Source organism: Nocardiopsis yanglingensis (assembly GCF_045809185.1).
GTDB classification, from domain to species: domain Bacteria; phylum Pseudomonadota; class Gammaproteobacteria; order Xanthomonadales; family Xanthomonadaceae; genus Stenotrophomonas; species Stenotrophomonas yanglingensis.
In genome coordinates, this window is sequence record NZ_JBJNRH010000009.1 from 2,148 (window position 1) to 57,430 (window position 55,283).

51 protein-coding genes and 1 tRNA gene (1 of these 52 only partly in view) are annotated in these 55,283 nt (G+C 66.0%); 33 read left to right on the forward strand and 19 right to left on the reverse strand.

From position 1 onward, the window contains the following. Positions 1–116 precede the first annotated feature (116 nt). Complete coding sequence (locus tag ACJ7C5_RS13050; RefSeq protein WP_097049906.1) at positions 117–827, reverse strand: glutathione S-transferase; 711 nt, start codon at positions 825–827, stop codon at positions 117–119. 169 nt (positions 828–996) lie between these two features. On the opposite strand from ACJ7C5_RS13050, the gene ACJ7C5_RS13055 reads away from it, so the two are divergent. Together ACJ7C5_RS13055 and ACJ7C5_RS13060 are read left to right on the forward strand one after the other, a co-directional pair. Next, entirely contained in the window at positions 997–1,821 is an 825-nt protein-coding gene (locus ACJ7C5_RS13055; protein WP_412704143.1) for a DUF3014 domain-containing protein, read from the forward strand. A gap of 67 nt (positions 1,822–1,888) precedes the next feature. After that, on the forward strand, positions 1,889–3,241 hold the full coding sequence (locus tag ACJ7C5_RS13060; RefSeq protein WP_412704144.1) for an aspartyl protease family protein: 1,353 nt from the start codon (positions 1,889–1,891) through the stop codon (positions 3,239–3,241). 6 nt (positions 3,242–3,247) lie between these two features. Here ACJ7C5_RS13060 and ACJ7C5_RS13065 read toward each other — a convergent pair whose 3' ends face one another. From ACJ7C5_RS13065 to ACJ7C5_RS13080, 4 genes are all read right to left on the reverse strand, one after another. After that, entirely contained in the window at positions 3,248–4,195 is a 948-nt protein-coding gene (locus ACJ7C5_RS13065; RefSeq protein WP_412704145.1) for a cytochrome-c peroxidase, read from the reverse strand. A gap of 216 nt (positions 4,196–4,411) precedes the next feature. Beyond that, positions 4,412–7,171 (reverse strand): TonB-dependent receptor, encoded by a 2,760-nt coding sequence (locus tag ACJ7C5_RS13070; RefSeq protein ID WP_412704146.1) that lies wholly within the window; start codon positions 7,169–7,171, stop codon positions 4,412–4,414. Positions 7,172–7,234: 63 nt separating this feature from the next. Beyond that, the gene (locus ACJ7C5_RS13075) at positions 7,235–8,203 is read right to left on the reverse strand and encodes a FecR domain-containing protein (protein ID WP_412704147.1); all 969 of its coding nucleotides are present in this window, start codon (positions 8,201–8,203) and stop codon (positions 7,235–7,237) included. Further along, positions 8,193–8,687, reverse strand: coding sequence for a sigma-70 family RNA polymerase sigma factor (locus tag ACJ7C5_RS13080; RefSeq protein ID WP_088026897.1), 495 nt, complete (start codon positions 8,685–8,687; stop codon positions 8,193–8,195). The genes ACJ7C5_RS13075 and ACJ7C5_RS13080 overlap by 11 nt, the downstream gene beginning before the upstream one ends. 259 nt (positions 8,688–8,946) lie before the next feature. Here ACJ7C5_RS13080 and clpB point away from each other — a divergent pair, with 259 nt between their 5' ends. Further along, positions 8,947–11,526, forward strand: a complete 2,580-nt coding sequence (gene clpB / locus ACJ7C5_RS13085) for an ATP-dependent chaperone ClpB (protein ID WP_485873430.1) — start codon at positions 8,947–8,949, stop codon at positions 11,524–11,526. A 97-nt stretch (positions 11,527–11,623) separates the two neighbouring features. Continuing rightward, the gene (locus ACJ7C5_RS13090) at positions 11,624–12,169 is read left to right on the forward strand and encodes a hypothetical protein (RefSeq protein WP_232460569.1); all 546 of its coding nucleotides are present in this window, start codon (positions 11,624–11,626) and stop codon (positions 12,167–12,169) included. A 41-nt stretch (positions 12,170–12,210) separates the two neighbouring features. Here ACJ7C5_RS13090 and ACJ7C5_RS13095 read toward each other — a convergent pair whose 3' ends face one another. The 3 genes from ACJ7C5_RS13095 to ACJ7C5_RS13105 form a co-directional block, all read right to left on the reverse strand. After that, the gene (locus tag ACJ7C5_RS13095; RefSeq protein WP_412704149.1) at positions 12,211–13,011 is read right to left on the reverse strand and encodes a MipA/OmpV family protein; all 801 of its coding nucleotides are present in this window, start codon (positions 13,009–13,011) and stop codon (positions 12,211–12,213) included. Between the two features lie 140 nt (positions 13,012–13,151). Beyond that, complete coding sequence (locus tag ACJ7C5_RS13100) at positions 13,152–14,447, reverse strand: ATP-binding protein (RefSeq protein ID WP_412704150.1); 1,296 nt, start codon at positions 14,445–14,447, stop codon at positions 13,152–13,154. Beyond that, positions 14,444–15,181, reverse strand: coding sequence for a winged helix-turn-helix domain-containing protein (locus ACJ7C5_RS13105; RefSeq protein ID WP_093999645.1), 738 nt, complete (start codon positions 15,179–15,181; stop codon positions 14,444–14,446). The genes ACJ7C5_RS13100 and ACJ7C5_RS13105 overlap by 4 nt, the downstream gene beginning before the upstream one ends. A 182-nt stretch (positions 15,182–15,363) precedes the next feature. Here ACJ7C5_RS13105 and ACJ7C5_RS13110 point away from each other — a divergent pair, with 182 nt between their 5' ends. Beyond that, positions 15,364–16,650, forward strand: a complete 1,287-nt coding sequence (locus ACJ7C5_RS13110; RefSeq protein ID WP_093999646.1) for an O-acetylhomoserine aminocarboxypropyltransferase/cysteine synthase family protein — start codon at positions 15,364–15,366, stop codon at positions 16,648–16,650. Between the two features lie 422 nt (positions 16,651–17,072). Here ACJ7C5_RS13110 and ybaL read toward each other — a convergent pair whose 3' ends face one another. The 3 genes from ybaL to ACJ7C5_RS13125 all read right to left on the reverse strand — a co-directional run bounded on the left by ybaL (position 17,073) and on the right by ACJ7C5_RS13125 (position 22,092). Next, positions 17,073–18,770: a YbaL family putative K(+) efflux transporter gene (ybaL, locus tag ACJ7C5_RS13115; protein WP_412704151.1), complete on the reverse strand. Its 1,698-nt coding sequence runs from the start codon at positions 18,768–18,770 to the stop codon at positions 17,073–17,075. A gap of 146 nt (positions 18,771–18,916) precedes the next feature. Then, positions 18,917–19,495 carry a hypothetical protein gene (locus ACJ7C5_RS13120; protein ID WP_412704152.1) on the reverse strand — a complete coding sequence of 193 codons (579 nt, stop codon included), beginning with the start codon at positions 19,493–19,495 and terminating at the stop codon, positions 18,917–18,919. Between the two features lie 209 nt (positions 19,496–19,704). Further along, positions 19,705–22,092 carry a TonB-dependent receptor plug domain-containing protein gene (locus ACJ7C5_RS13125; protein ID WP_412704153.1) on the reverse strand — a complete coding sequence of 796 codons (2,388 nt, stop codon included), beginning with the start codon at positions 22,090–22,092 and terminating at the stop codon, positions 19,705–19,707. Positions 22,093–22,428: 336 nt separating this feature from the next. Between ACJ7C5_RS13125 and ACJ7C5_RS13130 the strand changes: the two genes are divergently transcribed. Then, positions 22,429–24,294 carry an ABC-F family ATP-binding cassette domain-containing protein gene (locus tag ACJ7C5_RS13130; RefSeq protein WP_043400521.1) on the forward strand — a complete coding sequence of 622 codons (1,866 nt, stop codon included), beginning with the start codon at positions 22,429–22,431 and terminating at the stop codon, positions 24,292–24,294. Positions 24,295–24,340: 46 nt separating this feature from the next. Here the strand turns inward: ACJ7C5_RS13130 and ampR are convergent, their stop codons facing one another. Continuing rightward, on the reverse strand, positions 24,341–25,261 hold the full coding sequence (gene ampR / locus ACJ7C5_RS13135) for a LysR family transcriptional regulator AmpR (RefSeq protein ID WP_412704154.1): 921 nt from the start codon (positions 25,259–25,261) through the stop codon (positions 24,341–24,343). A gap of 174 nt (positions 25,262–25,435) precedes the next feature. Between ampR and blaL2 the strand changes: the two genes are divergently transcribed. From blaL2 to ACJ7C5_RS13150, 3 genes are all read left to right on the forward strand, one after another. Continuing rightward, positions 25,436–26,347 carry a L2 family extended-spectrum class A beta-lactamase gene (blaL2, locus tag ACJ7C5_RS13140; RefSeq protein ID WP_125432366.1) on the forward strand — a complete coding sequence of 304 codons (912 nt, stop codon included), beginning with the start codon at positions 25,436–25,438 and terminating at the stop codon, positions 26,345–26,347. A gap of 86 nt (positions 26,348–26,433) precedes the next feature. After that, positions 26,434–27,648: a cation:proton antiporter gene (locus tag ACJ7C5_RS13145; protein ID WP_412704155.1), complete on the forward strand. Its 1,215-nt coding sequence runs from the start codon at positions 26,434–26,436 to the stop codon at positions 27,646–27,648. A gap of 53 nt (positions 27,649–27,701) precedes the next feature. After that, the gene (locus tag ACJ7C5_RS13150; RefSeq protein WP_088026887.1) at positions 27,702–28,343 is read left to right on the forward strand and encodes a hypothetical protein; all 642 of its coding nucleotides are present in this window, start codon (positions 27,702–27,704) and stop codon (positions 28,341–28,343) included. A gap of 110 nt (positions 28,344–28,453) precedes the next feature. Here ACJ7C5_RS13150 and ACJ7C5_RS13155 read toward each other — a convergent pair whose 3' ends face one another. Beyond that, the gene (locus tag ACJ7C5_RS13155) at positions 28,454–29,197 is read right to left on the reverse strand and encodes a DUF3011 domain-containing protein (RefSeq protein WP_412704156.1); all 744 of its coding nucleotides are present in this window, start codon (positions 29,195–29,197) and stop codon (positions 28,454–28,456) included. Between the two features lie 157 nt (positions 29,198–29,354). On the opposite strand from ACJ7C5_RS13155, the gene aspS reads away from it, so the two are divergent. The 18 genes from aspS (at position 29,355) to queC (ending at position 45,587) form a co-directional block, all read left to right on the forward strand. After that, entirely contained in the window at positions 29,355–31,106 is a 1,752-nt protein-coding gene (gene aspS / locus ACJ7C5_RS13160) for an aspartate--tRNA ligase (RefSeq protein WP_412704157.1), read from the forward strand. A gap of 16 nt (positions 31,107–31,122) precedes the next feature. After that, positions 31,123–31,443 (forward strand): hypothetical protein, encoded by a 321-nt coding sequence (locus ACJ7C5_RS13165; protein WP_014038230.1) that lies wholly within the window; start codon positions 31,123–31,125, stop codon positions 31,441–31,443. Positions 31,444–31,474: 31 nt separating this feature from the next. Continuing rightward, positions 31,475–31,996 carry a GNAT family N-acetyltransferase gene (locus ACJ7C5_RS13170; protein WP_106468915.1) on the forward strand — a complete coding sequence of 174 codons (522 nt, stop codon included), beginning with the start codon at positions 31,475–31,477 and terminating at the stop codon, positions 31,994–31,996. Between the two features lie 75 nt (positions 31,997–32,071). Continuing rightward, the gene (locus ACJ7C5_RS13175; RefSeq protein ID WP_049444536.1) at positions 32,072–32,704 is read left to right on the forward strand and encodes an esterase/lipase family protein; all 633 of its coding nucleotides are present in this window, start codon (positions 32,072–32,074) and stop codon (positions 32,702–32,704) included. 165 nt (positions 32,705–32,869) lie between these two features. Beyond that, a complete protein-coding gene (locus tag ACJ7C5_RS13180) occupies positions 32,870–33,601 on the forward strand; it encodes a YebC/PmpR family DNA-binding transcriptional regulator (RefSeq protein WP_412704158.1) in 732 nt (243 codons plus the stop codon). Positions 33,602–33,706: 105 nt separating this feature from the next. Continuing rightward, positions 33,707–34,228 carry a crossover junction endodeoxyribonuclease RuvC gene (gene ruvC / locus ACJ7C5_RS13185; protein ID WP_088026882.1) on the forward strand — a complete coding sequence of 174 codons (522 nt, stop codon included), beginning with the start codon at positions 33,707–33,709 and terminating at the stop codon, positions 34,226–34,228. Positions 34,229–34,241: 13 nt separating this feature from the next. Then, a complete protein-coding gene (gene ruvA, locus ACJ7C5_RS13190) occupies positions 34,242–34,835 on the forward strand; it encodes a Holliday junction branch migration protein RuvA (RefSeq protein ID WP_005410756.1) in 594 nt (197 codons plus the stop codon). Positions 34,836–34,953: 118 nt separating this feature from the next. Then, positions 34,954–36,804, forward strand: coding sequence for a potassium transporter Kup (locus tag ACJ7C5_RS13195; RefSeq protein ID WP_412704159.1), 1,851 nt, complete (start codon positions 34,954–34,956; stop codon positions 36,802–36,804). 342 nt (positions 36,805–37,146) lie between these two features. After that, positions 37,147–38,187: a Holliday junction branch migration DNA helicase RuvB gene (gene ruvB, locus ACJ7C5_RS13200; protein ID WP_010481595.1), complete on the forward strand. Its 1,041-nt coding sequence runs from the start codon at positions 37,147–37,149 to the stop codon at positions 38,185–38,187. Continuing rightward, complete coding sequence (ybgC, locus tag ACJ7C5_RS13205; protein WP_071229045.1) at positions 38,177–38,608, forward strand: tol-pal system-associated acyl-CoA thioesterase; 432 nt, start codon at positions 38,177–38,179, stop codon at positions 38,606–38,608. Before ruvB ends, ybgC begins: the two co-directional genes overlap by 11 nt. A 10-nt stretch (positions 38,609–38,618) precedes the next feature. Continuing rightward, the gene (tolQ, locus tag ACJ7C5_RS13210; RefSeq protein WP_006438802.1) at positions 38,619–39,398 is read left to right on the forward strand and encodes a protein TolQ; all 780 of its coding nucleotides are present in this window, start codon (positions 38,619–38,621) and stop codon (positions 39,396–39,398) included. A gap of 24 nt (positions 39,399–39,422) precedes the next feature. After that, positions 39,423–39,851 carry a protein TolR gene (gene tolR, locus ACJ7C5_RS13215; protein WP_088026880.1) on the forward strand — a complete coding sequence of 143 codons (429 nt, stop codon included), beginning with the start codon at positions 39,423–39,425 and terminating at the stop codon, positions 39,849–39,851. Further along, positions 39,841–40,896, forward strand: a complete 1,056-nt coding sequence (tolA, locus tag ACJ7C5_RS13220) for a cell envelope integrity protein TolA (RefSeq protein ID WP_412704160.1) — start codon at positions 39,841–39,843, stop codon at positions 40,894–40,896. The genes tolR and tolA overlap by 11 nt, the downstream gene beginning before the upstream one ends. A 285-nt stretch (positions 40,897–41,181) precedes the next feature. Next, positions 41,182–42,501 (forward strand): Tol-Pal system beta propeller repeat protein TolB, encoded by a 1,320-nt coding sequence (gene tolB, locus ACJ7C5_RS13225; RefSeq protein WP_032128528.1) that lies wholly within the window; start codon positions 41,182–41,184, stop codon positions 42,499–42,501. Positions 42,502–42,565: 64 nt separating this feature from the next. Then, the gene (pal, locus tag ACJ7C5_RS13230; RefSeq protein WP_014038219.1) at positions 42,566–43,084 is read left to right on the forward strand and encodes a peptidoglycan-associated lipoprotein Pal; all 519 of its coding nucleotides are present in this window, start codon (positions 42,566–42,568) and stop codon (positions 43,082–43,084) included. A gap of 3 nt (positions 43,085–43,087) precedes the next feature. Then, a complete protein-coding gene (gene ybgF / locus ACJ7C5_RS13235) occupies positions 43,088–43,906 on the forward strand; it encodes a tol-pal system protein YbgF (protein WP_088026878.1) in 819 nt (272 codons plus the stop codon). Positions 43,907–44,141: 235 nt separating this feature from the next. Continuing rightward, the gene (queE, locus tag ACJ7C5_RS13240) at positions 44,142–44,843 is read left to right on the forward strand and encodes a 7-carboxy-7-deazaguanine synthase QueE (RefSeq protein WP_093999655.1); all 702 of its coding nucleotides are present in this window, start codon (positions 44,142–44,144) and stop codon (positions 44,841–44,843) included. Positions 44,844–44,921: 78 nt separating this feature from the next. Then, a complete protein-coding gene (gene queC, locus ACJ7C5_RS13245) occupies positions 44,922–45,587 on the forward strand; it encodes a 7-cyano-7-deazaguanine synthase QueC (RefSeq protein WP_180868552.1) in 666 nt (221 codons plus the stop codon). An 80-nt stretch (positions 45,588–45,667) separates the two neighbouring features. Here the strand turns inward: queC and ACJ7C5_RS13250 are convergent, their stop codons facing one another. Further along, complete coding sequence (locus tag ACJ7C5_RS13250; RefSeq protein ID WP_412704161.1) at positions 45,668–46,618, reverse strand: DUF2268 domain-containing putative Zn-dependent protease; 951 nt, start codon at positions 46,616–46,618, stop codon at positions 45,668–45,670. Positions 46,619–46,797: 179 nt separating this feature from the next. On the opposite strand from ACJ7C5_RS13250, the gene ACJ7C5_RS13255 reads away from it, so the two are divergent. The 3 genes from ACJ7C5_RS13255 to ACJ7C5_RS13265 all read left to right on the forward strand — a co-directional run bounded on the left by ACJ7C5_RS13255 (position 46,798) and on the right by ACJ7C5_RS13265 (position 48,019). Next, positions 46,798–46,873: transfer RNA gene (locus ACJ7C5_RS13255), tRNA-Lys, on the forward strand. Positions 46,874–46,914: 41 nt separating this feature from the next. Beyond that, entirely contained in the window at positions 46,915–47,391 is a 477-nt protein-coding gene (locus tag ACJ7C5_RS13260) for a Com family DNA-binding transcriptional regulator (RefSeq protein ID WP_412704162.1), read from the forward strand. Continuing rightward, the gene (locus ACJ7C5_RS13265; RefSeq protein WP_412704163.1) at positions 47,309–48,019 is read left to right on the forward strand and encodes a DNA-methyltransferase; all 711 of its coding nucleotides are present in this window, start codon (positions 47,309–47,311) and stop codon (positions 48,017–48,019) included. The genes ACJ7C5_RS13260 and ACJ7C5_RS13265 overlap by 83 nt, the downstream gene beginning before the upstream one ends. 272 nt (positions 48,020–48,291) lie before the next feature. Here ACJ7C5_RS13265 and ACJ7C5_RS13270 read toward each other — a convergent pair whose 3' ends face one another. Beyond that, on the reverse strand, positions 48,292–49,836 hold the full coding sequence (locus ACJ7C5_RS13270) for an N-acetylmuramoyl-L-alanine amidase family protein (RefSeq protein ID WP_412704164.1): 1,545 nt from the start codon (positions 49,834–49,836) through the stop codon (positions 48,292–48,294). Between the two features lie 658 nt (positions 49,837–50,494). After that, entirely contained in the window at positions 50,495–50,833 is a 339-nt protein-coding gene (locus tag ACJ7C5_RS13275; protein ID WP_412704165.1) for a hypothetical protein, read from the reverse strand. A 231-nt stretch (positions 50,834–51,064) separates the two neighbouring features. Between ACJ7C5_RS13275 and ACJ7C5_RS13280 the strand changes: the two genes are divergently transcribed. Further along, positions 51,065–51,907: an alpha/beta hydrolase gene (locus ACJ7C5_RS13280; protein ID WP_097049982.1), complete on the forward strand. Its 843-nt coding sequence runs from the start codon at positions 51,065–51,067 to the stop codon at positions 51,905–51,907. 84 nt (positions 51,908–51,991) lie between these two features. Then, positions 51,992–52,930 carry an alpha/beta hydrolase gene (locus ACJ7C5_RS13285; protein WP_412704166.1) on the forward strand — a complete coding sequence of 313 codons (939 nt, stop codon included), beginning with the start codon at positions 51,992–51,994 and terminating at the stop codon, positions 52,928–52,930. A 107-nt stretch (positions 52,931–53,037) separates the two neighbouring features. Here ACJ7C5_RS13285 and ACJ7C5_RS13290 read toward each other — a convergent pair whose 3' ends face one another. Continuing rightward, on the reverse strand, positions 53,038–53,463 hold the full coding sequence (locus ACJ7C5_RS13290; RefSeq protein ID WP_049400506.1) for a response regulator: 426 nt from the start codon (positions 53,461–53,463) through the stop codon (positions 53,038–53,040). A gap of 94 nt (positions 53,464–53,557) precedes the next feature. Then, complete coding sequence (locus ACJ7C5_RS13295; protein ID WP_412704167.1) at positions 53,558–54,325, reverse strand: CPBP family glutamic-type intramembrane protease; 768 nt, start codon at positions 54,323–54,325, stop codon at positions 53,558–53,560. A 149-nt stretch (positions 54,326–54,474) separates the two neighbouring features. On the opposite strand from ACJ7C5_RS13295, the gene ACJ7C5_RS13300 reads away from it, so the two are divergent. Then, the gene (locus ACJ7C5_RS13300) at positions 54,475–54,783 is read left to right on the forward strand and encodes a TFIIB-type zinc ribbon-containing protein (protein ID WP_088026868.1); all 309 of its coding nucleotides are present in this window, start codon (positions 54,475–54,477) and stop codon (positions 54,781–54,783) included. Positions 54,784–54,837: 54 nt separating this feature from the next. Here ACJ7C5_RS13300 and ACJ7C5_RS13305 read toward each other — a convergent pair whose 3' ends face one another. Continuing rightward, positions 54,838–55,283, reverse strand: partial view of a GNAT family N-acetyltransferase gene (locus ACJ7C5_RS13305; protein WP_412704168.1) — the 3' portion only. 67 nt of this gene lie beyond the right edge of the window; the window shows 446 of its 513 coding nt (coding positions 68–513); its start codon lies beyond the right edge, outside the window — the gene reads right to left on this strand; it ends in the stop codon at positions 54,838–54,840.

Consider the following 55,283-nt stretch of genomic DNA (forward strand, 5'->3'; position numbering starts at 1 on the left):
TCGCGGGGGGTCCCCCGGGGGGGCCTACACCCCCCCCCCCCCGGGTGGGGCCGCCCGCGCCCCCCCACTACCGTGGGCTTCGGCCGGATGGTGCAGCTGCCGGCCAGCGGCCGGCACTACCGCTCCCCATCCAGCTCAGGGTAGTGGCGGAAGATGCCATTGATGTTGAACGCCAGGCGCCGCTCCGAGGCCAGATAGGTGGCGATGTTGGGCCGCTTGGCTACCCGCTCCTGCAGCGCACGCAGCAGGGGCAGGGTCGGTGCCAGTGCCTGCATGCGCCGCGGGAACATGTAGTCCAGCCCGCTCAGCAGCTGGAACAGCGAAAGGTCCACATACGAATGCTCGCGCAGTGCATGGCGGCCACCGTTGGCGGCCAGCACCTGCTCGAAGTAGCCGAGGAACTTCGGCAGCCTCTCGCTGCGCAGTGAAGCGGCGCGTGCCTTGGCTTCGGTCTTCTGCTCTTCGTAGTACTTCGATGCAGCGATCGGATGGTGGGTGTCATGCACCTCGGCCACCAGGTCGGCGATGGTCAGCTGCAACTGCAGTGCCTGCGTCCGCCGCGAGGCCGCTTGTGGCACCAGGTCCAAGGTCGGGCCGAGAAAATCCAGGATGGCCGCAACCTGCGCGATGACCTGGCGGCCCGCCTTCAGGAACGGCGGCGCGAAGGGCTGCGCACCTTCACTGCCGCCATCGAGAAACGGCTGCATCACTGCATCGCCGTGCACCCGCGCCATGTCGATGTAGTCGGCGCCGGCATCTTCCAGCGCCAGCCGCACGAATTCACCACGGCCCTGGATGCCGGTCCAGTAATACAGCGCGTACTGCATGGTAGTGCCTCCACAGGACAAGGCCTACAGCCTCGCGCGCGGCATGCAAAGCAGGCGTGAGCGCGGCCTGGTGCAGGCCCGAACCCGAACGGTAGCGGAACAGGCGGGGAACCCGTTGGAACTGGTGGGGTCACACCTTCTCCATGCGTGTGAAACGAGGTGCTGCATCATGCAGAGTGGAAAGGCGGTATGGCCCTGGGTGTTGGGTGTAGTGGTGATCGGTGGCGCGGGCGGTTGGTTGTTCCGCGATCAGCTGAAGAGCTTGGCAGACGGTGTTTCGGTGCCGGTGCATTCAACCCCTGCCAGTACCAGCGCACCGTCACAACCGCAGGCGGCCGCAGAACCCGCGCCAGCGCCGCCTCCGATCAAGCATCCGCTGGATACCGAGGCCGCGGCAGATCCGGCGCTGCCGAAGCTGGCTGACAGCGATGCCGCTGCCTGGGGGGCATTGAGCCAGCTGTTCCAGGGCGAAGGGCCGCTGACCCTGCTGCTGCGTGACCATCTGATCCAGCGCCTGGTCACCCAGGTCGACAACCTGGACAAGCCCAGCGTGCCGCCGACCGCACTGGCCGCGCGGCCGTTGCCGGGCAATTTGCAGGTCGAGCCCGGTGAGGGCGGCGAACGCATCGCCGCCAGCAACGCGGCGCGCTATGCGCCCTACGTGCAGGCATTTACCGCGCTCGACCCGGCGGCAACGGCCACGGCCTACAAGCACTTCTATCCGCTGATCCAACAGGCCTACGTCGACCTGGGCCGGCCGGAGGGCTATTTCAACGACCGCCTGGTGGCGGTGATCGATCACCTGCTGGAGACTCCGGAACCGGCGCGGCCGGTGGCGGTGGTACGTGATGAACGGGGCCGCTACCGCTTTGTCGATCCCGATCTGCAGTCGCGTTCAGTGGGGCAGAAGGCACTGCTGCGCATGGATGCCACGCAGGAGCGTGCGGTGAAACAGCAACTGCGCGCGATCCGAAGTTCACTCACACGTGGCTGAAGGCTGCAGCGGCAGATGTCATTGCCACCGTGATACGGTCGGCGTCGGGTAGACAGGAGTAACCTCGATGCATCGAATGTGGTTGGGAGTGAGTGCGTTGGTTGCCACGGCAGTGGCTTCGGCTGCCGCCGTGGAGACGCCGGACGGCGAACTGAGCGATCCCTATCGCTACACCCGCAGCGTGCGCCTCGCGGAACTGGGAAGGCTGCAGGCGCTGGGCAAGGCCCAGGGGGCAAAGGGACTGCTTGGCCAGGCGGGCTTCTACCGGGTGCGTGGGGAGCTGGAACGCTCCAGCAAAGCCGCCCAGCAATGCCTGCAGGCCGTGGCCAGTGAACCGGCCGACAGCGTGAAGGGAGTTGAGTACCTGTGCTCGGCCACCCTGGCCGGAAATCTGCTGCTGCAGGGCGATATCGCCGGATGGGCAACGCAGATGCTGCAGGTCCGCACGCTGCTGGAGCGCGATATCCGGCCGTTGCTGAAACGTCAGATGGGCGACATCCATCTCGCCGGCATCAGTGAGCCGCATTTCGAGCGTTTCACCGCCTGGCCGCGCAATGCGCTGGCAGTGCCGGCGCCTGCCCGCGATGTCAGCGTTCCACTGCAGATGAACAACGAACTGCCGACGCTCGCCTTGAAGGTCCGTACCGCCACCGGCGAACGCGAGGTGCGCATGCATCTGGACAGCGGCGCGGCGCATTCGCGCATCGGGCGCACACTGGCGGCCGAACTCGGGCTGGAGCTGACCGAAGGTTTCATGGTGGCCGATGGCAAGCCCGGGCAGTTGTATGCGCTGGCGGCGCCGGCCGATCTCGAAATCGGCGGTCTGGCAGTGCGCGGCGTTTCCTTCGCGGTGCTGGGCCAGGACGATCTGCCCCGCATCGGCCTGGACGTGCTGCGCGCGTTGGGCCGGGTGCGGGTCAACAAGGATGCGCTGGTGATCCAGGCCACGGCCACCCCAGTGCCGTGCACGCGGCGGATGGCCACGCTGTCCTCGCTATGGGCGGATGCGTACGACGTCCGCTATCCGATCCGCGCCGGCAAGCAGAACGTCCTGGTCAAGGTGGATACCGGCTTCAATGGCGCCTTCCAGGCCCGTGGAACGCTGCCGGCAGCGCCGCCCGCGTCTGCGATCCGGCGCAAGAACGTGATCACCACTGCGGGCAGCGAAGACATCCAGTACGTAGAGGCGACCACGCCGGTGATGATCGGCGAGGAAGTGCTGAACCTGCCGGTGGACATCGGCCTGACACCGGGGCCTGACCCCCTGTTCAACCCGGACTGGCGGGTGGGTTTCGCCGCGACCCAGCGCTACAGCCTGTACATGGACGTTGCCGGCACCTATGGCTGCCCGGTTGCCATTGCTGCCGCGCCGCCGCTGCTGCCACCGAAACCGGCTGCAGCGCCGCCTGCCGGCGGCTGATCGCAGCTACAGCGTCTGCAGGAACGCCTCGATGTCCTGCAGGTCCTGGCGGCTGAGCCCGCGCGGCCGCAGCAGTGGATCAGGCGCAGGAAAGGGCGCCGCATCGGCCGGAGGCGAGGCCGGTGCACGCGGGCGCGCGCCGCCGACGTTGTAGAACACCAGTACGCCGGACAGCGTCGGGATCATGCCGTTGTGCATGTACGGTGCAGTGGCGGCAACGCCGCGTAGCGAGGGCGTCCGGAACCGGCCGCTGTCGGCGGGATCGCCGGTGAACTCATAACGCCCCAGATCCTGCCGCGCGCGCCCATGAAAATGCAGGCCCAGGTTGTGGAAGCCGTTGTCGGTGAGCGCCGCCCCGCTGTGGCAGTTCATGCAACCGGCCTGCGTGCGGAACAGGTGCAGGCCACGCAGCTGGGCATCGTCCAGCGCACGCGCATTGCCGCGCAGAAAGCGATCAAAGCGGCTGCTGCGCGGTGACAGGCTGCGCTCGAAGGCGGCGATGGCCTGGCCAAGCTGCGCGGCATCGATGCGCGGTTGCGCGAACACCGCGGCGAAGTCAGCGCGATAGGACGCATCGCGGCGCAGGCGACGCACGGCGCCCTGCGTGGTGAAGCCCATTTCGACGGGATCGGCGATGGGATGCAGTGCCTGCTGTTCCAGCGTGGTGGCACGGCCATCCCAGAACAGCGGTGCCACGTACGCGCTGGTAGCAATGCTGGGCGCATTGCGGCGACCGGGCTGGCGATCATGACCGAAGGACACGCGGCGACCATCGGCCCAGCCCAGGTCCGGGTCGTGGCAGCTGGCGCAGGCCAGTTGCCGAGACTTCGAAAGAACCGGATCGAAGAACAGCCGCCGGCCCAGTGCCACCTTGATCGGCGTTGATGGATTTTCCGCCGGATCGACTGCAGATGGCAGCGGGGCCAGTTCCTGCCAGACGACGCCGGTATCCACGTTGGGTGCGGGCCAGTCTGTGCTGGGCCCGTTGTACAGGACGCGCAGGCAGGCACCATCTGGCCGTGCAGGTAGCACGTCAGGGCAGGGCGTACTGCGCGCGGGCGCTGGCCCGCCTGTACCGCCCAGCAGCAGGACGGCGACGGGCAGCAGCAGTCGTAGGGAATGGAGGCGCTTCATCTGCAGTGGCCCGATACAGCTGTGCGGGCTCCAGGATCAGAAGGAGTAGCCCATTTCCAGCCAGAAACTGCGGCCGGGCTCGTAGTACATGGTGGTAGCCGCGGTGCCACTGGCGGTGGTCAGGTTGCTGCGGTTCAGCACGTTCTGCACTTCGATGCGTGCGTAAGCCTCCTGGTCGCGCGGAAATGAAAGGCGATATTCCAGGTTGGCATCCCAGGTCCAGGTGCCGGCATACTTTCGGCTGGTGAGGTTGGGGGCGGTGATGCCATCGATGGTCTGCGACGCTCCGGTGGAAAAACCTTCGAAGCCGGCGCGGTAGCGGAAGAAGTTGTTCCAGCTCAGGCCCAGCGCGGGAATCTCGGTGCGGGTGCTCAGGCGTGCACTCCACGGGCGCAGGAACTGGGTGGCCGGCAGCTCGTAGCGATACATCAGCTTGCCATCCAGGCGTACCAGCTCGAACATGTCGTCGCTGTCTTCGTAGCTGTTGTAGTTGCGCTTGACGTCGGTGTAGTCAGTCGAAAGCTGGAAGCTGCTGCGTGTGCCCAGCACGTCCCAGGGCCGCTGCGAAGCGATCGACAGGGTCCAGATCTCCGCATCGCTGCGGCCTTCGTTGGTGTATTCGAAGGTGTTGAGATTGTAGAGGGTGCGATCGGGGCCATCGACCTTGCGGCGCAGGATGTCCTTGCGCGTGGCACGGTTGACATACTTCAGGTTGAAGACCAGCCCTGCGACCCGCTGGTCCACGCCCAGGGTCCACTCATCGGTATAGGGTGAATCAACGTCACGCAGGCGGTTGGTCGCCACATTGGTGGTACGGGTGGCTTCCGCCCAAGGGGTGGATGCCTTGGTACGCACCAGCGTCTCGCGCAGGCGTTCACGGCCATCGCGCAGCAGGTAGCTGTAGAAGCTGCGGCCGTAGTAGCGGTTCACGCCGGCATTGATGACCGTGCGCTGGTCGCCCAGTACATCCCAGGAAATGGCCACTCGCGGGGACAGGTTGGTCTGGCTCCAGACGTTGTTGCGGTCCAGGCGCAGGCCCGGGCGGATGTTCCAGTGGCCCACCCGGATGTCGTCCTGCAGCCACGCCTCGTATTCCTCGCCGCTGACCTCGAACGTGCCGGCGTGGTAAAGCTGCTGCTGCTTGAAGTACTGTCCGGCGCCACCGGCACGCAGCGGCGAGAGCGAACACGAGAACGTATCGATGGTGCCGTCGGAAAGCCTGCAGCTGCTGGTCACGCCTGTAGACAGGTACACCGCATGATCGTTCAGGCGCTCATAGCTGCCGTCACGGTGCTGCACGCCCAGGCCGAACTGCAGGGAGTGCTCGCTGCGCCCGATCGTGAACATGTCCCGGTCCACCACCGCCCGGTAGCCGATGCGGCGGTCATTCTGGTCGACATTGCCGAAGCTGCCCTCGGAGCTGATGCCGGTCGGGCTCCAGTTGAATTCCTCGGAACTGGCCCAGTTGCGCATGTAGTCCAGGTCGCTGCGGCGTGAGGATTCCACGTTGCTGTAGTTGACCGTATTGCGCAGGGTCCAGGCGCCGTGGGTCCAGTTCGCACGCAGGGTGGCAGTGGGCCCGCCGGATTTGATGTCGAACCAGGAATCACGGCCGTTCATGATGTAGTAGCGGTCATCCGTGGGCGCATAGGAAAAGCTGGCCCCCAACTGCAGGCCATCGTCGTTCTGCCAGTCCAGGGCGACGCTGGCGCTGGTGTTCTCGCGCGTCTGGGTCTTCTGGTTGACGTCGTCGCCAGCAGAGTCGCGGCCGGCGGAGTAGGCGCGCAGCGGAATGTCCGAGTGGGTACGCGTGACCGTGCCGATGATGCCCAGGCCGAACGATGTGCGGCCCTCCAGGCGTGCGCCCACGCGGTACTTGTCGTACTGCGGCTGGTAGGCATAGGTGGCCGACTCCGCGTAGGTTTCAGCCTGCGCGTCGTTGGCGATGATCTGGTCCCAGGCCGAGCGCGCCATGCGCATCCACACCTTGCCATGCAGGCCATCGTTGGCCTTGCGGCTGCGTGCATCGACCACGCCGCCGGTGAAGCCGCCGTACGCCGCTGGCACGTTGGCGTCATAGACCGTCAGCGATTCCAGCAGGTCCACATCCACGGCGATACCCTGTGCGGAACTGGGCACGTCCACTGCGTTGTTGGGGTTGCCGGTACCGGAGACGTTGAACGCCGGGTCGATGTCGTTGTTGATGGTCGCGCCATCGAGCAGGAACAGGTTCTGGTAGTAGGGCGCGCCGTTGATGCTGAAATCGTCCGGCCGGATCTCGCCCATATTGCGGCTGCTGCTGTTGGAATCGCTGAACTGCACGGCCGGGTTGCTGCGCAGGGCCGTGGCGATATCACCGTTGCCCTTTACCTGGGCATCCAGCGCATCGGCGTCCATCGTCACGCCCTGTCCGTAGGGCATGGCCTGCGGCAAGGCAACCCGGCCATCGGTGCCGCCCACGCGCAGCGGCTGGGTCTGGCGGGTGATGGTGGCGCGGCGCAGGGTGTAGCTGCCGTCTTCGCGGCGAACCGCGTGCAGGCCGCTGCCCTGCAGCAGTGCGCCAAAGCCGGCATCCACATCGAGTCCTTCCGCCACCGGCGCTGCCTGGCGGCCGCGGGTCAGCGCCGGATCGAAGGACAGGGCGACACCGTGTTCGGCGGCGAAGCTGCTCAGTGCGCTGCCCAGCGACGGGGTTGTGGCAGGTGCTGCTGGCGCCACTGGTGTGGTCTGGGCGAACACCGGGGTGGCAACGAGGGCGGCGGCCAGCATGCTGGCGCGCAGGCGGGTGGAATTCATGGGCATGGGAAAGGGGCGGAATGAGGGGTTCACTCCTTCTGCCCCCCGAGCCGGGAAAAAGTGTCACCCTCGTGTGTCGGCCGGCCGCAGCTGGGTCCACAGGCCCCGCTGGACCTGCACGGCGTAGGTTGCCGCGAGCATCGACAGGCTGCGGTCCAGGTCATCCAGCGGGTAGGCACCGGACACGGGCAGTGCGGCGATCGCCGGATCCACACGCAGCCAGTGGCGGTGATAGCGCCCCAGTTCCTGCACCAACTGCTGCAGTGGCAAGGCGTCGGCCACCAGCATGCCGTGGGTCCAAGCATCTGCGCCGGCGTTGGCGGCCTGCGGCTGTGGCAGGGACTGCCGGTTCCAGCGCAGTTGCATCCCTGCATCAACCCGGCGATACAGCGCGCCTGTATCGATGCGAACTGCGCCCTCCTGCACCACCAGAAGTGCGTCCTCGGCGAACAGGCGCACGCTGAAGCGGGTACCGAGGGCTTGCAGGATGCCCTGTGGCGTCGCGACCCGGAACGGCCGGGTCGGCCGTTGCGGATCGGGCGAGGTCGCCACCTGCACCTGCCCGTGCCGCAGCCGCAGCAGGCGCTGCTGGTCATCAAAGGCGATGTCCACGGCGGTATCGGTATCCAGCTGCAGCACGCTGCCATCGTCCAGCACCCGCTGTGATCGTTCGCCCACGGCGGTACGGACGCTGGCATCCCACGCCGCGTCATCCCACAACCTCCATGCCAGCCAACCGCCGAGTGGTGCCACCAGCAGTGCGGCAACGCTGCGCAGCACGGCGCGCCGGCCCGGCGAGGGCGCGCGTTGCAGTGCGCTGTGGGCCAATGGCGGTGGCACCTGCCCGCTCAGCGCCAGCAGACGCTCCGCGCGCTGCCACGCACGTGCATGGTCGGGATCGGCATCGTGCCAGCGCTGCCACCGCGCGCGCTGCGCCGCGCTGCCGTCTTCGTGCAGGCGCATCAGCCAGTCGGCGGCCTGCTCCAGCACACGTGGCGGTAGGGCCGGTGCGGTGGCGGTCTCAGCCGGCATGCGCAAGGCAGCCCAGCAGTGCCCGTTTCATGTGCCGCTTCACCGTGGACAGCGACAACCCCAGCTGTTCGCCGATGGCCTCATAGCGAAGCCCATCGAACTGCGCCAGCAGGAACACCCGGCGCGCCATTGCCGGCAATCCGTCCAGCATCGCATCGATCTGCTGCAAAGCCTCACGCACGAGTGCCTGTTCTTCCAGCGAGGGCAGCACCGGTTCTGGAAACTGGGCCAGGTATTCCAGGTAGGCGCGTTCCAGCGCCTGGCGACGGAACCAGTTGGCGGCCAGCCCGCGCGCTACCGTGGTCAGGAAGGCACGGGGCTCACGCAGGGCAGCGAGATCGCGCCCCAGCAGCAGCCGCGCGAAGGTGTCCTGGGTGAGATCGTCAGCCACATCGCGATTGCCCACGCGCCCGCTCAGCCAGCCGTGCAGCCAGACGCGATGATCGCGGTACAGCATGCCCAGTTGTTCGTGGTGGAGGCCCATGAAAGGGGGAGCGTGGTCTTGATCGAAATGAGAATGATTCGCAAGTATCGCATCCGCGATGCCCGGATTCCAGTGCTTGGCGCGCAGTGGCTTGCGCTGGATCAACGCGCCGACCACACCCGTTCCGGCATGCTGGCCGCAGGCTGACTGGCCTCGGGGTGCAGTCGCAGCCACCCTTGAAACGGGGTGGGGCAACCGCATCTTTCCAGCATCGCCGGCACGGGCCGGCCCAGATGACCGATGAGGTTTCGCAATGCGGATGGACAAGCTCACCTCGCGTTTCCAGCAGGCGCTGGCAGACGCACAGTCGCTGGCCGTGGGCCGCGACAACAGCATCATCGAACCGGTTCACCTGTTCAGCGCGTTGCTGGACCAGCAGGGTGGCAGTACGCGCCCGCTGCTGGCCCAGGCCGGGGTGAACGTGCCGGTACTGCGCGAGCGCCTGACCGAGGCGCTGGATGCACTGCCCAAGGTGTCCGGGCAGGCCGGCAACGTTTCGATGGGCAATGACCTGGGGCGCCTGCTCAACCAGACCGACAAGCTGGCGCAGCAGCACGGCGATGCCTTCATTGCCAGCGAGTGGTTCGTGCTGGCCGCGCTGGAAGACAGCGGCACGCTGGGCATGGCGCTGCGCGCCACCGGTGCCGACAAGACCCGCCTGCAGGCCGCCATCGACAAGCTGCGCGGCGGCGAGAACGTGCAGTCGGAAAATGCTGAAGAACAGCGGCAGGCGCTGGAGAAGTACACCATCGACCTGACCGCGCGTGCCGAGAGCGGCAAGCTGGACCCGGTGATCGGCCGTGACGAGGAAATCCGTCGCACCATCCAGGTGCTGCAGCGCCGGACCAAGAACAATCCGGTGCTGATCGGCGAGCCCGGCGTGGGCAAGACCGCGATCGTCGAAGGCCTGGCCCAGCGCATCATCAACGACGAAGTGCCCGAAGGCCTGCGCGGCAAGCGCGTGCTGTCGCTGGACATGGGCGCGCTGATTGCCGGTGCCAAGTTCCGTGGCGAATTCGAGGAACGCCTGAAGGGCGTGCTCAACGACCTCGCCAAGAGCGAAGGGCAGATCATCCTGTTCATCGATGAGCTGCACACCATGGTCGGCGCCGGCAAGGCCGACGGCGCGATGGATGCCGGCAACATGCTCAAGCCGGCGTTGGCACGTGGCGAGCTGCACTGCGTGGGTGCCACCACGCTGGATGAATACCGCAAGTACATCGAAAAGGACGCCGCGCTGGAGCGCCGCTTCCAGAAGGTGTTCGTGGGTGAGCCGTCGGTGGAAGACACCATCGCCATCCTGCGTGGGCTGAAGGAAAAGTACGCGGTGCATCACGGCGTGGAGATCACCGATCCGGCCATCGTCGCCGCTGCGACGCTGTCCAACCGCTACATCACCGATCGCCAGCTGCCGGACAAGGCCATCGATCTGATGGACGAGGCGGCCTCGCGCCTGCGCATGGAGATCGACTCCAAGCCGGAGGAACTGGATCGCCTGGAACGCCGGGTGATCCAGCTGAAGATCCAACGCGAGATGCTGAAGAAGGAAAAGGACGAGGCCTCGCGGCAGCGCCTGGCCGATCTGGAAAACGACATCGATGCGCTGGAGCGCGAGTTCTCCGACCTCAATGAAATCTGGAAGTCGGAGAAGGCCGCGCTGCAGGGTGCAACCAAGATCAAGGAACAGGTCGAGCAGGCCAAGCTGGAGCTGGAATCGGCGCAGCGCCGCCAGGATTTCGCCAAGATGAGCGAGATCCAGTACGGCCTGCTGCCGCAGCTGGAAAAGCAGCTGGCCGCTGCGCAGGAGGCCGAACACAAGGACTTCAAGCTGGTGCAGGACCGGGTGACCGACGAGGAGATCGCCGAGGTCGTCTCGCGCTGGACCGGCATCCCGGTCAACAAGATGCTCGAAGGCGAGCGCGACAAGCTGCTGCGGATGGAAGAGGTGCTGCACAACCGCGTGGTCGGCCAGGAGGAAGCGATCAAGGTCGTCTCCGACGCCGTGCGCCGCTCGCGCGCGGGGCTGTCCGATCCGAATCGTCCGGCCGGTTCGTTCCTGTTCCTCGGCCCGACCGGTGTCGGCAAGACCGAGCTGTGCAAGTCGCTGGCCGAGTTCCTGTTCGACAGCGCCGACGCAATGATCCGCATCGACATGAGCGAGTTCATGGAGAAGCACAGCGTCGCCCGCCTGATCGGTGCCCCTCCGGGCTACGTTGGTTACGAAGAGGGGGGCTACCTGACCGAGGCCGTGCGTCGCCGTCCGTACTCGTTGATCCTGCTGGACGAAGTGGAGAAGGCGCACCCGGATGTGTTCAACATCCTGCTGCAGGTGCTGGACGATGGCCGCCTGACCGATGGCCAGGGCCGCACCGTGGACTTCCGCAACACCGTCATCGTGATGACCTCGAATCTGGGCTCGCACCAGATCCAGGACATGAGTGCTGACGACAGCCCGGAGGCCTACACGCAGATGAAGGCGGCGGTGATGGGCGTGGTGCAGGCGCACTTCCGTCCGGAGTTCATCAACCGCCTGGACGACATCGTGGTGTTCCACCCGCTGGACAAGCAGCAGATCAAGCAGATCGCGCGCATCCAGATGCGTGGCCTGGAGAAGCGCCTGGCCGAGCGCGGCTTGAAGCTGATGGTGTCCGACGCAGCGTTCGACCTGCTTGGCAACGTCGGGTTCGATCCGGTGTATGGTGCGCGCCCGTTGAAGCGCGCGATCCAGGCGCAGCTGGAGAACCCGTTGGCGCAGAAGATCCTGTCCGGCGCCTTCGTCAACGGCGACACCATCGAAGTCGGCAACGACGGCGGCCACCTGGTGTTCGCCAAGGCTTGACCCCGCAAGCGCCCCCCTCTTCGAGTGGGGGCGCCATCGCGAGCCTTCCCGGTGCAGAATCGCCTTGTTGAACTTTTGCCCGGACAAGGAGAACTGCATGGACGTCACACGCCTGGCTTCACTCTGCATCGCACTGGCACTCGCCACGTCGGCTACCCATGCCGCCGCTGCGGAGCAGGTGCAGTTGCCGCCGATGAAGGGCTACCACCAGGCCCACCAGAACACCGATGCGCAGGGCAACCGCATCACCGAGTACGTGCCCAATGGGCAGACCGTGCAGGACTGGACCGACATGGTCACCGTCAACGACGCGCCGAACAGTAGCCACGCAAGCCCGCGCGAGTTCCTCGGCATCATCGAAGCCGGTTGGCGCATTGCCTGCCCCGACGCACAGAGTCACTGGATCCGCGAGGGCGAGGAAGGTGGTCGCCCATTCGCATTGCTGATGCTCAGCTGCCCCAGGAATCCGGGCACCGGCAAGCCCGAGTTCACCTGGATCAAGGGCATCCAGGGCACAGGGGGTTTCCACACCGTGCAGAAATCGTTCCGCTCTGAACCGGAGAAGGACGACGTCGTGCAGTGGATTGGTTGGCTGCGCGAGGTCGAGCTGTGCGGCAGCGGTCAGGCACCGGCCTGCCGCTGACCGCAGGGATGAAAGGGCGCCGAGGGGCGCCCTTTTTTGAATCAGAAGCGGTGCGTGTAGCCACTCATCAGCCCGAACTGGTTGGGCTTCTGCACGATCGGGCTGTCGGCGGCGTCGCCAAGCAGTCGCGTGCCCTCGGCCGAGATGTACCAGTTGCCGTTGCGGCCCACGCGGTGGCTCCATTTCAGGCCAAGACCGGCACTGACCAGGCCGGCCTTCGGCGTGTGCCGGGCAAAGCCGGTGCGCGCCGCCTGTTCCGGGCTGACGCCGTACCAGGTCTGCATGTAGCCACGGTTGCCGTAGTCGGTGGACACGCTGCCGCTGACCACACCGCCGGCCAGGTCGAACAGCGGCATGCTCAGGTTCAGGTGGATCTGCTGGGTGGCCAGGCCGTTCTCGGCCTTGTCCTCGTCCTTGCGGGTGAACTGCCAGGCGCCGCTCAGCACGGCTTCGCCCAGCGTATAACCAGCCGAGACACCGACCAGGGGACGGGTATCGATATCACCCATGCCGCGCAGGAAGTCGGAACCACCGAGCAGGGAGTCCTTGTCCTTGCGGATGCCGCTGGCGCCGACATAGGCACGCACGCGGGTGTGCTCGCCGAGGGTGGTGCCCCAGCCGATGCCACTGGTGCCCAGAAACCATCCTCCCGGCGAAGTGACATCGAAGGACAGCGATGGCGTCGCACGGTACTCCTCGCTGCCGCTGTAGCGCGGGGTCACGCCACCACCGGCGGCGACTTCGAAGGTCCAGTGGTCATCCTTGGCATGGGCGATCGGTGCGGCGAACAGGGGCAGCAGGGCCAGGCAGAGCAGGGCAGGGGTACGGTGACGCTGGGACATGGGCACTCTCGACAATGGGAGGAAAGCAGCACGCGCATCCGGCGTGTGCTGCAGGGTTGCCAGCGTGGCGATATGCCGGCGACCGATCCGTCCGCAGTTGTGCGGGAGTTGTAATCAACTGTAATCCTGCCCGTGGGCGTTCAGCTGGCAGCCAGCGGCCAGTGCATTTCCAGGCGCGCGCCGCCCAGCGTGGCGCGGCTGATGCGCAGCTCGCCGCCGTGGCGGGCTGCAATGCGGTTGACAATGGCCAGGCCCAGGCCGAAGCCGCCGGTATCGCGGCTGCGGCTGTCATCCAGACGGGTGAACGGACGCATCACCTTCTCGTGGTCGGCTTCGGCGATGCCGGGGCCGTCGTCATCCACGCGCAGACAGGCACGGCCACCGACACCCACCAGCGAGACTTCCACCTGCGAACGCGCATGGCGCAGCGCATTGCCCACCAGGTTGCTCAGCGCCAGCTGCAGCAGGCGCGGCTCGGCGTCCACCCGTGGCAACGCACTGGGTTGCACGCGCAGGACCACGCCGGAACGTTCGGCGTCACGGCGCACATCGGCCACGCAGTCCTGCAGCCAGTCATTGGCTTCGATGCGCTGCAGAGGCTCGGCTTCGCTGGGATGCTCCAGACGTTCATAGGCCAGCAGTTCGCTGACCAGCCGGTTGAGTTCGGCCAGGTCGCCGTGCAGCCCCTGTGCCAGCCGTGTACGGCGTTCGCGATCGTCGCTGTCCTGCATCAGGTCCAGGCCGAAGGCCACGCGTGCGATGGGGGTGCGCAGTTCGTGCGAGATCGCATTGGTCAGGTCGCGCTGGCGCTGCACCAGTTCTGCCACACGTGCGGCCATGCGGTTGGAATGGTCGACGATGACCCGGATCTGCGAGCGTGGCGAGACCTGTGCGCGCGCCTGCAGATCACCGGCACCGATGCGGTCGGCATGCACGCGCAGGGCGTCCAGATCGCGCCAGAGCAGTCGCACCCAGGCGTACAGGCACAGCCCGAACAGGGCCAGCATTACCGAATACGCGATCAGGGTGAGATACAGGGTCATCGACGGCTCGCCTGGCAGGTGCAGGCGCAGCCAGGGACCGTCGGGATGCAGTGGATCAAGCGGCGCCAGTACGATCTCGAACTTCTGCCGGGAGATGAGCCCGTTGCGCTGCAGCTGTTCCTGTTCGCCCGCCGCGAGGGCCGGCGCTGACGGCAGCAGAGCCAGGGCGATGCCATAGTGGGGTTGCCATTGCGCCAGCTGATCCTGCTGGGCGGCCGGGTCCTTTCCGTCCAGTCCCTGCCGTAATGCATACAGCTGGCCGCGCACCTGCTCTGCGAACACACGCTGCTGGAACGGCAGGTAGATGCGATCGAAGATCACGTTGATCAGCAGCAGGGTGATCAGGAAGCTTGCGCCGACCACCAGCCACAGGCGCAGGAACAGCCGCTTCATGCCGACCAGGACGAGGGATTGAACTGGTAGCCGCGGCCCCACACGGTCTTGATCCGCCGCGGTTCGCGCGCGTCATCGCCCAGCTTGCGGCGCAGCTTGCCGATGCTGACATCGACGCTTCGGTCCAGCCCGTCGAAGCCGATGCCGCGCACCGCCTGCAGGATCTGGTCGCGCGAGAGGATCTGCCCCGGCTGGCTGGCCAGCAGCCACAGAATCTCGAATTCGGTGGTGCCCATGTCCACCGGCTGGCCATGCAGATGCACCTCGCGCTGCATGCGGTCGATCAGCAGCTCGCCGTGCATCAGGCGGCAGGGCGTGCCGGTGTTGCTGCTGCCATGGCGGCGGCGCAGCAGGGCGCGCAGGCGGGCCAGCAGCAGGCGCGGCTCGATCGGCTTGTGCACATAGTCGTCGGCGCCCGATTCCAGGCCCAGCACCTGCTCGATGTCGTCCTCGCAGGCGGTCAGCATCAGGATCGGCACATCGGAGAAACTGCGGATCTGCCGGCATACATCGATGCCACCGAGGCCCGGCAGCATCAGGTCCAGCACCACCAGTTCCGGCGCATGCTGGCGGCACGCGGCGCCGGCCAGGTCGCCACGCGCGACGTGCTGCACGGCGAAGCCATGTTCGTGGAGGTAATCGCTGACCAGCTCGGCCAGGCGACGATCGTCTTCCACCAGCAGGACCTGGGTCGGTGTGCCGCTGGCGGTGGGTGTCCAGGGAGATGGCTGCATACGCGTTGGGCTTCCATGCCCGGGCAGGAGCGCCCGGCGGCGAAGCCTAGCAACCGTCCATGACGGCTGCCTGAATCGCGGCCAACCTGATAACCGGCGGTACGGACGTCATCGCCAGCGGCTTTCAGCGGACGGCCCCGGCTGGCCTATGGTGGCGGTTTCCCCGGATGGAGCCTGGTGCAATGAGCGACCCGCAGTGGCAACTGGAAACCCTGGCCGTGCACGGCGGCTACCGTCCCGACCCGACCACCCGCGCGGTGGCGGTGCCGATTTACCAGACGGTGGCGTATGCCTTCGATGACACCCAGCACGGCGCCGACCTGTTCGATCTGAAGGTACCAGGCAACATCTACACCCGCATCATGAACCCCACCACCGACGTGCTGGAGCAGCGCCTGGCCGCGCTGGAAGGTGGCATCGGCGCGCTGGCACTGGCCTCGGGGCAGGCGGCGATCACCTATGCCATCCAGACCATCGCCGAGGCCGGTGACAACATCGTTGCCTCCAGTGCGCTGTATGGCGGCAGCCTCAACCTGCTGGCGCACACGCTGCCGCAGTACGGCATCCAGGCGCGCTTCGCCGACCCGGCCGATCCGTCCGCCTTCGCCGCGCTGATCGACGAACGCACCAAGGCGGTGTTCGTCGAATCGATCGGCAACCCGCGTGGCAACGTCACCGACATCGCGGCCATCGCCGAGGTCGCGCATGCCGCCGGCGTGCCGCTGATCGTGGACAACACGGTGGCCACGCCGTTCCTGCTGCGCCCGTTCGAGCACGGCGCCGACATCGTGGTGCATTCGCTGACCAAGTACCTCGGGGGCCACGGCAATAGTCTCGGCGGTGCGATCATCGACTCGGGCCGCTTCGACTGGGCCGCGCAGCCCCAACGCTTCGCCCGCCTCAACCAGCCTGACCCGAGCTACCACGGCGTGGTCTATACCGAAGCGCTGGGGCCGGCGGCCTACATCGGCCGCGCGCGGGTGGTCCCGTTGCGCAATACCGGCGCGGCGCTGTCGCCGTTCAACGCGTTCCTGATCCTGCAGGGCATCGAAACCCTGGCGCTGCGCATGGAACGCATCAACGCCAACGCGTTGGCCGTTGCACAGTTCCTGAAGGCGCACGACAAGGTGGCCTGGGTGCGCTACGCCGGGTTGGCCGACGACCCCGAGCACGCCGCCGCGCAGCGCTATCTGGGCGGGCACGGTTCTGGCGTGCTGACCTTCGGCCTGCCGGGTGGCCGTGAAGCCGGCGCACGCTTCCTCGATGCACTGAAGCTGTTCACCCGCCTGGTCAACCTGGGCGACGCGAAGTCGCTGGCCACCCATCCTGCCTCGACCACTCATCGCCAGCTGGATGCAGCGGAGCTGGCCAAGGCCGGCGTCAGCGAAGACACCGTGCGGCTGTCGATCGGCATCGAGCACATCGGCGACCTGCGCACCGACCTGGAGCAGGCCCTGGCCGGCGCCTGATAGCCGCACGCTTGGTCGTCATCGCCACAGGCGATCACCACCCGCGCCGCGATGCGCTACGGTGGAACTGCCTCTCCAAGGCGTGGCAACGTGGCGATCCAGATCCCCGGTCGATGCGGGTCGACCGGGGATTTTTTTGTTTCCGGGTCAGATCCGTTTTCCTGCGGAAAACGGATCTGACCCCGTGCACCGCCGTGTCGACCAAGGTCGACACCTACCAACAGCCACAGGAAATTGTCGAAGGCGGGGTGGGTCCGGTTGCAGGGGCGTGAGCGCCATGGATGGCGCGACCGAGCCTCCATGGACGGATTCACGGCGTCCCCTGCAACCGGACCCACCCCGCCATCCCACGGAATACCCGCTTTTGCCGTTGACGTTTATTCAGCAGGTGCAGGGCTGCAAGCCCTGCCCACCCACACCCCTCACACCACCGGAATACTGTGCTGTCCCAGCCCGCGATACGGCGGCGTGGACATCACCATCTCCGCAAGCGAGTACGCCAGCTCACGCTCGGCCATCACCGTGCCATCCGCACCGTGTTCCAGCAGATGCTTCACTTCCGCATCGCTGTGCGCGCGCGCCAGCAGGGTCAGCTCCGGGTTGATCGCCCGCAGCTTGGCCAGTGCCTCACCGGCCTCCAGCGGCTGCGGAATGGCCAGCACCGCAATCTTCGCGCGCTCCGGATGGGCCTCGGCCAGCACCCGGTCGGCAGCAGCACTGCCGCGGATCGCGGCCAGGCCCTTGGCATGTGCCTGTTCGACATGTTCCTTGTTGTCATCGATCACCAGCACCGGCACGCCGCGATCGCGCAGCACCTGCGCCAGCTCGCTGCCGACCCGGCCGTAGCCGATCACGATCGCGTGCCCGTTCAGATCACGCGATGGGCCGATCGCCTCTTCCGGCTCGGCCGGCTGCGGCTGCTGTTCCTGCTTGGCCTGCCAACGGTCCAGCAGCCCGAACACCAGCGGGTTGAGCATGATCGACACCAGCGCACCGGCCAGTACCAGCGACTGGCCTTCCTTCGGCAGGATCTGCAGGGCCACGCCGAGGCCGGCGATGATGAAGGCGAACTCGCCGATCTGCGCCAGGCTGGCAGAGATGGTCAGCGCAGTGCTGGTCGGGTGGCCGAATGCACGCACGATGAAGAAGGCGGCGGCCGACTTGCCGAACATGATGATCAGCACGGTGGCCAGCACCTGCCACGGGTGTTGGATGAGGATGTTCGGATCGAACAGCATGCCGACCGAGACGAAGAACAGCACCGCGAACGCATCGCGCAGTGGCAGCGAATCGGTTGCGGCCTTGTGGCTCAGCTCCGATTCGTTGAGCAGCATGCCGGCGAAGAACGCGCCCAGCGCGAACGAGACGCCGAACAACATGGCCGAGCCGAACGCCACGCCCAGCGCGATCGCCAGCACTGACAGGGTGAACAGCTCGCGCGAGCCGGTACCGGCGATGCGTTCGAGGATCCACGGAATGACCCGGCGGCCGACCACCAGCATCACCGCCACGAACAGGCCAAGCTGCACGAAGGTCCAGCCGATGTCGGCCAGCACGCTGCCCAGCGAGTGCGATTCCTTGGCCGCGTCGGGGCCGAAGACACCGGCCATCACCGGCATCATCACCAGCGCCAGCACACAGGCCAGGTCTTCCACGATCAGCCAGCCGACCGCGATCTTGCCGCGCATCGTCTCCAGCAGGCGGCGCTCCTCCATCGCCCGCAGCAGCACCACGGTACTGGCGGTGGCCAGCGAGAAACCGAAGATGACGCCATGGATGGCCGGCCAGCCCATCAGCGACGCCACGCCCCAGCCGAGCAGGGTAGCGACCGCGATCTGGCCGATGGCACCGGGGATGGCGATGGCCTTGACCGCCATCAGGTCCTTCAGCGAGAAGTGCAGGCCGACACCGAACATCAGCAGCATCACGCCCAGCTCGGCCAGCTGGTTGGCCAGCGCCTGGTCGGCAACGAAGCCGGGGGTGAACGGGCCTACGCAGATGCCAGCAACCAGGTAACCGACCAGGGGAGACAAGCGGAGCTTGTTGGCCAGCGCGCCGAAGATGAAGGCGAGCCCGAGGCCAACGGCAACGATGTTGATCAGGTCGGTGTCATGGTGCATCGGCTCTCGCAGAAAAACGGGGGGATGCCCTGATTTTCACCTAATGCGCCAGATGCAGCAAACTTTGAGGGGCGATTCCTTCTCCCACAGCAAAAATGGCCTTTTCCCATCGTGTGCCCAGCGGGCTGGACGGGGGAGGGGAGGGCTCAGGGCTCAGGCACGAGGAACGCCTGCGCGTGATGGGTGAGGTACTTACCATCCTCGCCGTTGAACCGGCTGGCCGCGTCTGGCCAGGCTATGAAACCTGCTGCTGGGCGCTCAGAAATTTTCTGTCCCGTCCCGCGATCAACCCAATGGACTTTCTTTCCACCGTTCCTGAGCAATTGGAAAGCGGTTTTCACAAATTGGTCCGTGGCCGGATCGGCCTTGGGATCATATGAGGCCGAGAATCGCCCGTGGCGCAGACATGAAGGGTCGTAGCCGGCAACCTGTGATGGGATGTACTGAATGAGGCCAGGGCCGACTGTCGCACCAAAGTAGGATTTCCCGTTCAGTTCGGGGAAAACGAATTTCCTGCGGTACTCGGATTCATCCAGGATCGATCGATTCCAAATGGCGTGCTGTGGGCTGGAGCCGTCGCAGTCTGAGAGCGATTCTTTTAGCTGTGGGGTCGTCGACTGCCAATCCCCGATGTCGATAAACGTCACATCAGGGAGAAGTGCAGACAGCTTCCGAGAGAAGTGTTCCTCATCCGACTTGGTGAAGAAGGTGAGCAGCGTAGGCATTTTTATGGGCATGTAGGCGGAATATTCCCTCCACCCCTCGGGATGGTGGGATCGCTCAAGTGAAGGCCAGTCTTCAATATACAAACCGTGAGCACTGTGCGGCCTTTGGCGCGGTGTCCTTCGAAAGCAAAACGCCCGCCAGTGCAAGTCTGGCGGGCGTAGAGGCAGTCAGCGCGACACCGGGCAGGGCCCGGCACGCCCGATACCGCTTACCAGGTGTACTTGACCCGGCCGTACACGTACGCGCCGTTGAAGCCGAACGGCGAGTAGTTGCTGTACGGCAGCATGCCGAAGGTCGAGTTCTGCAGGTCTTCGGTGCGGTCCGGGTACTTGTCCAGCAGGTTGTCGGCGCCCACGGTCAGGGTCCAGTTGCTGCTCGGCTTGTAGCTGGCCGAGGCATCCACCACCCAGGCGTCGCCGTAGGTCTGGTCGCGCAGCGCGGTGGCCGAGTTGCGCACCGTGAATTTGCCGTAGCGGGTCGCGGCCAGGCCGAGTTCCCAGTGGTCCGAACGCCAGGTGCCGCTCAGGATCGCCTTGTCGCGCGGGTAGCTGTCCTCGATGCGGCCGATCTCATCACGGCCGATCAGCGACTGGTTCAGGCCCAGCGTGCCGAACACCGCCGGGGTGCCGCCGACGCGGCGCACTTCGGTGTCGTTGTAGCTGTACGCGGCGGTCAGTTCCAGACTGCTGGCGCTGAAGGGCACGGTGTAACTGGACACGAAGTCGACGCCACGGGTACGCGTATCCAGCCCGTTGGTGAAGTACGAGAACGCGGTCACCTGCGGCAGGCCCAGGCTGCTCAGCAGCGCGCTGCTGGCGGCGTTGGTGGTGATGCTGGACGACAGCGCGATGCGGTTGTCGATGTCGATCTGATAGGCATCGACGGTGATGTACAGGCGGTCGACCGGCTGCAGCACCAGGCCCAGGCTGTAGGAGGTGGAGGTCTCGGCTTTCAGCGGCGAGGCGCCCAGTGCCTGCGCGGCCTGGCTGGTGGTCGGGAAGGTGCCGCGCTCGACGAACACGCCGTTGGTGAACTGGCTGGTGACCGCCTGGTAGCCCTGCTGCGCCAGCGACGGCGCACGGAAGCCGCTGGATGCAGTGGCACGCAGCGCGACCTTGTCGGTGAACGCGTAGCGCGCCGACAGCTTGCCGGAGAAGCGGTCGCCGAAGTCCGAGTAGTCCTCGTAGCGGCCGGTGATGCCGGCCGAGAACTTCTCGGTCAGGTCCGCTTCCAGGCCTGCATAGACCGCGTAGTTGTGGCGGTCGGCATGCACTTCATTGGTCGGGGTGAAGCCACCGAAGCCCTGCGCGCCGCTGCCGGTATACGAATTCAGTTCGCCCGGCTTCTGGTCCCACTTCTCCTTGCGGTACTCACCGCCGAAGGACAGCGTGACCGGGTAGGCCAGGCCCCAGTCCAGCGACTTGGTCAGGTCGGCATTGAAGATGTCCTGCTGGTACTTCAGCGTACCGTCGTAGAACGAGCGCGGGCTGGTTGCACCCAGGCTGTAGTTGATGCTGTTGCGGGTGTGGAAGTCGAGGGTGTTCTCGCCGTGGTTCAGGCTCAGGTCCCAGGTCCAGCCATTGTCGGTGTTGCCCTTGACGCCGGCTACCAGCGAGCGGTCCTTGGAATACTGGTTGATCTCCGGCACGAAACCATCCGGATAGGTCTGCGCCAGCAGCGCGGTCTGATTCAGATGGTTGCGCGAGCGATAGAACGCGAACGAGGTGATGTCGCGGTTGCTGAGCAGCGCGCTGGCGTAGCCGGTCACGTGGTCGCTGAAATCGAAGCTGGCGTTGACCGAGGCCGCAGTGGCATCCACGCGCGGGTCGCCGACGATGAAGGTCTTCTGGCCGATGCTCGGGTAGTTGCCGGTGTTCGGCGTGGTGCCGCGGTACGGGCCGGCGCGGTTGCTCTCGTCCTGCTGGCTGATCTGGCCGGCCACGTGCACGCGGCCACGGCCGTCGCCGAACTCGACGCCGGTATCGCCGGAGAGCTGGTACTTGTTGCCGTCACCGGCCGAGTACTGGCCGTAGTCCACGGCCAGGCTGCCGCCACTGCCGCTGCCCTTGAGCACGATGTTGATGACGCCGGCGATGGCGTCCGAGCCGTACTGCGCCGACGCGCCGTCGCGCAGCACTTCCACGCGCTCGATGGCAGCGATCGGGATCGCGTTGATGTCCACCGCCGACGAGCCACGGCCGATGCTGCCGTTGACATTGATCATCGCCGAGGTATGGCGGCGCTTGCCGTTGACCAGCACCAGCACCTGGTCCGGCGACAGGCCACGCAGCTGCGCCGGGCGCACGCCGCTGGTGCCGTCGGTCAGGGCCGGGCGCGGGAAGTTCAGCGAGGGCAGCGCGCGCGACAGCGCGGTGGCCAGCTCACTGGTACCGGTGGACTGCAGGGCTTCGGGGGTGATGATGTCGATCGGCGACTGCGACTCGGCGACCGTGCGGTCGGCCACGCGGGTGCCGGTGACGATCACCGTGTCCAGGGTGTTGGCGGCGGTGCCGGCCTGCTGGGCAGCGGCAACGAACGGAGAGCCACCGAGTGCGACAGCGACGGCGGCGGCGATCAGGCTGGTCTTGCGGGTCATCGGGACGGAGCTCCGGTTGGCGGGGGTGGCACCGGAATCGACATCACGGGGGTGAGGCGGACGGCGGTTGTTGCGGTGCGCAAAGCAGGAATTAACGGGATATTCAGCGCCTGTCAAATGCCGGTCATCGGAAAAAACGTTGCAGCAGCAACCATTTAGCCCGAATCGGCACTGGCGGGGGAGGGAGCCCGGGACGCGCGCGGCAAGGACGTGGGAGAGAGGAACGCCGGCCGCCGCGCATCCCGGGACGCGTCAAGTATTCGTTAACGCTAGAATTGCGTCGCAGGAACAGTGCTCACCAGCACATTCCATTCGGTTATATGGACGCCTTCCCCCATGATTTCGCTTCGTAATTTCGCCTTGCGCCGCGGCGAGCGGCTGCTGTTGTCCAATGTCGACCTGACCCTGCACGCCGGTTACCGGGTGGGTGTGGTCGGCCGCAACGGTGCTGGCAAGTCCAGCCTGTTCGCGGCGGTGAAGGGCGAGCTGGAGGCGGACAAGGGCGATGTCGATCTGCCCGGCAAGGTGCGCATCGCCAGCGTGGCCCAGGAAACCCCGTCGCTGCCCGACCCGGCGCTGAGCTTCGTGCTGGGCGGCGACATCGAGGTGGCCGCCGTGCTGGCCGCCGAGGCCGAGGCGACCGCCCGCGAAGACTGGGAAGCGGTGGCCGAAGCGCATACGAAGATGGCCGAGCTCAATGCCTACGACGCCGAAGCGCGCGCCGGCAAGCTGCTGCATGGCCTGGGCTTCCCGGCCGAAACCCACCATCGCGCGGTGTCTTCGTTCTCCGGCGGCTGGCGCGTGCGCCTGAACCTGGCACGCGCGCTGATGATGCCCAGCGATCTGCTGCTGCTGGACGAACCGACCAACCACCTGGACCTGGACGCGGTGTACTGGCTGGAACAGTGGCTGCTGAAGTACCCCGGCACGCTGTTGCTGATCTCGCATGACCGCGAGTTCCTCGACAACGTGGCCACCCACACGCTGCACCTGCACGGTGGCGGCGCCAAGCTCTACCCGGGCGGCTACACCGATTTCGAACGCCAGCGCGCCGAACAGCTGCGCCAGCAGCAGATCGCGCACGAGAAGGAACAGGCCGAGCGCGCCCACCTGCAGAGCTTCATCGACCGCTTCAAGGCGCAGGCCAGCAAGGCCGCGCAGGCGCAAAGCCGCATGAAGCGCCTGGCCAAGCTGGCCGGCACCGAAGCGGTGCGTGCCGAGCGCGAGTTCCGCATCGAGTTCGCGCCGCCGGCCAAGCTGCCGTTCTCGCTGATCCGCCTGAACCACGTCGAAGCTGGCTATGGCAAGGACGCGGTGATCCTGCACAACGTTGGTTTCGGCCTGGAAGCGGGCCAGCGCATCGGCCTGCTCGGCCCGAACGGTGCCGGTAAGACCACGCTGGTGAAGACCCTGGTGGGCGAGCTGGCGCCGATCGTTGGCGAGCGCATGGCGCATCCGGACCTGAAGATCGGCTACTTCGCCCAGCACACGGTGGAGTCGCTGCACGAAGGCCAGTCGCCGATGGAGCACTTCCGCGAGATCGCCCCGGACGCACCGAACCAGTCGTTCCGCGATTTCCTCGGCAAGTGGAACTTCCCGGGCGACCGTGCATTCGAGCCGGTGGATGGTTTCTCCGGTGGCGAGCGCGCGCGCCTGGCGTTGGCGCTGATCGCCTGGCAGCAGCCGAACGTGCTGCTGCTGGACGAACCGACCAACCACCTTGACCTGGAAATGCGCGAAGCGCTGGCCGAAGCGCTGGCCACCTTCGAAGGCGCGATCGTGATGGTCTCGCATGACCGCCATCTGATCGGCCTGGTCTGCGATACCTACTGGCGCGTGGCCGATGGCGTGGTCGAGCCGTTCGACGGCGACCTCGACGCCTACGCGGCCTGGCTGCGCACCCGTCCGCAGGCGCAGGGCACCAAGGCGCGCATGGAACAGGTGGAAGAGCCGGTGGTGGTCAAGACCGCCCCGGTGGCGCAGGTGGTGCAGAAGAAGCCGGTGAATCCGCACAAGCTGGCCGCCGCTGAAGCCAAGGTGGCCGAACTGGAAGGTGCACTGGCCGAACTGGACCGCCAGCTGGCCGACCCGGCCAACTACGCCGATGCCACCCGCATGGCGGTGATCGGCCGTGACCGCGAAACCGCTGCCGCCCAGCTGGAAAAAGCCGAGGCAGCGTGGATGGAGCTGCTGGAGTCCTGACCGGTAGTGCCGGCCGCTGGCCGGCAGCGCGATGCGCCCACAACGATCAAGGGGTTGCCGGCCCGCGGCCGGCACTACCTACGCGCCCAGCGGCTGCAGCCCCAAGCGGGAGCCGTTGGCAGGACTCGCGGAAGCGTTTGGCAGGCTCACGCTCGGCCCGCGAGCGCAGCCGCGTCAGCCAGTAGCGCCCCAGCTCCAGCGTGGTGCTGAACGGCTGCAGCAAGCGGCCTTCGGCCAGCTCCTGCTCGAACATGCGCAGCGGCAGCAGCGCCACGCCGGCACCACCCACCGCGGCCATCGCCACCGTCAACGACGAATCAAACACCGGCCCGCGGGCTTCCACGCCACTCACTCCTGCCGCCTGCAGCCAGCGCGGCCATTCGTCGCTGCGGTAGGAGCGCAGCAGGGGCAGGGTGCCCAGGTCGCGTGGCTGTTTGAGCCGCCGCGCCAATGCTGGTGCGCACAGCGGTGCAAACGGCGCGTCGAGGATCGCTGTGCAGGCCTGGCCCTGCCAGTCGCCATCACCGAAGCGGATCGCCAGGTCCAGGCCTTCGCCGGCCAGGTCGATGCGGTTGTTGTGGGTCTGCAGGCGCAGCTCGATGTCCGGGTGCGCGGCCTCGAACGCGGCCAGCCGTGGCAGCAGCCAGCCGGTGGCGAAGGTCCCGACCACGCCCAACGTCAGTACTTCACGGGCCGGGCCACCGGTGTAGCGCGCGATGCTGGCCGAGATGCGCTCGAACGATTCGTTGAGCACCGGGTACAGCGCCGCGCCCTCATCGGTGAGTGCCACGCCGCGCGGCAGGCGGTGGAACAGGCGGATGCCGAGCCGGTCTTCCAGTCCACGGATCTGATGGCTCAGCGCGGCCTGGCTGACACACAGCTCCAGCGCGGCGCGGGTGAAGTTCTGGTGGCGGGCGGCGGCCTCGAAGGCGCGCAGCGCATTCAGGGGCAGGGTAGGGTGCAACATCGCGCAGTCGTGAGCTGGAGTGATGTCTAATCCTAACGCTCCAATCGTTGATTTCGGAAAATTAAGGGGTTGAATGCGTCAGGCATTAATTTAACTCATGCCTCTCGTTGATTTTTTGCGCTGGTCGCCCCTGATCAAGGCTTCAATAATCGAGCGGTCACCAGGAGAACCTCTATGCTCGCCCGTCGCCGATTCCTGCAGTTCAGTGGTGCTGCCGTGGCTTCCTCGCTTGCCCTGCCGCTGCTGGCACGTGCTGCGGGCAAGACCACCGCCAACGCACCCACCGATGCCACCCTCACCGCCGCCACCGACTTCGCCGCGCTGGAAAAGGCCTGCGCCGGACGTCTCGGTGTGACCCTGCTGGATACTGCCAGCGGTCGCCGCATCGGTCATCGCCAGGACGAGCGCTTCCCGATGTGCAGCACCTTCAAGAGCATGCTGGCGGCCACCGTGCTCAGCCAGGCCGAGCGCACGCCGGCATTGCTGGACACGCGTGTGCCGGTGCGCGACGCCGATCTGCTCTCGCACGCACCGGTTACCCGCCGCCATGCAGGCAAGGACATGACCGTGCGTGACCTGTGCCGGGCCACGCTGATCACCAGTGACAACACCGCCGCCAACCTGCTGTTCGGTGTCGTCGGCGGTCCGCCCGCGGTAACCGCGTTCCTGCGTGCCAGCGGCGATACGCTGAGCCGCAGTGACCGCCTGGAGCCGGAGCTGAACAGCTTTGCCAAGGGGGATCCACGCGATACCACCACGCCGGCGGCGATGGCCGCGACCCTGCAGCGGGTGGTACTGGGCGAGGTGCTGCAGCCGGCGTCGCGGCAGCAGCTGGCCGATTGGCTGATCGACAACGAAACCGGTGACGCCTGCCTGCGCGCGGGCCTGGGCAAGCGCTGGCGCGTCGGTGACAAGACCGGCAGCAACGGCGAGGACGCGCGCAACGACATCGCCGTGCTGTGGCCCGTGGCCGGCGGCGCACCGTGGGTGCTGACGGCATATCTGCAGGCAGGCGCGATCAGCTACGAGCAACGCGCTACCGTGCTGGCACAGGTGGGGCGCATTGCCGATCGCCTGATCGGATGAGGTAACCGGGAGTCATCCAGAAACGGCTTGCCGGATCGGTTCGGCGCGCGCATCCTGCGCGCGTTCGAACCACACGGAAGTCCCCCATGAGCCATGAATTGATCTACCTGCTGCTGATCTTCGCGCTGCTGGTGATCCCGCGCGCGCTGCAGCGTTTCAGCCTGCCCGCGCCGCTGACCTGCCTGCTGTTCGGCATCATCGGCATGCTCTGGCTGGGCGACCAGGCGCACGACGCAGTGATCGGTCTGCTGGCCACGCTGGGGATTTCCTCGTTGTTCCTGTTCGCTGGCCTGGAAGTGGATCTGCAGGCACTGCGGCGGGGCATGTGGCCGCTGCTGGCGCATCTGGTGATCCGTACCGGCACGCTGTTCGGCGTGGGCTGGCTGGCCTGGCGCTACGCGGGACTGCCCTGGCAGGCCGCCGGTCTGCTGGCACTGGCGCTGCTGACGCCGTCTACCGGCTTCATCATGGATTCGCTGTCGCGGCTGGGCCTGAGCGAGGACGAGCGCTTCTGGGTGACCAGCAAGGCCATCGCCGGCGAACTGCTGGCGCTGGCCGCGTTGTTCATCGTGCTGCAGGCCGGCGATCCGGGGCACATGGCGCTGTCCAGCCTGGCGCTGCTGGCGATGATGGTCGGCCTGCCGCTGCTGTTCATCGCCTTGGGCCGTTGGGTGGCGCCGCACGCGCCGGGCTCGGAATTCTCGCTGCTGGTGATGGTGGGCATGGTCGCGGCCTACATCACTTACCTGCTGGGCGTGTACTACCTGGTCGGCGCGTTCATTGCCGGCCTGGTCGCGCGCCTGCTGCACCAGCGCATGCCGCTGCTGGCTTCGCATGAGAACCTGCATGCGCTGCGCCTGTTCGCCTCGTTCTTCGTGCCGTTCTATTTCTTCAACGCCGGCACCAAGGTGCCCAGCGAAGCACTGAGCTTCGAGGCGCTGGGGCTGGGCATCATGATCACCCTGGTGGTGCTGCCGCTGCGCATCGGCGTGGTCTGGCTGCAGCGCCGGGTCATGTTCGGCGAGAGCTTCCGCAGCAGCCTGCGGGTCTCGTTGGCGCTGGCACCAACGCTGATCTTCACCCTGGTGCTGGCCGCGATCATGCGCGAGCGCTTCCAGATCCCGGCGGTGCTGTTCGGCGCGCTGCTGCTGTATGCCGCATTGACCACGCTGCTGCCGTCGTTGGTGTTCCGCACGCCGTTCGATGTCGATCCGGTTGAACAGGAGCCGGCGGGCGAGGGCGCGGCCGCACCGGTGGCGGCCACCGAGACGCTGCCGGAACCGCACACCGCCGAACGCTGATCGGTTGCCGCGCGCGGTTTGCGCCCGTCGGCCATGGCCGTTAGGGTTGGGGCATGAAACTGCCTGCCGTTGTCACCGCTTCCGCCCTCCTGCTCAGCCTCGCTGCCTGTTCGCAGCGCTCCGACACGGTTGCCCATGATCTGGCAACCGCGCCGGCCGATGCCTTCATGGCCGCCATTGCCGCGCACTGCGGCCAGGCCTATGCCGGCAAGGTGGTGGAGGACACGCCGGCACCGACCGGCAAGGACCCGTTCGCCGGCCAGCGTCTGGTCATGCACGTGCGTGGCTGTGCCGATCCGGCGCACGAGCTGCGCATTCCGTTCCATGTCGGCGATGACCACTCGCGGACCTGGGTGCTGACCCGCACGGAAACCGGTCTGCGCCTGAAGCACGACCATCGCCACGAAGACGGCAGCCCCGACGCGATCACCCTGTACGGCGGCGACAGCACGCCACCGGGCACCGCCGAGCGCCAGCAGTTCCCGGCCGATGGCGATTCGGTGGCCATGTTCCGTCGGGCCGATATGCTGGCCTCGACCCACAACACGTGGGCGATGGAGATCGATCCCGACCAGACGTTCGTCTACGAGCTGACACGCCCGGAGGGCCGCCGCTTCCGCGTGCAGTTCGATCTGAGCAAGCCGGTTGACCTGCCGCCTGCACCGTGGGGCGACGACACGCCACCGGCACCCTGACCTCGCAGGCCGGCAGCGCCGGGCCATGCCCGGCGGCCGTCTTCTGCCGCTGCGCTCGCCGGGCATGGCCCGGCGCTACCCACGAAACGGGCGCGTCCGCGCCCATTCACTCACCGCGTGCCGAAACGCGCCCGGCAGCCGTTGCTCACCCACACCTGGCCACGCGAGTAACCCCAGCTGCGGCCTTCCTGGCAGGCGCTGCCGGAGAGCTGCTGCTGCAGCACCGGCCGGCCCTGTCGCTCATCCCAGTCGCAGGTCTGCGAGCGGTTGTTGTTGCTGCTGCAGGTGACCGAATAGTTGCTGTTGCGACCACCCCAGCCACCGCCGCCGCCGCCCCAGCCGCGGGCTTCGGCGAATTCCGCGCGACAGCCATTGCTGACCCAGACTGCGCCGTTGCGCACGCCCCAGGTACGGCCCTCATCGCAGGGGCTGCCGGACAGCTGGCGGACCAGGCGGGCATTGCGCCAACCCACCGGGCAGCTGCGCTCACGGTTGTTCTGGCTCTCGCAGCGGATGGTCTCGCCGGGGCGGCCGTTGTTGCCACCCCAGCCACCGCCGTTGCCGCCGCCCCAGCCACCGCGGGCCTCGACGAACTCGGCGCGGCAACCGTTGGTGACCCAGATGCTGCCATTGCGGCTGCCCCAGGAGCGCCCTTCCTCGCAGGGGCTGCCAGACAACTGGCGGACCAGCTGCGCACCGCGCCAGCCGGTGTTGCAGACCCGTTCGCGGTTGCTCTGGCTTTCGCAGCGGATCACCCCGTTCTGCGCAGATGCGGACGGGGCGGGCAGGGTGAGGGTGCCCAGGGCACCCAGGCTGAGGGTCACGGCCAGGCTGGCCAGGGGCAGCGGTTTCATGGCGGCATCCCATACGGTGGCAGGTGCCCGACTATAGGGAGGGGGGCGATCAAGCCGGTGTGACTGGCCGGATTTGCCCCGGCCGGGGCCTCGGCCGCAGAATACGAGGCTTTCCGGCCCCCATCCGGTGCCGGCGTTCTCCAGCGGAGCTTCCCCCATGCGTACCCACTTCTGCGGCCTGGTCGATGAGACCCTGATTGGCCAGACTGTCACCCTCGCCGGCTGGACCGACGTGGCCCGTAACCAGGGCGGCGTCTGCTTCATCGATCTTCGAGATCATGAAGGCATCGTGCAGGTGACCGTGGAAGTCGACAACGCCGAAGTGTTCGCCGTGGCCGCGTCGCTGGGCTACGAGGACGTGCTGCAGGTGGAAGGCGTCGTGCGTGCCCGCCACGCGGTGAACGACAAGATGCGCACCGGCAAGGTGGAGGTGATCGCCACCGCCATCACCGTGCTGAACAAGGCCGCGCCGCTGCCGTTCCACGCCCACGAGAACCCGGGCGAAGAAACCCGCCTGAAGTACCGTTACCTGGACCTGCGCCGCCCGGAAATGCAGCGCATGCAGCGCACCCGCATCAAGCTGGTGCAGGCCCTGCGCCGCCACCTGGACGAAAAGGGCTTCCAGGACATCGAGACCCCGATCCTGACCAAGGCCACCCCGGAAGGCGCGCGCGACTTCCTGGTGCCGGCGCGCATGCACCCGGGCGAGTTCTACGCCCTGCCGCAGAGCCCGCAGCTGTTCAAGCAGATCCTGATGGTGGCCGGCTTCGACCGCTACTACCAGATCGCGCGCTGCTTCCGTGACGAGGCCCTGCGTGCCGACCGCCAGCTGGAATTCACCCAGCTGGACATGGAGTTCGCCTTCGTCCGCGAACGCGACGTGCAGGACTTCGTCGAGTCGATGATCCGCGCCATCTTCAAGGAAGTGGTCGAGGTCGAGCTGGACGCCAGCTTCCCGCGCATGACCTGGGCCGAGGCGATGCGTCGCTACGGTTCGGACAAGCCGGACCTGCGCATCGCGCTGGAGCTGGTGGACGTGGCCGAGCTGGTCAAGGACAGCGAGTTCGCCGTGTTCACCGGCCCGGCCAATGATGCCGAAGGCCGCGTCGCCGCGCTGCGCATCCCGGGCGGCGCCTCGCTGTCGCGCAAGCAGATCGACGAGTACGCCGCGCACGCCGCCAAGTACGGCGCCAAGGGCCTGGCCTACATCAAGATCGCCGACAACGGCGAAGTCAGCTCGCCGATCCAGAAGTTCTTCAGTGAGGCATCCTTCGCTGCCCTGGTCGCCCACGTCGGCGCCGGCAACGGCGACATCGTGTTCTTCGGTGCCGGTGGCTACAACAAGGTCTCCGACTTCATGGGCGCACTGCGCCTGAAGGCCGGCAAGGACTTCGGCCTGGTTGCCGACGGTTGGGCACCGCTGTGGGTCACTGACTTCCCGATGTTCGAGTGGGACGAGGAAGAACAGCGCTACGTCGCCCTGCATCACCCCTTCACCGCACCGGCCGTGGACGACATCGCCGACCTGCGCGCCAATGCCCGTACCGCCGTCTCGCGCGGCTACGACATGGTGCTCAACGGCAATGAGATCGGCGGTGGTTCCATCCGTATCCACCGTCCGGACATGCAGAGCGCGGTGTTCGAGCTGCTCGGCATCGGTGCCGAAGAAGCCCGCGCCAAGTTCGGCTTCCTGCTCGACGCGCTGAACTACGGCGCGCCGCCGCACGGTGGCATCGCCTTCGGCATCGACCGCATCGCCGCGCTGATGGCCGGCACCGAGTCGATCCGCGACGTCATCCCGTTCCCGAAGACCACCGGTGCACAGGATCTGATGACCGACGCGCCGTCGCCGATCGTCGATACGCAGCTGGCCGAAGTGCACATCCAGGTTCGCCCCAAGACCAACTGATCAGGAGATCCAGGCAATGACCGAGTTTGCGTTTTCGCTGGAGTGGGAAAAGCTGGGCAATGAAGGCTCCGAGGCCACCCTGGTCACCGAGCGTGCACGCGTGTTCGGTGGTTGGCTGGTCCGCGTCGGTACCAATCCGGCGGCGATGGCCCTGACCTTCGTCGCCGACGGCGAAGGCCGTTGGGACGGTGAAGACTTCGGCGTCGAGGATTACGAGGACGACGAAGAGGAAGAGTACGACGAGGACGAGGAAGGCGAGGAAGAAGAGGACGAGGACGAAGAGGAATACGAGGAAGAGGACGAGGAAGAAGAAGCGGAATCGCCTGAAAAGGCTTGACCCGCGCTTCGCCCTGACGTCAACTTCCTGCATGTATTCGATCCGCCGCGCCACCGTGGACGACGCGCCGACCCTGTCGGCGCTGGCTGCCCGCACGTTCACCGAAACCTTCGGCCATCTGTATCCGCCGCAGGACCTGCAGGCCTTCCTCGAGGAGGCCTACACGGTCGAGCGCCAGCGCGTGATCCTGGCCCACCCGGATTACGCGGTGTGGCTGCTTGAACTGGACGGGGAGGCGGTCGGTCATGCCGCCGCCGGCCCCTGTGGCCTGCCGCATCCGGATGTGAAACCCGGTGACGGCGAACTCAAGCGCCTGTACCTGGTCAAGACGCAGCAGAGCTGCGGCTGGGGCAGCCGCCTGCTGGAAACCGCGCTGGCCTGGCTGGAACACGAAGGCCCGCGCACGTTGTGGCTGGGCGTGTGGTCGGAGAACTTCGGCGCGCAACGCTTCTACGCCCGCTACGGTTTCGAGAAGGCCGGCGAGTACCTGTTCCCGGTCGGTGACACCCAGGACCTCGAGTTCATCCTGCGCCGCGCACCGCGCGCGATCTGACGTTCACCGCCGCTTGCTGCGCGCGCGTGTTCAATCACCGTACGTTTCCGCCCCGCTGACCGCCAGGCTGTTTGCATGACTCCCCCCGTATTGCTGCTGCATGGCATCTGGAATGCCCGTGCCTGGGTCGGGCCGCTGGCCTGGCGCCTGCGCGCGCGAGGCTTCCAGGTGCACGCGTTCGGCTATTCCTCTGTGTTCGGTGGCCCCGATGTGGCCGTGCCGCAGCTGCTGGAGCGGCTGACCGATGCTGGACCGTTGTCGCTGGTCGGTCACAGCCTGGGGGGATTGCTCGCGCTGGAGGCCTTGCGTCGCCAGCCGCAGCTGGATGTGCAGCGCGTGGTCTGCCTGGGCTCGCCGCTGCGCGGCAGCGGTACCGCGCGCTCGTTGTCCGAGCACGGGTGGGGCCTGGCGCTGGGCCGCAGCAGCGAACTGTTGCTCGATGGCCTGCCGGACTGGCAGGGCAAGGCCGAAGTCGGGCTGATCGCCGGCTCGGTGCCGCATGGGCTGGGCAGCCTGCTGGGGGCCATCGACGATGCCTCCGACGGCACCGTGGCATTGGCCGAGACCCGCCTGCCAGGCCTGGCCGACCATTGCGTGGTGCGTACCAGCCACAGTGGCCTGGTGGTGTCGCCTGACGCCGCGCGGCAGACCGCGCATTTCCTGCGCCACGGCCAGTTCGACCACAGCCGCGACGCCGCTGCCGCATGATTGAGTGGGTGCGGCCTGCTTTGGTGGGTGCGAACCGTTGGTTCGCACGCTCTCCGCTCTCCGCCGGGCATGATCTGGCGGCATCCCTCCGCCCTAGACACGGTTGCAGCGCGCGATCAGGTAGAATCCGCGCCTTGATCCTGAAGCAGCCAGACGGTAGCACCCATGGGTAGAGGCCCCTCCATCGAAGCCCGCAAGAACGCGTCCGACGCGAAGCGCGGCAAGATTTTCACCAAGATCATCCGCGAGATCGGCGTTGCCGCGCGCGGCGGTGGAGGCGACCCCAACAACAACCCGCGCCTGCGTGTTGCCATGGACAAGGGCCTGAGCGTGAACATGTCCAAGGACGTGATCGAACGCGCCATCAAGAAGGCCACCGGTGAACTGGAAGGCGTCGATTACGAGGAAATCCGCTACGAGGGCTACGCCCCCGGTGGCGTGGCCGTCATCGTCGACTGCCTGACCGACAACCGCGTGCGTACCGTGGCCGATGTCCGCCACGCGTTCAGCAAGTGCGGCGGCAACATGGGCACCGAAGGCTCGGTCGCCTTCATGTTCAAGCGCCTGGGCGTGCTGCATTTCGCCGCCGGTGCCGATGAAGAAACGATCACCGAAGCTGCCATCGAGGCCGGCGCCGATGACATCGTGGTCTACCCGGAAGACGGCGCGATCGACGTGGTCACCAGCCCTGACGCGTTCAACGCGGTCAAGGATGCGATGGCCGCCGCCGGCCATGTCGCCGACCACGCCGAGATCACCTTCCGCGCGGACAATGACATCAAGGTCGAGGGCGAGGTTGCCCTGCAGGTCAAGAAGCTGCTGGACATGCTTGAAGACCTGGACGACGTGCAGGACGTGTATTCCAACGCCGAACTCGGCGCCGACGCCTACGCCTGAGCCGTCTTCGACGGCCTGGGCGCGGGCCGTTGAACGGTCACCGCGGACAGTCATGAGCCCATACGCCTGCCAGCGCACCCCGTTCCGCCCCGCCAGGAGTGCAGCATGACCCGCATCCTCGGCATCGACCCCGGTTCGCAGCGGACCGGGGTCGGCATCATCGATGTTGACGCCACCGGCAAGGTCAGCCACGTGCACCACCAGCCGCTGGTGCTGCTGGGCGCCGACGACTTCCCGCAGCGCATGAAGCTGCTGGTGCTGGGCCTGGCCGATCTGTGCCGGGAGTACCAGCCCAATGAAGTGGCCATCGAAAAGGTGTTCATGGCCCGCAATCCCGATTCGGCATTGAAGCTGGGCCAGGCCCGTGGTGCGGCGATCTCGGCCGTGGTCCTGCGTGACCTGCCGGTGCACGAATATGCCGCCAGCGAGATCAAGCTGGCCGTGGTCGGGCGCGGTGGCGCCGAAAAGCAACAGGTTCAACACATGGTCGGGCTCATGCTCAACCTGAAAACCAAGCTGCAGGCCGACGCGGCCGACGCGTTGGCGGTGGCGATCACCCATGCCCACGTAAGGGCGACGGCCAACCGCCTGGGGCTCAGTGCCCGCCAGGCGTGGGGCCGCAAATGAGGAGCTGCACGCAATGATCGGTCGACTGCGCGGCATCGTCGCCTACAAGGCGCCGCCGTGGCTGGTGGTGGACGTGAACGGAGTGGGCTACGAGCTGGAGGCGCCGATGAGCACCTTCTACGACCTGCCCGAGCTCGGCCGCGAGGTCACCCTGTACACCCATTATTCGCAGAAGGAAGACAGCGTTTCGCTGTACGGCTTCCTGCGCGAGGGTGAGCGGCGCCTGTTCCGCGACGTGCAGAAGGTCAGTGGCATCGGTGCGAAGATCGCGCTGGCCGTGCTGTCCGGCGTCACCGTCGAGGAATTCGCGCGCATGGTCCAGGCCGGTGACATCACCGCGCTGACCCGCATTCCGGGCATCGGCAAGAAGACCGCCGAGCGCATGGTGCTGGAGCTGCGTGACCGCGCCGCCCAGTTCGGTGCCGGCGGCGCGCTGCCCACAGGCAGCGGCCCGGCCCCGGCCGATCCGCTGTCCGATGCCACCGTGGCCCTGCAGCAGCTGGGATACAAGCCGGCCGAAGCCGCGCGCATGGCCCGCGATGCCTTCAATGAAGGCGACGAAGTGGCCACCGTGATCCGCAAGGCGCTGCAGTCCGCGCTGCGCTGAGCCGCGTCCCTTTCCCCCAACCTACCGCCTGAGCTTCGCCAGGAGTCCCATGTCCAGCAGTCAAACCCCGCACACAGCCGCCCCCGGCGGTCACGGTCACGCCCCTCCAGCCGGAGGCATGGCGCTGATCATCGGTGCGATCGGCGTGGTCTTCGGCGATATCGGTACCAGCCCGCTGTACACCCTGAAGGAGGCGTTCTCGCCGCACTACGGGCTCAACAGTGACCACGACACCGTGCTGGGCGTGCTGTCGCTGGCATTCTGGGCGCTGAACATCGTGGTCACGCTCAAGTACGTGACCATCATCATGCGCGCCGACAACGACGGCGAGGGCGGCATCATGGCGCTGATGGCGCTGACCCAGCGCACGCTGCGCAACGGGTCGCGCTCGGCTTACGTAGTCGGCATCCTCGGTATCTTCGGTGCGTCGCTGTTCTTCGGTGACGGCGTGATCACCCCGGCGATCTCCGTGCTTGGCGCGGTCGAGGGCCTGGAGGTGGCCGCTCCCGGCCTGCATGCCTTCATCGTGCCGATCACCGTGGTCGTGCTGCTGGCGGTGTTCGCCGCACAGCGCTTCGGTACCGAAAAAATCGGCAAGGCATTCGGCCCGATCACCTCGGTCTGGTTCATCTCGCTGGCCGCGATCGGCATCTACAACATCGTCGACGCACCGGAAGTGCTGAAAGCCTTCAACCCGTGGTGGGCGATCCGCTTCTTCATGGAACACAGCTGGCACGGCATCTTCATCCTCGGCGCGGTGGTGCTGGCAGTGACCGGTGGCGAGGCGCTGTACGCTGACATGGGCCACTTCGGTGCCAAGCCCATCCGCCACGCCTGGTACTTCTTCGTGCTGCCGTGCCTGGTGCTGAACTATCTGGGGCAGGGCGCACTGGTGCTCAACCACCCCGAGGCGCTGAAGAATCCGTTCTTCGAGGCGGTGCCGGACTGGGCGCTGTACCCGATGATCGTGCTGGCCACGATGGCGGCGGTGATCGCATCGCAGTCGGTCATCACCGGTGCGTTCTCGGTCTCGCGCCAGGCCATGCAGCTGGGTTACATCCCGCGCATGCGCATCAAGCACACCTCGCACGACACCATCGGCCAGATCTACATCCCGGGCATCAACTGGGGTATCGCGGTGATGGTGATCGGCCTGGTACTGGCCTTCCGCAGCTCGTCGAACCTGGCCGTGGCCTACGGCATCTCGGTGTCGGCCACGATGCTGATCGATACCCTGCTGCTGGCCCTGGTGGCACGCTCGCTGTGGCCGAAGGCCCGCAAGTGGATCCTGCCGCTGTGCGTGGTGTTCTTCATCATCGACCTCGGCTTCGTCATCGCCAACGGCGCCAAGCTGCTGCAGGGCGCGTGGTTCCCGGTGGTGCTGGGCATCTTCCTGTTCACCATGATGCGCACCTGGCGCCGTGGCCGCGAGCTGCTGCGCGATGAGATCCGCAAGGACGGCATTCGCCTGGATACCTTCCTGCCGGGCCTGATGCTGGCACCACCTGTACGCGTGCCTGGCACCGCGGTGTTCCTCACCGCCGACCCGACCGTGGCCCCGCACGCGCTGATGCACAACCTCAAGCACAACAAGGTGCTGCACGAGCGCAACGTGTTCCTGCATGTGGAAACCCTGCCGATCCCGTATGCGATGGAAGGGCAGCGACTGAAGATCGAATCGGTGGGCGATGAGTTCTACCGCGTCTACGTGCGCTTCGGCTTCATGGAGACCCCGGACGTGCCGCTGGCGCTGATGCGTTCCTGCGACCACGGCGGCATCTACTTCGATCCGATGGACACCACCTTCTTCGCCAGCCGCGAGACCATCGTGGCCACCGCCAACCGCGGCATGCCGATCTGGCGCGACAAGCTGTTCGCGCTGATGCATCGGAATGCCGCCCCGGCGACCGGCTTCTTCCGGATTCCGGGCAACAGATTGGTGGAACTGGGCGCCCAGGTGGAGATCTAGGGCCTCTTCCTTCCTCGATACCGCCATGCTTCCATCCACGCATGGCGTGGATCTACTGTGTCGACCAAGGTCGACACCCACCAAGAGCAGCCCATGTCATTCCGACAGATCGCAGGAATCTGTCGAAGGCGGGGTGGGGCCGGTTGCGGGGGCGTGAGCCGCATGGATGCGGCGACCGAGCTTACATGGACGTACTTGCAGCGTCCCCCGCAAGCGGCCCCACCCCGCCATTCCCCAGGAGGCCCGCTTCGGCTGTTGCTCTGGATGTTGCCGTTGCCGTTGCCTCTGCGGGTGCCGGGCGCAGCCCGGCCGAAACCCGTACTTTTGCCGCATAATCAGCACATGACCGACGACCGCATCATCGGCGCCGGCGCCACCCGCGAGGATGACGCCGCCGACGCCAGCATCCGCCCCAAGCGGCTAGCCGACTACCTCGGCCAGGTGCCGGTGCGCGAGCAGATGGAGATCTACATCCAGGCGGCCAAGGGGCGCGGCGACGCGCTCGACCACGTGCTGATCTTCGGGCCGCCCGGCCTGGGCAAGACCACCCTCAGCCATGTCATCGCCAACGAACTGGGCGTGGCCCTGCGGGTCACCTCCGGCCCGGTGATCGAGAAGGCCGGCGACCTCGCCGCGCTGCTGACCAACCTGCAGCCGCACGATGTGCTGTTCATCGACGAGATCCATCGCCTGTCGCCGGTGGTGGAAGAAGTGCTGTACCCGGCGATGGAAGACTTCCAGATCGACATCATGATCGGCGAGGGCCCCGCCGCCCGTTCGATCAAGATCGACCTGCCGCCGTTCACCCTGATCGGCGCCACCACCCGCGCCGGCCTGCTGACCGCGCCGCTGCGCGACCGCTTCGGCATCGTCCAGCGTTTGGAGTTCTACAGCGTCGAGGAGCTGACCCGCATCGTGCGCCGCTCGGCGGCCATCCTGGCCATCGACTGCACCGCCGATGGGGCAGGGGAGATCGCGCGCCGCGCGCGTGGCACCCCGCGTATCGCCAACCGCCTGCTGCGCCGCGTGCGTGACTATGCGCAGGTGAAGGCAGGCGGCCACATCGACGAGGCCGTGGCACAGGCTGCGATGAAGATGCTGAAGGTCGATCCGGAGGGCTTCGACGAGCTTGACCGGCGCCTGCTCAAGACCATGGTCGACTACTTCGACGGCGGCCCGGTCGGCATCGAATCGCTGGCCGCGGCGCTGTCTGAAGAGCGCGGCACGCTGGAAGACGTGGTTGAGCCCTACCTGATCCAGCAGGGCTTCCTGGTGCGCACCGCGCGTGGCCGCATGGCCACCCACAAGGCCTACCGGCACATGGGCCTGAAGCCGAAGAACCCGCCGCAGGACCTGTTCGCCGAGGTTCCCGATGTCGGTTGAGCCCCGATTCAGTTGGCCGACACGCATTTACTGGGAAGATACCGACGCAGGTGGCGTGGTTTACCACGCCCGCTATGTGGCCTTCATGGAACGGGCCCGGACCGAATGGATGCGTGCGCTGGGCTACGGCCAGGAGCGCATGCGCGCCGAGCACGGGATGGTCTTCGCGGTGCGCTCGATGCAGATGGATTTCATCAAGCCGGCACGGCTGGATGACACCCTGCAGGTGAGCGCCCGCCTGGTCCAGCTGAAGAAGGCCAGCATGGTCTTCGACCAGCAGATCCTGCGCGACGGCGAACTGCTGCTGTCGGCGCAGGTCCGCATCGCCGCACTGGAAGCGGCCAGTTTCCGCCCGCGTGGCATGGACGAGGCCGTCCTTGCCGTGCTGCAACCCCACCTCCACCCCGAATCCGAACACTGAGGAACAACGGATGATCGCAACGCTCCTGGCCCTGCAGGCCACGGTCACCGAGGCACTGCCGGCCGACGTCAGCAACGCCGCGACACAGACCCTTGCCCAGGCCACCACCGGCGGCGGCATCAACTACCTCGAACTGATGGCCAAGGCCAGCCTGCCGGTGAAGATCATCGTGCTGCTGCTGCTGGTCGGCTCGTTCGTCAGCTGGGTGATCATTTTCCGTAAGGCCCGTGTGTTCAAGCAGGCCACCCGCGAAGCCGACGAGTTCGAGAACCGCTTCTGGTCCGGTGCGGACCTGGGCAAGCTGTACAGCTCGGCCACCGACCGCAGCCGCAATGTCGGCGGCCTGGAGGCCATCTTCGAAGCCGGCTTCCGCGAGTACACCCGCCTGCGCGACAAGCGCCGGCTGGATGGCCGCGCGCAGCTGGAAGGCGCGCAGCGTGCCATGCGCACCACCTACACCCGCGAAGTGGACCAGCTCGAGCGCAACCTGGAACTGCTGGCCAACATCGGCTCGACCGCGCCGTACGTGGGTCTGGTCGGTACCGTGTTCGGCATCATGGTGACCATGCACGACATGATCAGCAGCGGTGCGCAGGCCGGTATCGCCGCCGTCGCGCCGGGTATCTCCGAGGCACTGTTCGCCACCGCCATCGGCCTGTTCGTGGCGATCCCGGCGGTGTGGGCCTACAACCGCTTCACCACGCGCGTGGAGCGCATGTCGGTGCGGTTCGAGACCTTCGCCGAAGAGTTCAGCTCCATCCTGCAGCGCCAGAGCGCTGGCGACGAGTAAGCGCCTGACCCGGGAGTCCAAGCCATGTCCGCTGCCATCGGTCGCCGCAAGCGCCGCAAGCTGAAATCGGAAATCAACGTCGTTCCCTACATCGACGTCATGCTGGTGCTGCTGATCATTTTCATGGTCACCGCGCCGCTGCTCACCCTGAGCTTCGACGTCGACCTGCCGCAGTCCAACGCCAAGGCGCTGGAGAGCAAGCAGGACCCGGTGATCGTCTCGGTGCGCCAGGACGGCCAGCTCAGCCTGAAGCTGGCTGACGCCAAGGAACCGACCGCCGTGTCGGCCGAGGAACTGGAAGGCCGCCTGGCCGGCATTGCCGCCCAGGACAAGGGCGTGCGCGTGATCGTTGCCGCCGACCGCGCCGTGGCCTATGAAAAGGTCATCGCTGCGATGGATGTGATCAAGCGCGCCAAGGTAGACAAGGTAGGCCTGGCCACCGATGCACGCTGACGCCCTGCCACCTTCGCATCAGCGCGAACCCGGCTGGGGCCTGCCCCTGGCGCTGGCGTTGCTGGTGCACCTGCTGGTCGCGCTGGTCTTCATCGTGGCCTGGTTCTGGTCGCCCGAGCGCAACACCGATGCCGCCGCCGGCGATCCTTCGGTCGAGGCCAGCCTGGCGCTGTCCGCGTCCGATGCCTCCGCCGCACGCCAGGCCCTGCGCCAGTCGGAGAAGCTGGAGGACCTGCCGCCGCCGGTCGCCGAGCCGATCCCGGTGCCGGAAGACACCATCCCGCCGCCGCAGCCGATTCCCGAACCGCGCCCGCAGGATGCCCCCACGCCCCAGCAGCAACAGGCGCAGGAGCGTGTCGCACAGCCGGACACCAAGGACCAGGAAGCGGTGAGTGCGCTGGCCATCTCGCAGGAGAAGGCCAAGCAGGAACAGGAAGCCAAGCGCCGCCAGGAGCAGATCGACCTGACCGAACGCAAGCGCCAGGAAGAAGCGGAGCAGAAGCTGCGTCTGGCCAAGCAGCAGGAAGCGGACGAGAAAAAGAAGCAGGCCGAGCAGGAGCGCGTGGCCGCTGACAAGGCCGAGGCCGAGAAGCAGAAGAAGATCGCCGAAATCCGTGCCCGCCGCGAGCAGGCCGAGAAGGAAGCCAAGCTGGCCGAGCAGAAGCTGCGCCAGGTGGCTGCCGCCCGCAATGCCGCCGGCAGTGCCGCTGCCGGCTCCAGCGGTGCCTCCCAGCCGGCTGCCGGTGGTGGTGGCAACAGCGACGATCTTTCGGCCAAGTACGCGGCTGCGATCCAGGCCAAGGTGCTGTCGCAGTGGGTTCGCCCGGATACGGTGCCGCTCGGCCAGCGTTGCCAGATCACCATCACCCAGATTCCGGGTGGCACGGTGATGCAGGCCAAGGTCAGCCCGAACTGCCCGTATGACGAGGCGGGCAAGCGTTCGATCGAGGCCGCCGTGCTCAACGCGCAGCCGCTGCCGTACCGCGGGTTCGAGTCGGTGTTCGCGCGCACGCTCAACTTCACCTTTACCGCCCAGGATCGCTGAGGCGGGCAGGGCTGGGTGGCTCTCGGGCCACCTGCGCCCACAGATGTCGCGCTTGCCTCTGGTAGATCCGGTTTCGGCCGGGCAGGCTGTAGGCTGCTGTCGAACACCGCCCCACAGGGCGGCGTGACCGGGGCAGGCAGGTGCGATGTTAGCCACGACGTTAACGGTGCGTGAGAGGACGGGCTGGAACTGACCCGGAATTCACGTACCCTTGGTTCATGATTGCGAAGCGGTTCACTCCCGCTTTGCTATCCCTCGTTCCGGTTTCCCCCTATTGAGCGCTCCATGAAAAAGATGCCTCGCTGGCTTGCCGTGTTTGCGGCCCTGTTGCTGCCCTTTGCTGCCGTCGCGCAGCAGAAGGGGCTGGATATCGACATCATCGGCGGCAATGCCTCCGCCCTGCCGATCACCATCGTGCCGATGCCCTACCAGGGTTCGGCGGCTGCACCGCAGACCGACGTCGCCGGCGTGGTCCGCGCCGACCTCGAGCGCTCGGGCCAGTTCCGCACGCTGCCGGAAGCGCAGATCGTCGAGAAGCCCGTGCGTGGCGGCGACATCCAGTTCGCCACCTGGCGCGCGCTGAAGCAGAACTACATCGTGGTTGGCCGCGTGCTCGACGCCGGTGCCGGCGCCTACCGTGTCGAGTACGAACTGTTCGACGTGCCCAAGGGCGAGCGCCTGCTGGGCCTGGCGATGACCGCCCGTGGCAACGCCATGCGCGACGTTGCCCACCAGATGGCCGACGCCATCTATGAAAAGATCACCGGTGTGCGCGGCGCCTTCTGGACCCGCATCGCCTACGTGACCGCCAGCGGCAAGGGCGACGCCATGCGCTATGCGCTGATGGTGGCCGACTCCGACGGCTACAACCCGCAGACCATCGTGCGTTCGGCCGAGCCGCTGCTGTCGCCGTCGTGGAGCCCGGATGGCAGCAAGCTGGCCTACGTCAGCTTCGAGCGTGGCAATTCGGCGATCTACATCCAGAACATCGGCACCGGCGCGCGCGAGCTGGTCACCAGCTTCCGTGGCATCAACAGCGCTCCGGCGTTCTCGCCGGATGGCCGCAAGCTGGCCCTGACCCTGTCGCGTTCGGGCAACCCGGAAATCTACGTGATGGACCTGGGCAGCAAGCAGCTGACCCAGCTGACCAACCACTTCGCCATCGACACCGAGCCGACCTGGGCGCCGGATGGCAGCGCTGTGTACTTCACCTCCGATCGCGGTGGCCGTCCGCAGGTCTACAAGGTGGGTGCGGGCGGCGGCAGTGCCGAGCGCGTGACCTTCCAGGGCAACTACAACGCCAAGCCGTCGGTGTCCTACGATGGCAAGAAGATCGCCGTCGCCCAGGGCTCGGGCAACAGCTACAAGATCGCGATGATGGACAGCTCGCTGGGTTCGCCCCGCTGGAGCACGCTGTCTCCGGGTTCGCTGGATGAATCTCCGAGCTTTGCGCCCAACGCAAGCATGGTGTTGTACGCCGCCCGCGAGGGTGGCCGTGGTGTGCTGTATGCCGTTTCCGCCGATGCGCGCGTGCGCCAGCGGTTGGTTCTGGCCGACGGAGATGTGCGCGAACCGGCATGGTCCCCATACCGTACCCAGCGCTAAAAGAGTGTTAATATTTTCGCTGTCTTGAACCCCTCATCGGCCTAGGAGCCACAAAGGTATCGCCATGAACAAGTCCACCCGCGTTCTGCTTGTTTCCCTGCTGTCTGTGGCCGTCCTGGCCGGTTGCTCGAAGAAGGTCAAGGAAGAAGTGCCGGCTCCGGTCGACACCGGCACCTCGACCACCACCCCGACCGGTCCGTCGACCTCCGGCCTGTACGGCCCGGGCGACCTGGACACCGACGCTTGCCTGCGCCAGCGCGTTGTCTACTTCGACCTGGACAAGGAAGACGTGAAGCCGGAATTCCAGGCCATCATGGCGTGCCACGCCAAGTACCTGCGTGACCGTCCGTCTTCGCGCATCACCCTGCAGGGCCACACCGACGAGCGCGGTTCGCGCGCGTACAACCAGGCCCTGGGTGAGCGTCGTGGCAACGGCGTCAACTCGGCCCTGCAGGCCAACGGTGGCTCGGCTTCGCAGCTGACCGTCGTGTCCTACGGTGAAGAGCGTCCGGTCTGCACCGAGTCGAACGAGTCCTGCTGGTCGCAGAACCGTCGCGTCGAAATCGTCTACACCGCGCAGTAATCCATGCGCATTGGCATCAAACTGATGCTGGTCGTTGCGGCAGCCCTCGTGGCTGCCGCACCGGCGCATGCACAGCGACAGAGCCTGGCTGACCGTGTCGGCGCGCTCGAGCAGCAGATGTACAACAACAGTGCCAACCAGGACCTGTTGAACCAGATCAATCAGCTGCGGCAGCAGGTCACCAGCCTGCAGGCCTCGATCGAGCAGTTGCAGCACGACAACGCCCAGCTCAAGCAGTCCGCCCAGGACCAGTACCTGGATCTGGACAGCCGCCTGAACCGGTTGGAAGGGGGCAATGCCGCCCCGGCCCTGCCGCCCGTTCCGGCGAGCGCGCCGAAGGCCGCTCCGGCCCCGGCAAAACCCGCAGCGGCGGCCACTTCCGAGCGGCCGCCTTCGGTCCATGGTGATGCCGGCAGCCTTGCCGCCACCGGCGACGAGCGCACCACCTACAACGTCGCCTTCGATTCGCTGAAGGCCGGCAGGTACGATGACTCGGCGCAGCTGTTCCTGAGCTTCCTGCAGCTGTATCCGAACGGCGTCTATGCGCCGAACGCGCTGTACTGGCTGGGCGAGAGCTACTACGCCACCCGCAATTTCCCGATGGCCGAGACCCAGTTCCGCGAACTGCTCTCGCGCTATCCGACCCACGACAAGGCCGCTGGCGGCCTGCTCAAGGTCGGCCTCTCGCAGTACGGCGAGGGCAAGGTCGACCAGGCCCAGCAGACGCTGGAGACCGTCGTGGCCCAGTACCCCGGCTCGGACGCCGCGCGCACCGCGCAGGACCGTCTGCAGTCCATCCGCCTCGGCAAGCAGATCCGCTGATCCGCTGACCGGGCGTACAATGGGTGCCCTGTAGAGCCGAGCCCACGCTCGGCTGCTTTCGTTTCCGGTTCGGCAAACCCGCCCGGATCCGTTAGCGCCGGGCCATGCCCGGCGGCTTGCATTACCGGCGGGTATACCCGCCCGGTTGCTGTTGTAGAGCCGAGCCTTGCTCGGCTGCTTTCGTTACCGGCCACGGTAGCCCACCCGCCACGTGTCCCACCAAGAAGTACCTGCCATGACCGCCGTTACCCCGTCCAGCGCCGCCGCCACGCCCAGTGAGATCGTGCAGTCGCCCCTGCCACGCCTGAAGATCACCGAGATCTTCACTTCGCTGCAGGGCGAAGCCGATACCGCCGGTTGGCCGACCGTGTTCGTGCGTCTGACCGGTTGCCCGCTGCGCTGCCAGTACTGCGACACCGCCTATGCCTTCCACGGCGGCACCTGGTGGGACATCGACGACATCGTGGCCGAGGTGCTGGCCCAGGGCGTGCGCCACGTCTGCGTGACCGGCGGCGAGCCGCTGGCACAGAAGCGCTGCCTGGTGTTGCTGCAGAAGCTGTGCGATGCCGGCATGGACGTCTCGCTGGAAACCTCCGGCGCGCTGGACGTCAGCGCCGTGGACCCGCGCGTATCGCGCGTGGTCGACATCAAGACCCCGGGCTCGGCCGAAGCCGCCCGCAACCGCCTGGAAAACCTGCCGCTGCTGACCGCCCGCGACCAGATCAAGTTCGTCATCTGCAACCGCGAGGATTACGACTGGGCCAAGGCGATGGTCGCCGAGCACGACCTGGTGAAGCGTTGCACCGTGTTCTTCTCGCCGAGCAAGGGTGAGATCACCGCGCGCCAACTGGCGGACTGGATCGTCGAGGACCGGCTGCCGGTGCGCTTCCAGATGCAGTTGCATAAAATCCTGTGGAACGACGAGCCGGGCCGATGAGCCCGCGCGACGTTCCCTGATGTAGCTCCGGCGCGGGACAGCGTGCTGGCTTTCCCCTCCCAACCGGACGTTTTTCCCATGAAGAAGGCAGTCGTGCTTCTCTCCGGCGGCATGGATTCAGCCGCCGTCATCGCCATGGCCCAGGAACAGGGCTTTGCCGTGCATGCCCTGAGCGTGCGCTACGGCCAGCGCCATACCTCCGAACTGGATGCCGCCGCCCGCGTGGCCAAGGCCCAGGGCGTGGTCGCGCACAAGACCGTGGACGTGGACCTGCGCAGCATTGGTGGCTCGGCGCTGACCGACGATATCGACGTGCCCGAGGCCGGCGGTGCCGGCATCCCGATCACCTATGTGCCGGCGCGCAACACCATCATGCTGTCGCTGGCCTTGGGCTGGGCCGAAGTGCTCGGCGCCAACGACATCTTCTGCGGCGTCAACGCCGTGGACTACTCCGGTTACCCGGACTGCCGCCCCGAGTTCGTGGCCGCGTTCCAGGCGCTGGCCAACCTGGCTACCAAGTCGGGCGTGGAGGGCGCGGGCATCAAGGTACACGCACCGCTGCAGTTCCTCAGCAAGGGCCAGATCGTCAGCGAAGGCGTGCGCCTGGGCGTGGACTTCGGTCTGACCGTGTCCTGCTACAACGCCGACGCCAACGGCGCCGCCTGCGGCCACTGCGACGCCTGCCGCCTGCGCGCGCAGGGCTTCACCGAAGCCGGCGTGCCCGACCCCACGCTGTACGCCTGAGGTAACGAGGGGCTGATGGCCCCAATGGTAGGTGCCAACCTTGGTTGGCACTGTGCGCCGGGCACGGCCCGGCGCTACCGCTACTGCAACCACCCCGACGCTTCAATAAACGCCCGCACCGCCCCCGGATCGGCATAGTCCAACTCGATCATCCGCGCGATCCCCGCCTTCTCATCCGCCTGCTGTCGCATGTACTCCTGCGCGATGCGATACCCGGCGTAATAGCCCACATCACTCACTCCGAACGGATTGCGGGCGCTGTTGTACAGCCAGTTGTCCAGGTCATCGCCGTCCATCTCAGCGATGAAGCGCGTGCGGATTTCCGCCTCGTGACGTGCACCGTACGCGTAGAAGGGCAGTGCCGGCCGACGCCCACTGATGCGCTCGGCCACATACTCGGCAACACCCTCGCGCACCGCGTACTGGGCCAGGTTGCCGGTGGTTTCGCGCCGCTGGGTATGCACGTACTCGTGCAGGTTGTTCTGCGCGTTGTTCGCCCCCGGGCGGCTGTCGTAGAAGATCCGCAGGCGGCTGCGCATCGGCTCGGGCAGCTCGCTCACGTCCACACGCTCGTCGCCCAGCGCCATCTCCGCCCCGATCAGCACCTTGTCGCCTAGCGTGGTGCCGCCGGTGCGCAGCACACCCACTGCATAGGTGATGGTGGCCGGGCGCAGGGCAGGGTAGAGCGTGCGGAAGGCGGCCAGGTCGCGTTCCAGTGTGGCGCTGGCCTGCTGCGCGTTTGCGGTCAATGGGCGTACCGACGTCCAGAAGCGCGGCCACGCACGCATGGCCTCGGCGTACTCGCGGGCGGTGTAGTGGCGCACCTGCATCAGTGCATGCAGGCCAGGGCTGCCCGGATCGATGTAGCGCTGCTGGACCAGCGTTACCCGGCGTTCGGCGTCGGGCTCGGCGCGCACCGCGTCATAGGTGGCCCAGAAGCGGCCGATGTCGTCGGTGACGACCCTCGATGGGGCGGCCAGTGCCGTGCAGGGCAGCAGCAGAGCAGCAAGCAGGCTGAAGGGCAGGCGCATCCGGAGTTCCGCAGTGGGATCACAGCTGGGATGCAGCAGTCGTCTGAAAGGTTTAGGCCGACAGCCCAGATCGGGGTAGTGCCGGCCGCTGGCCGGCAATCTCGGCACACCAGGGTTTCACCCGGCCCGGCAAAGTAGGGTAGAATGCCCACCCCGCCGAAAGGCTGGGGCAGTGCAACGGGCCGTTAGCTCAGTCGGTAGAGCAGAAGACTTTTAATCTTTTGGTCGAAGGTTCGAATCCTTCACGGCCCACCATTGCGATCAATGACTTAAGGCGCCCGAGTGGCGCTTTTTTCATGTCTCCGGAAAAATTGAGTGGTTCCACGCTCAAGTGCGTTTCTCTTGCCGGGCAGTACTACTGGCAATTCATGGTCGCAGCGCTGCCATGTCGTTTCGGTAACGTGTCCACCGGCAGCCTTGTTATCGCCACCGGTGATGCCCCAGTGTTTCAGAACCTGCAGGGCGAAGCGCTCGGCCTTGGATATAACCCCGACATGGACCGCTTTGGCGGCTGCGTGATGATCGGCCGCCAGAACCTGCGCTGCGGCGCATGCGCTCGCCTGCTGGCCAAGGCCGCAGGCGGCTATGACCTGCAGATGAAATGCCCCCGTTGCGGGGATATGAACCATATGAAGGCCCAGAGCCTCTCCACGGATCGCCGCGAGCGACACCAAGAAGAAGGCTCTACCCATGAAGAACGAACTGATCCACGGCGATGCACTGAGCGCGATGCCGACCCTGCCGGCCAACAGCTTCGACGCCCTCATCACTGATCCCCCATATGCAAGCGGCGGCGTCCACGCGTCTGCTCGCCAGCGCAGTCCCAACGAGAAGTACATGCAGAGCAGTGGGCCGTACCTGCATGCTGACTTCCCCAGCGACGAACGCGACCAGCGCTCGCACCTGGCGTGGATGCAGCTGTGGCTGGCGCAGTGCAACCGCGTCTTGCGCGATGGCGCGCCGGTGCTGTTGTTTACCGACTGGCGGCAGCTGCCGCTGACTACCGACGCGCTGCAGTGCGCCGGCCTCACCTGGCGCGGTGTGGCGGTGTGGGACAAGACGGGCGGCGTGCGACCTCAGCGCGGCCGATTCTCCAACCAGGCCGAGTACGTCGTACTGGGTAGCAAGGGCGGGATGCCGCTGGGCCGAGCGGCGCCAACGCTGCCGGGTGTCTTCCGCGAGGCGGTACGCAAGTCGGACAAGCACCACCTCACCGGCAAGCCGACCGACCTCATGCGCCAGCTGGTGCGGATCTGTGGGCAGGGCGGGCGCATCCTCGATCCATTCGCCGGCTCCGGCACCACGTTGGTAGCCGCTGATGCTGAGGGCTACAGCTGGACCGGCATCGAGATGACCGGCCACTACTTCGACGTGGGCCAGAGCAGGCTGTCGCAAGTCTGACCGTGCAGTGGCGTTTTGATATGACCAATGGCCGCCCGTTGTGCGGCCATTGGGTTTTGGGCTTTCGATTCGTCCATACCACACGGGCGCGGAGATTGTCAGTGGCCAAGCCAAGGTCGCAACTATCGGAGCATGCACGGTGTCTCCACCGTCTAGATTCCAAACGACAATGGCACCCTCACCTTACCATATGCACGGACGGCTCACACGTAGAGCGTCAGCCAAATGGGCAGTTCACCCTCAACTTCCCTAGCGTTGAACGCGCACCACTACTAGGCTTGGCAGGTAACGGTGGACACAATTGGTGTTGTCTTGACTCCATCAGCATCGTAGATTGTCGTTTGTACCGTATGGGTTGCGTTGCTTGACTCAGCGGAGTCGCATCCAAAATTCCAGCTCAGCTGCCCGTCTTTGAGCGTAACCGGTAGTCCCTTGGCATCGCCGCACCTGTGTCCTGGTGCGCACTGCACGATTTTTGCGTCCGCTTTCATCGCCCCTTGAGGGTAGCCCGTGTAGGTGAAAGAGACCGGGACTTTGCTCGGGCCTTTGCCAGCAGCAGGGCCTGTGGAAGTGATAGCGAAAGCTGAGCAAGACTTACCTTCGCGATACATGCGGTAGCCTTTCTCGAATCCGAGCATGGCGGCTTTTTGGAACACGGGATCCTTCAATGCGGCTTGATCGTCCGGATTCGTATGGAAGCCAACTTCAGCGATCACTGTGGACATCGTCGCTTTCCGCGTCTCGGCATTGTCATCGGTGTAAACTCCGCCCGCAGGATAGGACTCGTATCCTGGCGTTGAGTTGATTAGTTCCTTCATATAGCAGAGGGCGCTTTCTGCCAGCTTCTGATCTTCAGCGCGTCCAGGTTGATAGATCAGTCTCAACCCGCGAGCAGTAGTGTCTGCAACGCCGTTTGTGTGAACTTGAAGAAGAGCATCAACTTGCTGATTGTTCGCGAAAAGGGGTCGCGCATATAGATCTTCGGTTCTCTCAATGTCTCCCTCGCGAGGTGACGATGCTTTGGAATTCCAAACCGACTTGAGTTCCGGGTATTTGCTCGCGAGGTGGTATCTTGACGAGACTTTCCACCACTCAAGTCCGCTTGGCTGATGAATAGTGGATTCCCGTGATCTCACGAAGGATGTCGTCGCTCCACTTCGGCTTGTCAGTGCGCTAGATAGAAATTCCGCCATGGGCGGCGTAATCACGTCCTCGATAACGCCGTTGTAGCTGTCGCGTTGAAATCGCCAATCCTTGAATCCGTAGTGATAATAAGATCCATGCCCGGCTGATATCATTACTTTTGCGGGTTCGGCGCTTGGCTCGGCTCGCGCCGAGGTTCTGTTGGTTGGTGATTTTTGGGTCGGCGTTTCGCGTCGTTCCTCAGGGAAGTAGTGGTATACATTTTCTCCGTCAAATCGAAACTCAACTCCCCCGATGGGGATTACGCCTTCCATTATGGAAATGAGAGATCTGGATATCTCATGCAGGTTATCTTCGAACTGAGCGCCATAGCTCTTGGGGATGAAGTCTTTCCCAAGATCAACTATCAGTAGTTCGCCAGTTTTGTCGAATTTTGCAAAAACTCTATGACTGTTGGAGGCTTGGCCTGGCAATGGAGGAAGGCCATTTACAATCCGCTGCGCCTCCTTGGTGAGTTCACTTTCCAGCTCAAGACGCTCATTTGCCTTCAGATGAACAACGTTCCTCGGGCTGTCGGTTACGCCTGGATAGCTAATCGCAAATCCATTGCCCGCGCTTGCCCATGCGCCGATGCCGAGTGCTACTGCTAGTGATGACCTATAGAGCGATTTCATAAAATTCCCTTTAGTAATCTCAAGCCCCCTGCCCCTCGAAGATATGGCAGGACCTTAGCCCCCGCAAGGCATATCACAAGCTGGTGATCCTCTAAGTCTGGGGTGAGCGTAGATTCAAACTTATCTAAATCAATGGCTTGCATCTTCGATGGGCAGTATTTGGAACTGGCCAGAAGATCATTCGAATCCATCATCGTGCCTTGAATACGGATGGAACGGACAGCCAAGGGGCTGGTAACGGCTCAAATGCAGCTCACGTCGTGGCGATGCTGCGCTTTGTCGATTTCTGTACCAATCCGGCAGGCCGACAGACCTACTACGTCAGTTGGTGCGGGGAGGATGGCGGGAGCATTCTCGATCCATTCATTGGCTTGGGTACGACGTTGGTGGCCGCGGATTTCGAGGGCTACAGCTACCGGCATCGAGATTAATCTGGTCCCCGTCAGCGGACGCCAAGAAGCGATACTTTGATCGCACTGAGATTTCTTATGTCCCGTATCACCCGCCGTAGTTGCACCGATGGGTTTAAAAGCCAGGCTGTGGAGCTGGCCGAGTCGCTTGGACCTGCCGCAGCTGCCCGCCAGTTCAGGGGGGGGCAGATCAATTCAGAAAGGCACCGCCAAGCGGTGCCTTTTTTGTTGCTCCCGGTGCCGGGCTCCTACTTCGTCCGCGCTCCCTTTGCCGTTGCGGCTGCTGCGTCAGCAGCCTCCTGTGCAGCCGTTGCTGCGGCATTCGCAGAGCGCTCGATCGCGACGCGTTCCGCCTCGAAGGCGGCAAGGCGCTGTGCACTCATCCTGCGCTCCAGTTCCATCGATGCGACGAAGCTCTCCGGATACTTCGAGGCACAGGCCTGTTGCACCAGCTGCACCGCGTGATCGGACAACCCCGGCTGGATATGACCCAGCAGGCAGTCCGCATACGACGCAGATGTGGATTGGTTCCCTGCGGGTTGCGGTGAGCCTGCAGCAAGGGCAACAGCAATCAATGCATTCAACATAGAAACCTCCTTGTAATGGTCAGTCAGGGCGGCTGGGGCTGCCAACGTCGAGCATAGCGCCATCCCGGACCGCCGTCGCTCGGCGGGAGCATCATGGTTCCAGCAGGCATGGACCAGAATCGAGCATTCGGCAGGGATCTGCTTTCGCGTGAGTCCATCGCATTGCAGTGCGACCCACCCGGCTCGAGGCCCTGGCGCTATGCTCGGCACTTTCCCAGGATGGGCCGCCCCATGCGCTTGATCGTGCTGTCGCTGTTGTTGTCCGCTGTCTCCGCCGCGCCGCTGATGGCCGCCGAACCCGCGTCGCCCGCTGCCGCCTCGCCACTGGTGATCGGCGAGACTTTCACCATTGAGTCGAAGGCGCTGGGCGAAACCCGCCGCATCAATGTCTACCGTCCGCAGCCCTGGGGTCTGGATCCGAAGGCACCGTTGCCGGTGCTGTACATGGCCGATGGCGGCATAGGCGAAGATTTCCTGCACGTGGCCGGGCTGGTGCAGGTGCTGAGCGGCAACGGCAGCATGCGTCCGTTCCTGCTGGTTGGCATCGAGAACACCGAGCGCCGCCGCGACATGACTGGCCCCAGCAACGACCCGCAGGACCAGAAGATCGCGCCGCGTATTGGTGGATCGGCGGCCTACCGCCGCTTCCTGCGCGATGAACTGATGCCGCAGGTACGCCAGCGCTACCCGACCACCGACGAGCGCGCGCTGATCGGTGAATCGCTGGCCGGCCTGTTCGTGGTCGAGACGCTGCTGCAGGAGCCGACGCTGTTCAACAGCTACATCGCGCTGGACCCCAGCCTGTGGTGGAACCGTGGTGCAATGTTGGCCGGAGCGACCAAACAGCTGCCGGCGGTGACGCGTGCGAAGCCGCAGGTGTTCCTGGCCAGCAGCGGACAGCCGGAACTGGCCGCTTCCACTGCACGACTGGCCGCGTTGCTGCAGCAGGCCGCGCCGTCGCCACTGGTGAAGTACCTGCCGCTGCCGGAGGAAACCCACGCCACGATCTACCACCCGGCCGCCCTGCAGGCGCTGCGCACGCTGTTCCCGGCGCCGCCACCGGCCTCGCCCTGACCTGGCGTGGCACTGCGTCGCACGACGTGTGAGGATGCGGTAGCGGCGCCAACCGGGTGCGTCGCCCGCAACGGGAGAGCGTGGATGCAGCGTGTGCGTGTATGGAGTGTGGCGGCCTGCCTGGCCGTGAGTGGCTGCGCGATGTCGGTGGCGCCACCGGCAACGCAGAGTGAAGCGAAGGAAAGCGCGGCCACTGCAGCGCCGGGCGTGGTGCTGCCGGATACGGAAGCGCTGCGCGTACATGACCCCGTGGGGCGCGATTACCCGATCTGGGTGGCACTGCCGGCCGACTATGCCGCGCACCCTGAAAAGCACTATCCGGTGCTGTACGTAACCGATGCGCTGTACAGCTTTCCGCTGGTGCGCAGCGTGCGCAACATGGTCGGGCAGAAGGGCGTCAACATCGAGGATTTCATCCTGGTCGGGCTGCCGCCGCAGGAGGGCCTGACTTCGAAGCAGAGCCGTTCGCGTGATTACACCCCCAGCAATCCGGCGCGTACCGACCCGCGCGACTACAGCGATGACGTCAGCTACGGCGGCGCGGCACATTACCGCGATTTCCTCGCCGAGCACGTGCTGCCGATGATCGATGCACGCTACCGCACCGATCCGGCGCGACGCGCCTATGCTGGCCATTCCTATGGCGGCCTGTTCGGCGCCTACGTGCTGACCACGCGTCCGGACATGTTCCGGACCTACATCCTGTCCAGCCCGTCGCTGTGGTTCGACAACCACCTTGTGCCGCGCCTGCAGGCCAAGGCCAAGGCGCCCACGCAGCCGACCACGGTGGTGCTGTCGATCGGCAGCTTCGAAACGGTCAAGCCGGAGCCGCGCTATTTCACCCGCAACGACATGCTGCGCCACAACGCCGAGTTCGCCGAGCAGCTGCGCGGCAGTGGCCGCTCGCTGACGGTGGACAACATGGTGATCGACGACGAGGACCACTTCACGGTGTACCCGGACATGATCACCCGCGCGTTGTTGAAGGTGTTCCCGGGTACCGGGCCGTACAGCAGCGGTTGATCTCAGGTTCAATCCACGCATGGCGTGGATCTATCGGGGGTGTTGACGAAGATCCACGCCGACGAGAAACGGAATCAGTAGATCCACGCCATGCGTGGATGATTGCCTCAGGCCGCGCTGGCCTGCGGCGGCGGTATCAACGTGGCATCCGCTGCATGACGGAAGCACAGGCGGATGGCATCGAGCAGCTCGCTCATGCTGTACGGCTTGGGCAGGAAGTGGATGCCGGCGCGCAGCTGTGGCAGCACGCGGTGCTGGTCCATGCCGGAGGTGACCAGGATCGGCAGCTGCGGCAGGTGCTCGCGCACGCGGTTGGCGGTTTCGATGCCGCTGATGCCGCCCAGGCAGACGTCGGTGAACAGCAGGTCGAATGGTTCGCCAGCGTTGAGCAGGCCCAGCGCGGCCTCGGCGCTGCTGACAGCGGTGACCTGGCAGGCCTGGCTTTCCAGGGCGAGGCGACTGAGTTCCTGGGTTTCCTCGGCGTCCTCGATCAGCAGGACGCGCGGTTCCACAAAGCGCTTGGACAGCAACATGACGCGGCAACTCCGGACAACAGGGGGAGCGAAAGGCGCGCAAGTATGCGCAAGCCGGTAGTGATCCCGGCGTGCACGGCAAGCTAAGTGGGCGTTACAACCGTCCGCGCCGCTTGCGATGAAGGTGCCAGGCCAGCACCAGCACCGCCAGCAGGGCCGTGCCGATACGCAGGCTGGTGGCCTGCCAGCCCAGTGCAACGGCGTCATCGAGGCTGAACACATTCCAGGCCAGGTTCATCGAAACGTGCAGGACCAGGCCGCACCACAGGGTGTCGCCGTCGAGGTGGTCGAGCCAGGCGAAGATGAAGCCGCCCAGGGCGATCACCGCGCCGACGAACAGCGCGATGCCGCCACCGTCCAACCCACCGAAGCCGAGCCAGTGCACCATGCCGAACAGCAGCGCCTGCGGCAGTGCGAGCCATGGCCAGGAGCCGCGCATGGTCTTCACCAGCAGCACGAAGCCGAGTCCTCGGAACAGCACTTCCTCGGCCAGCGGGAACAGCACCGCCAGCATCGTGGCATCCAGCGTGGTCAGCGCGGTGTTCGGCGTGCCGAGCAGCGCCAGGCCCAGCCAGCAGGGCAGGCTGGCCAGCAGCACCCACATCGGGCCACCCCAGCCATTCCCGCGCAACCCGAGGCTGGCCAGCAGGCTCATGCCACGGGGTCGCAGCAGCGCGGCCAGCAGCAGTGCCACCAGTACCGCCAGCGTGTTGTCCAACAGGCTGCCGCCATAGGGGATGGGCAGTGCGGGAATCGGTGTGCCGATGGCCGCGGCGATATCGCGCAGGTTCAGGCCGAGGCCGACGCTCAGCAGGACCAGCAACAGGCGCGCGGTGGTGGGCAGGCGGGACAACACGGTCATGTATGCATTCCCTGCGGAACAGGGTTTCAGTCTGCGGGGTAGCAGGGAAGCGGGCACGCGTCGGAAGTCCCCGTGCCATCGGTCATGCGTTGCCGCACAGTCATCACAGGGCAGGTACAGTCGATGCCAGACCGACAGGAGCAATGCCGATGCTGTGCCCCGTGTGCAAGACCCAGACCCTGCAGATGGCCGAACGCCATGGCATCGAGATCGACTATTGCCCCGGCTGCCGTGGTGTCTGGCTGGACCGGGGTGAACTGGACAAGATCATCGAACGCGCGGGTGCCGGTGCGGCCGCGCCGCCGCCAGCGCCCGTGCAGGCCCAGCCGGCATCCGCGCCGCCACCGGTGATGCACCGTGATACCCGCCACCTCGGCCAGCGCTACGAGGACAACCGTGGCCACGGCTACAAGAAAAAGAAGAAGGACAGCTTCCTGTCGGAATTGTTCGACTTCTAGGCGCTTCGCTCTTTGTAGAGTCGAGCCATGCTCGACTCTACAAGGGCCGCGTGATCACGGCCGCCGCAGGATGAACTCGCGGTCGTGGGTGTCGCCGACGATGAAGTCGTACTCGCCAACCTTGCTGCAGCCATAGCGCGCGTAGAAGCGTTGCGCACCGAAATTCTCTTCCCACACGCCCACCCACAGGGTGCGGCGCTGCGGCTGGTCCAGCCAGGCCATGAACGCATCCATCAGGCGTGCACCATGGCCGCCGTTCTGGTGTGCAGCCAGGATGTAGAACCGCTTCAGTTCGATGTCGCCCTCGCGTGCATCCGTGTGCGGCAGGGTGTTGGCGCCGGCGGCCAGATAACCGACCACGGTGTCACCGTCCATCAGCAGCCAGATGGCACTGCGTGGGTCGGACAGTTCGATGCGCTGAGGTTCGCGGCTGTAGTGCGCCTGCAGGAAATCATGCAGCTCCTGCGCCGGGTACGAGTCGCCCCAGGTTTCGTTGTAGG

Excerpts from the sequence above, each read along its gene's own strand:
- ACJ7C5_RS13050 (WP_097049906.1), bottom strand. The coding sequence starts at position 827 with ATGCAGTACGCGCTGTATTACTGGACCGGCATCCAGGGCCGTGGTGAA.
- ACJ7C5_RS13055 (WP_412704143.1), top strand. The coding sequence starts at position 997 with ATGCAGAGTGGAAAGGCGGTATGGCCCTGGGTGTTGGGTGTAGTGGTG.
- ACJ7C5_RS13060 (WP_412704144.1), top strand. The coding sequence starts at position 1,889 with ATGCATCGAATGTGGTTGGGAGTGAGTGCGTTGGTTGCCACGGCAGTG.
- ACJ7C5_RS13070 (WP_412704146.1), bottom strand. The coding sequence starts at position 7,171 with ATGAATTCCACCCGCCTGCGCGCCAGCATGCTGGCCGCCGCCCTCGTT.
- ACJ7C5_RS13075 (WP_412704147.1), bottom strand. The coding sequence starts at position 8,203 with ATGCCGGCTGAGACCGCCACCGCACCGGCCCTACCGCCACGTGTGCTG.
- ACJ7C5_RS13080 (WP_088026897.1), bottom strand. The coding sequence starts at position 8,687 with ATGGGCCTCCACCACGAACAACTGGGCATGCTGTACCGCGATCATCGC.
- clpB (WP_485873430.1), top strand. The coding sequence starts at position 8,947 with ATGGACAAGCTCACCTCGCGTTTCCAGCAGGCGCTGGCAGACGCACAG.
- ACJ7C5_RS13090 (WP_232460569.1), top strand. The coding sequence starts at position 11,624 with ATGGACGTCACACGCCTGGCTTCACTCTGCATCGCACTGGCACTCGCC.
- ACJ7C5_RS13095 (WP_412704149.1), bottom strand. The coding sequence starts at position 13,011 with ATGTCCCAGCGTCACCGTACCCCTGCCCTGCTCTGCCTGGCCCTGCTG.
- ACJ7C5_RS13100 (WP_412704150.1), bottom strand. The coding sequence starts at position 14,447 with ATGAAGCGGCTGTTCCTGCGCCTGTGGCTGGTGGTCGGCGCAAGCTTC.
- ACJ7C5_RS13105 (WP_093999645.1), bottom strand. The coding sequence starts at position 15,181 with ATGCAGCCATCTCCCTGGACACCCACCGCCAGCGGCACACCGACCCAG.
- ACJ7C5_RS13110 (WP_093999646.1), top strand. The coding sequence starts at position 15,364 with ATGAGCGACCCGCAGTGGCAACTGGAAACCCTGGCCGTGCACGGCGGC.
- ybaL (WP_412704151.1), bottom strand. The coding sequence starts at position 18,770 with ATGCACCATGACACCGACCTGATCAACATCGTTGCCGTTGGCCTCGGG.
- ACJ7C5_RS13120 (WP_412704152.1), bottom strand. The coding sequence starts at position 19,495 with ATGCCTACGCTGCTCACCTTCTTCACCAAGTCGGATGAGGAACACTTC.
- ACJ7C5_RS13125 (WP_412704153.1), bottom strand. The coding sequence starts at position 22,092 with ATGACCCGCAAGACCAGCCTGATCGCCGCCGCCGTCGCTGTCGCACTC.
- ACJ7C5_RS13130 (WP_043400521.1), top strand. The coding sequence starts at position 22,429 with ATGATTTCGCTTCGTAATTTCGCCTTGCGCCGCGGCGAGCGGCTGCTG.
- ampR (WP_412704154.1), bottom strand. The coding sequence starts at position 25,261 with ATGTTGCACCCTACCCTGCCCCTGAATGCGCTGCGCGCCTTCGAGGCC.
- blaL2 (WP_125432366.1), top strand. The coding sequence starts at position 25,436 with ATGCTCGCCCGTCGCCGATTCCTGCAGTTCAGTGGTGCTGCCGTGGCT.
- ACJ7C5_RS13145 (WP_412704155.1), top strand. The coding sequence starts at position 26,434 with ATGAGCCATGAATTGATCTACCTGCTGCTGATCTTCGCGCTGCTGGTG.
- ACJ7C5_RS13150 (WP_088026887.1), top strand. The coding sequence starts at position 27,702 with ATGAAACTGCCTGCCGTTGTCACCGCTTCCGCCCTCCTGCTCAGCCTC.
- ACJ7C5_RS13155 (WP_412704156.1), bottom strand. The coding sequence starts at position 29,197 with ATGAAACCGCTGCCCCTGGCCAGCCTGGCCGTGACCCTCAGCCTGGGT.
- aspS (WP_412704157.1), top strand. The coding sequence starts at position 29,355 with ATGCGTACCCACTTCTGCGGCCTGGTCGATGAGACCCTGATTGGCCAG.
- ACJ7C5_RS13165 (WP_014038230.1), top strand. The coding sequence starts at position 31,123 with ATGACCGAGTTTGCGTTTTCGCTGGAGTGGGAAAAGCTGGGCAATGAA.
- ACJ7C5_RS13170 (WP_106468915.1), top strand. The coding sequence starts at position 31,475 with ATGTATTCGATCCGCCGCGCCACCGTGGACGACGCGCCGACCCTGTCG.
- ACJ7C5_RS13175 (WP_049444536.1), top strand. The coding sequence starts at position 32,072 with ATGACTCCCCCCGTATTGCTGCTGCATGGCATCTGGAATGCCCGTGCC.
- ACJ7C5_RS13180 (WP_412704158.1), top strand. The coding sequence starts at position 32,870 with ATGGGTAGAGGCCCCTCCATCGAAGCCCGCAAGAACGCGTCCGACGCG.
- ruvC (WP_088026882.1), top strand. The coding sequence starts at position 33,707 with ATGACCCGCATCCTCGGCATCGACCCCGGTTCGCAGCGGACCGGGGTC.
- ruvA (WP_005410756.1), top strand. The coding sequence starts at position 34,242 with ATGATCGGTCGACTGCGCGGCATCGTCGCCTACAAGGCGCCGCCGTGG.
- ACJ7C5_RS13195 (WP_412704159.1), top strand. The coding sequence starts at position 34,954 with ATGGCGCTGATCATCGGTGCGATCGGCGTGGTCTTCGGCGATATCGGT.
- ruvB (WP_010481595.1), top strand. The coding sequence starts at position 37,147 with ATGACCGACGACCGCATCATCGGCGCCGGCGCCACCCGCGAGGATGAC.
- ybgC (WP_071229045.1), top strand. The coding sequence starts at position 38,177 with ATGTCGGTTGAGCCCCGATTCAGTTGGCCGACACGCATTTACTGGGAA.
- tolQ (WP_006438802.1), top strand. The coding sequence starts at position 38,619 with ATGATCGCAACGCTCCTGGCCCTGCAGGCCACGGTCACCGAGGCACTG.
- tolR (WP_088026880.1), top strand. The coding sequence starts at position 39,423 with ATGTCCGCTGCCATCGGTCGCCGCAAGCGCCGCAAGCTGAAATCGGAA.
- tolA (WP_412704160.1), top strand. The coding sequence starts at position 39,841 with ATGCACGCTGACGCCCTGCCACCTTCGCATCAGCGCGAACCCGGCTGG.
- tolB (WP_032128528.1), top strand. The coding sequence starts at position 41,182 with ATGAAAAAGATGCCTCGCTGGCTTGCCGTGTTTGCGGCCCTGTTGCTG.
- pal (WP_014038219.1), top strand. The coding sequence starts at position 42,566 with ATGAACAAGTCCACCCGCGTTCTGCTTGTTTCCCTGCTGTCTGTGGCC.
- ybgF (WP_088026878.1), top strand. The coding sequence starts at position 43,088 with ATGCGCATTGGCATCAAACTGATGCTGGTCGTTGCGGCAGCCCTCGTG.
- queE (WP_093999655.1), top strand. The coding sequence starts at position 44,142 with ATGACCGCCGTTACCCCGTCCAGCGCCGCCGCCACGCCCAGTGAGATC.
- queC (WP_180868552.1), top strand. The coding sequence starts at position 44,922 with ATGAAGAAGGCAGTCGTGCTTCTCTCCGGCGGCATGGATTCAGCCGCC.
- ACJ7C5_RS13250 (WP_412704161.1), bottom strand. The coding sequence starts at position 46,618 with ATGCGCCTGCCCTTCAGCCTGCTTGCTGCTCTGCTGCTGCCCTGCACG.
- ACJ7C5_RS13260 (WP_412704162.1), top strand. The coding sequence starts at position 46,915 with ATGTCTCCGGAAAAATTGAGTGGTTCCACGCTCAAGTGCGTTTCTCTT.
- ACJ7C5_RS13265 (WP_412704163.1), top strand. The coding sequence starts at position 47,309 with ATGAAGAACGAACTGATCCACGGCGATGCACTGAGCGCGATGCCGACC.
- ACJ7C5_RS13270 (WP_412704164.1), bottom strand. The coding sequence starts at position 49,836 with ATGAAATCGCTCTATAGGTCATCACTAGCAGTAGCACTCGGCATCGGC.
- ACJ7C5_RS13275 (WP_412704165.1), bottom strand. The coding sequence starts at position 50,833 with ATGTTGAATGCATTGATTGCTGTTGCCCTTGCTGCAGGCTCACCGCAA.
- ACJ7C5_RS13280 (WP_097049982.1), top strand. The coding sequence starts at position 51,065 with ATGCGCTTGATCGTGCTGTCGCTGTTGTTGTCCGCTGTCTCCGCCGCG.
- ACJ7C5_RS13285 (WP_412704166.1), top strand. The coding sequence starts at position 51,992 with ATGCAGCGTGTGCGTGTATGGAGTGTGGCGGCCTGCCTGGCCGTGAGT.
- ACJ7C5_RS13290 (WP_049400506.1), bottom strand. The coding sequence starts at position 53,463 with ATGTTGCTGTCCAAGCGCTTTGTGGAACCGCGCGTCCTGCTGATCGAG.
- ACJ7C5_RS13295 (WP_412704167.1), bottom strand. The coding sequence starts at position 54,325 with ATGACCGTGTTGTCCCGCCTGCCCACCACCGCGCGCCTGTTGCTGGTC.
- ACJ7C5_RS13300 (WP_088026868.1), top strand. The coding sequence starts at position 54,475 with ATGCTGTGCCCCGTGTGCAAGACCCAGACCCTGCAGATGGCCGAACGC.